This window comes from Sporosarcina sp. Y1011, from assembly GCF_057669885.1.
The window spans coordinates 1-43,409 of the sequence record NZ_JBYHFP010000025.1 but is presented as its reverse complement, the minus strand read 5'-3'; the positions used below and the strand labels follow the sequence as shown (position 1 = coordinate 43,409).

42 protein-coding genes and 1 rRNA gene are annotated in these 43,409 nt (G+C 40.2%); 11 read left to right on the top strand and 32 right to left on the bottom strand.

From position 1 onward, the window contains the following. Positions 1-139: 139 nt before the first annotated feature. Positions 140-904 carry a peptidoglycan editing factor PgeF gene (gene pgeF, locus AC25Y5_RS17800; protein WP_488141456.1) on the top strand — a complete coding sequence of 255 codons (765 nt, stop codon included), beginning with the start codon at positions 140-142 and terminating at the stop codon, positions 902-904. Positions 905-985: 81 nt separating this feature from the next. Here pgeF and AC25Y5_RS17795 read toward each other — a convergent pair whose 3' ends face one another. From AC25Y5_RS17795 to rpsF, 18 genes are all read right to left on the bottom strand, one after another. Then, positions 986-1,501 (bottom strand): YehS family protein, encoded by a 516-nt coding sequence (locus AC25Y5_RS17795; RefSeq protein WP_488141457.1) that lies wholly within the window; start codon positions 1,499-1,501, stop codon positions 986-988. A gap of 109 nt (positions 1,502-1,610) precedes the next feature. After that, positions 1,611-2,063, bottom strand: a complete 453-nt coding sequence (locus AC25Y5_RS17790) for a helix-turn-helix domain-containing protein (protein ID WP_488141455.1) — start codon at positions 2,061-2,063, stop codon at positions 1,611-1,613. A gap of 151 nt (positions 2,064-2,214) precedes the next feature. Beyond that, positions 2,215-2,694, bottom strand: a complete 480-nt coding sequence (gene rlmH / locus AC25Y5_RS17785; protein WP_482102641.1) for a 23S rRNA (pseudouridine(1915)-N(3))-methyltransferase RlmH — start codon at positions 2,692-2,694, stop codon at positions 2,215-2,217. A gap of 79 nt (positions 2,695-2,773) precedes the next feature. After that, positions 2,774-2,938 (bottom strand): CxxH/CxxC protein, encoded by a 165-nt coding sequence (locus AC25Y5_RS17780; RefSeq protein WP_482102640.1) that lies wholly within the window; start codon positions 2,936-2,938, stop codon positions 2,774-2,776. A 168-nt stretch (positions 2,939-3,106) separates the two neighbouring features. After that, positions 3,107-4,348: a S1C family serine protease gene (locus AC25Y5_RS17775; RefSeq protein ID WP_488141454.1), complete on the bottom strand. Its 1,242-nt coding sequence runs from the start codon at positions 4,346-4,348 to the stop codon at positions 3,107-3,109. Positions 4,349-4,473: 125 nt separating this feature from the next. Beyond that, positions 4,474-5,262, bottom strand: coding sequence for an MBL fold metallo-hydrolase (locus AC25Y5_RS17770; RefSeq protein WP_488141453.1), 789 nt, complete (start codon positions 5,260-5,262; stop codon positions 4,474-4,476). A 12-nt stretch (positions 5,263-5,274) separates the two neighbouring features. Then, positions 5,275-6,087, bottom strand: a complete 813-nt coding sequence (locus AC25Y5_RS17765; protein ID WP_488141452.1) for a two-component system regulatory protein YycI — start codon at positions 6,085-6,087, stop codon at positions 5,275-5,277. Beyond that, positions 6,074-7,417 (bottom strand): YycH family regulatory protein, encoded by a 1,344-nt coding sequence (locus AC25Y5_RS17760; RefSeq protein WP_488141451.1) that lies wholly within the window; start codon positions 7,415-7,417, stop codon positions 6,074-6,076. Before AC25Y5_RS17760 ends, AC25Y5_RS17765 begins: the two co-directional genes overlap by 14 nt. After that, complete coding sequence (gene walK, locus AC25Y5_RS17755) at positions 7,408-9,237, bottom strand: cell wall metabolism sensor histidine kinase WalK (RefSeq protein WP_488141450.1); 1,830 nt, start codon at positions 9,235-9,237, stop codon at positions 7,408-7,410. Before walK ends, AC25Y5_RS17760 begins: the two co-directional genes overlap by 10 nt. A gap of 5 nt (positions 9,238-9,242) precedes the next feature. Further along, positions 9,243-9,953 carry a response regulator YycF gene (yycF, locus tag AC25Y5_RS17750; RefSeq protein ID WP_482102634.1) on the bottom strand — a complete coding sequence of 237 codons (711 nt, stop codon included), beginning with the start codon at positions 9,951-9,953 and terminating at the stop codon, positions 9,243-9,245. A gap of 196 nt (positions 9,954-10,149) precedes the next feature. Continuing rightward, positions 10,150-11,616 carry a peptidoglycan DD-metalloendopeptidase family protein gene (locus tag AC25Y5_RS17745; RefSeq protein WP_488141449.1) on the bottom strand — a complete coding sequence of 489 codons (1,467 nt, stop codon included), beginning with the start codon at positions 11,614-11,616 and terminating at the stop codon, positions 10,150-10,152. Between the two features lie 533 nt (positions 11,617-12,149). Further along, the gene (gene dnaB, locus AC25Y5_RS17740; RefSeq protein WP_482102632.1) at positions 12,150-13,505 is read right to left on the bottom strand and encodes a replicative DNA helicase; all 1,356 of its coding nucleotides are present in this window, start codon (positions 13,503-13,505) and stop codon (positions 12,150-12,152) included. A 15-nt stretch (positions 13,506-13,520) separates the two neighbouring features. Continuing rightward, the gene (gene rplI / locus AC25Y5_RS17735) at positions 13,521-13,970 is read right to left on the bottom strand and encodes a 50S ribosomal protein L9 (RefSeq protein WP_488141448.1); all 450 of its coding nucleotides are present in this window, start codon (positions 13,968-13,970) and stop codon (positions 13,521-13,523) included. Then, the gene (locus tag AC25Y5_RS17730) at positions 13,970-15,946 is read right to left on the bottom strand and encodes a DHH family phosphoesterase (protein ID WP_488141447.1); all 1,977 of its coding nucleotides are present in this window, start codon (positions 15,944-15,946) and stop codon (positions 13,970-13,972) included. The genes rplI and AC25Y5_RS17730 overlap by 1 nt, the downstream gene beginning before the upstream one ends. Positions 15,947-15,958: 12 nt before the next feature. Then, a complete protein-coding gene (locus AC25Y5_RS17725) occupies positions 15,959-16,897 on the bottom strand; it encodes a YybS family protein (protein WP_488141446.1) in 939 nt (312 codons plus the stop codon). 212 nt (positions 16,898-17,109) lie between these two features. Beyond that, on the bottom strand, positions 17,110-17,349 hold the full coding sequence (gene rpsR / locus AC25Y5_RS17720) for a 30S ribosomal protein S18 (RefSeq protein ID WP_482102726.1): 240 nt from the start codon (positions 17,347-17,349) through the stop codon (positions 17,110-17,112). A 61-nt stretch (positions 17,350-17,410) separates the two neighbouring features. Then, the gene (gene ssb, locus AC25Y5_RS17715; protein WP_488141445.1) at positions 17,411-17,932 is read right to left on the bottom strand and encodes a single-stranded DNA-binding protein; all 522 of its coding nucleotides are present in this window, start codon (positions 17,930-17,932) and stop codon (positions 17,411-17,413) included. A 49-nt stretch (positions 17,933-17,981) separates the two neighbouring features. Continuing rightward, positions 17,982-18,269 carry a 30S ribosomal protein S6 gene (rpsF, locus tag AC25Y5_RS17710; protein WP_482102627.1) on the bottom strand — a complete coding sequence of 96 codons (288 nt, stop codon included), beginning with the start codon at positions 18,267-18,269 and terminating at the stop codon, positions 17,982-17,984. 147 nt (positions 18,270-18,416) lie between these two features. Between rpsF and AC25Y5_RS17705 the strand changes: the two genes are divergently transcribed. Next, positions 18,417-18,986 (top strand): DUF3267 domain-containing protein, encoded by a 570-nt coding sequence (locus AC25Y5_RS17705; protein WP_488141444.1) that lies wholly within the window; start codon positions 18,417-18,419, stop codon positions 18,984-18,986. Positions 18,987-19,034: 48 nt separating this feature from the next. Here AC25Y5_RS17705 and ychF read toward each other — a convergent pair whose 3' ends face one another. The 3 genes from ychF to AC25Y5_RS17690 all read right to left on the bottom strand — a co-directional run bounded on the left by ychF (position 19,035) and on the right by AC25Y5_RS17690 (position 21,438). Then, positions 19,035-20,135: a redox-regulated ATPase YchF gene (ychF, locus tag AC25Y5_RS17700; RefSeq protein ID WP_482102625.1), complete on the bottom strand. Its 1,101-nt coding sequence runs from the start codon at positions 20,133-20,135 to the stop codon at positions 19,035-19,037. Positions 20,136-20,345: 210 nt separating this feature from the next. Then, positions 20,346-20,543 (bottom strand): DUF951 domain-containing protein, encoded by a 198-nt coding sequence (locus tag AC25Y5_RS17695; protein ID WP_482106290.1) that lies wholly within the window; start codon positions 20,541-20,543, stop codon positions 20,346-20,348. 4 nt (positions 20,544-20,547) lie between these two features. After that, entirely contained in the window at positions 20,548-21,438 is an 891-nt protein-coding gene (locus tag AC25Y5_RS17690; RefSeq protein ID WP_488141443.1) for a mechanosensitive ion channel family protein, read from the bottom strand. Between the two features lie 74 nt (positions 21,439-21,512). On the opposite strand from AC25Y5_RS17690, the gene yyaC reads away from it, so the two are divergent. Further along, the gene (gene yyaC / locus AC25Y5_RS17685; protein WP_488141442.1) at positions 21,513-22,070 is read left to right on the top strand and encodes a spore protease YyaC; all 558 of its coding nucleotides are present in this window, start codon (positions 21,513-21,515) and stop codon (positions 22,068-22,070) included. Here yyaC and AC25Y5_RS17680 read toward each other — a convergent pair. From AC25Y5_RS17680 to rpmH, 11 genes are all read right to left on the bottom strand, one after another. After that, positions 22,065-22,769, bottom strand: coding sequence for a DUF554 domain-containing protein (locus AC25Y5_RS17680; protein WP_488141441.1), 705 nt, complete (start codon positions 22,767-22,769; stop codon positions 22,065-22,067). The genes yyaC and AC25Y5_RS17680 overlap by 6 nt on opposite strands. A gap of 71 nt (positions 22,770-22,840) precedes the next feature. Further along, a complete protein-coding gene (locus AC25Y5_RS17675; protein ID WP_482102620.1) occupies positions 22,841-23,680 on the bottom strand; it encodes a ParB/RepB/Spo0J family partition protein in 840 nt (279 codons plus the stop codon). Then, positions 23,673-24,434, bottom strand: coding sequence for a ParA family protein (locus AC25Y5_RS17670; RefSeq protein ID WP_482102725.1), 762 nt, complete (start codon positions 24,432-24,434; stop codon positions 23,673-23,675). The genes AC25Y5_RS17675 and AC25Y5_RS17670 overlap by 8 nt, the downstream gene beginning before the upstream one ends. Before the next feature lie 127 nt (positions 24,435-24,561). Beyond that, a complete protein-coding gene (gene noc / locus AC25Y5_RS17665) occupies positions 24,562-25,425 on the bottom strand; it encodes a nucleoid occlusion protein (RefSeq protein ID WP_482102619.1) in 864 nt (287 codons plus the stop codon). 91 nt (positions 25,426-25,516) lie between these two features. Continuing rightward, positions 25,517-26,233: a 16S rRNA (guanine(527)-N(7))-methyltransferase RsmG gene (rsmG, locus tag AC25Y5_RS17660; protein WP_488141440.1), complete on the bottom strand. Its 717-nt coding sequence runs from the start codon at positions 26,231-26,233 to the stop codon at positions 25,517-25,519. Positions 26,234-26,449: 216 nt separating this feature from the next. Beyond that, entirely contained in the window at positions 26,450-28,339 is a 1,890-nt protein-coding gene (mnmG, locus tag AC25Y5_RS17655) for a tRNA uridine-5-carboxymethylaminomethyl(34) synthesis enzyme MnmG (RefSeq protein WP_488141439.1), read from the bottom strand. A 23-nt stretch (positions 28,340-28,362) separates the two neighbouring features. Further along, on the bottom strand, positions 28,363-29,748 hold the full coding sequence (mnmE, locus tag AC25Y5_RS17650) for a tRNA uridine-5-carboxymethylaminomethyl(34) synthesis GTPase MnmE (protein ID WP_488141438.1): 1,386 nt from the start codon (positions 29,746-29,748) through the stop codon (positions 28,363-28,365). Between the two features lie 202 nt (positions 29,749-29,950). Continuing rightward, on the bottom strand, positions 29,951-30,730 hold the full coding sequence (jag, locus tag AC25Y5_RS17645; RefSeq protein WP_488141437.1) for an RNA-binding cell elongation regulator Jag/EloR: 780 nt from the start codon (positions 30,728-30,730) through the stop codon (positions 29,951-29,953). After that, positions 30,727-31,491 carry a membrane protein insertase YidC gene (gene yidC, locus AC25Y5_RS17640; protein WP_482102614.1) on the bottom strand — a complete coding sequence of 255 codons (765 nt, stop codon included), beginning with the start codon at positions 31,489-31,491 and terminating at the stop codon, positions 30,727-30,729. The genes jag and yidC overlap by 4 nt, the downstream gene beginning before the upstream one ends. A gap of 83 nt (positions 31,492-31,574) precedes the next feature. Next, positions 31,575-31,919 carry a ribonuclease P protein component gene (gene rnpA, locus AC25Y5_RS17635; RefSeq protein ID WP_482102613.1) on the bottom strand — a complete coding sequence of 115 codons (345 nt, stop codon included), beginning with the start codon at positions 31,917-31,919 and terminating at the stop codon, positions 31,575-31,577. A 78-nt stretch (positions 31,920-31,997) separates the two neighbouring features. Continuing rightward, a complete protein-coding gene (rpmH, locus tag AC25Y5_RS17630; protein ID WP_067204080.1) occupies positions 31,998-32,132 on the bottom strand; it encodes a 50S ribosomal protein L34 in 135 nt (44 codons plus the stop codon). Positions 32,133-32,637: 505 nt separating this feature from the next. On the opposite strand from rpmH, the gene dnaA reads away from it, so the two are divergent. The 8 genes from dnaA to AC25Y5_RS17590 all read left to right on the top strand — a co-directional run. After that, on the top strand, positions 32,638-33,987 hold the full coding sequence (gene dnaA, locus AC25Y5_RS17625) for a chromosomal replication initiator protein DnaA (RefSeq protein WP_482102612.1): 1,350 nt from the start codon (positions 32,638-32,640) through the stop codon (positions 33,985-33,987). Between the two features lie 168 nt (positions 33,988-34,155). Next, a complete protein-coding gene (gene dnaN, locus AC25Y5_RS17620) occupies positions 34,156-35,292 on the top strand; it encodes a DNA polymerase III subunit beta (RefSeq protein ID WP_482106283.1) in 1,137 nt (378 codons plus the stop codon). Positions 35,293-35,391: 99 nt separating this feature from the next. Then, positions 35,392-35,631 (top strand): S4 domain-containing protein YaaA, encoded by a 240-nt coding sequence (yaaA, locus tag AC25Y5_RS17615; protein ID WP_482102610.1) that lies wholly within the window; start codon positions 35,392-35,394, stop codon positions 35,629-35,631. Further along, complete coding sequence (gene recF, locus AC25Y5_RS17610) at positions 35,621-36,742, top strand: DNA replication/repair protein RecF (RefSeq protein ID WP_488141436.1); 1,122 nt, start codon at positions 35,621-35,623, stop codon at positions 36,740-36,742. Before yaaA ends, recF begins: the two co-directional genes overlap by 11 nt. Before the next feature lie 79 nt (positions 36,743-36,821). Continuing rightward, positions 36,822-38,744, top strand: a complete 1,923-nt coding sequence (gene gyrB / locus AC25Y5_RS17605) for a DNA topoisomerase (ATP-hydrolyzing) subunit B (protein WP_488141435.1) — start codon at positions 36,822-36,824, stop codon at positions 38,742-38,744. Positions 38,745-38,926: 182 nt separating this feature from the next. Further along, positions 38,927-41,482 carry a DNA gyrase subunit A gene (gene gyrA / locus AC25Y5_RS17600; protein WP_488141434.1) on the top strand — a complete coding sequence of 852 codons (2,556 nt, stop codon included), beginning with the start codon at positions 38,927-38,929 and terminating at the stop codon, positions 41,480-41,482. A 132-nt stretch (positions 41,483-41,614) separates the two neighbouring features. Next, positions 41,615-42,718 carry an HD-GYP domain-containing protein gene (locus AC25Y5_RS17595; RefSeq protein ID WP_488141433.1) on the top strand — a complete coding sequence of 368 codons (1,104 nt, stop codon included), beginning with the start codon at positions 41,615-41,617 and terminating at the stop codon, positions 42,716-42,718. Positions 42,719-43,169: 451 nt separating this feature from the next. Next, positions 43,170-43,409: ribosomal RNA gene (locus AC25Y5_RS17590) — 16S ribosomal RNA — on the top strand; the annotation flags it as partial.

The window sequence follows — 43,409 nt, the reverse complement described above, 5'->3', positions numbered from 1 at the left end:
TCAACGGGATTGAAGGAAATCGGACTTTTTCAGTGCCCTCGCTAATCGCGGGAGGCATCCACAAAGCGCAAAAGCGGTAATAGGAGGATTTCTAATTCTCTCCATAGCCCATTATCCTATAGTAGAAAAAGGTGATTACATGAATACAAAATTGTATACAAATAATGAAAAACTAATCGCGGGCATTACCATGAAGGATGAGACCGAGCTTGATAACAATAATATGGCTCTCCACGCATGTATAAACCCTGATGATGTAAGACAAAATCGGCAAAAATTAGCTACTTTCTTGAATTGTGAGTTGGAAGCTTTTGTTTGTGCCAATCAAACACATAGCCCCAATTTCCATGAGGTGACACTTCATGACAAAGGGCGAGGCGCAAATCAATTGGATACCGCTATTGCTGATACAGACGCCTTATACACATTTGAGCCGAATCTAGTATTATGTAGCTTTACTGCTGATTGTGTTCCAGTGATTTTCCACAATGATGCATCGGATGTGATTGGTGTGATTCATTCGGGATGGCAAGGTACAGTAAAAGAAATCTCCTCGAAAGTTTTCGAGCATTTGAAACTGGATAAACAATGCAACCCGAGTGATTTTCGTGTCCAGATTGGTGCAGCACTGAGCCAAGAAAAGTTTGAAGTCGATGAAGATGTATACTTAAAATTCAAAGATCTAGGCTATACGGATGATTTTATCTATTACAATGATCAAACCCACAAGTATCACATTGACAATCAACGAGTCGTGAGAAAGCAATGTGAGTTGGCAGGCATTCCGACTGAGCAGATTACAATTGACGAGACCTGTACGTATGTAAGTCCAGATGGTTTTTCGTACCGTCAAAACAAAAAGAGCGGGAGACATCTTAGTTTTATTATGAGAAAAGATAATTGACCCGATTTATTCCTAAAAAATTTAGACAAAAAAGCACATCAACTAGTCCCATCGATGTGCTTTCATAATGTAATTTATTGATTACTGACGATATCTACTTGCCAATCCTTTTAGGAAGTTTCTAGCGTATCTGTCGCCACATTCTTTATAATTTCGTTGTCCTTCTTTTCTAAGAACTGCACTCAATTCGCTTTTAGAAATATTGACTCCTGTGTCTTCTAAGATATCAAGAATGTCTTCACTTGTAAGTGAAAGTGCAATCTTCACTTTTTTGATCAGGATATTATTAACATTTCGATTGTTATTTGCCATTAAGAATTGTTTTTGGGAATCCTCTGGTTTTGTATCTTGTGTTCCTCTTTTTAAACGAACTAAACCGTTTAAAAAGGACTCTAACGTAATGTTGTCGATTTTTTTTACATATTCATCGTCTTGCACTTCATTCGTACTACTATTTTTTGCTTTTGATAACATTTCTTGTACTACTTCTTTCGTTGTTTGAATGCCGCCTAGCCCGAAAATTTCAACCATGTCCATATCCTTTATATCCAACGCATATCTTAACCTAATTAATATATCGTTATTAGTCATTTTTATTCCTCAAAACCTTTCCTAATTACATAGTCATTATCAGTAGTATCCTTTACCCTATTATTGCATTATTTTATTACCATGTCTCTCCAAGTGTCCGCTGTGATTCGAAAAGTCAACTATATTTACCTTTCAACTGATCACTGCCAATACCGCCAATTACCATTAAAATTAGTGGTAAAAAGTTGGTGACTACTTTCGGTAAACCTTCTAGTAAAAGAATATTTGTACCCACAAAATTATTAAAAACGATAATAATTACTTTTGACGCTAATAAAAATACACCTACCAAAAACATACTGTCGAACAAAACTTTCCACTTTGGATATGCCAATTGCTTACTATCTTGAATTACTTTCTCTTTTAACTCTTCATCACTTCTTAATAGCTCGTCTATCGTAATACCAAATAAATCACTCAAATCGATGATTACCTCGATACTCGGATAGTTTTTTCCTGTCTCCCATTTGGAAACCGATTGGCGACTAACATGAAGCTTTTCAGCAAGTTCTGTTTGTGACCAACCCTGTTTTTCTCTTTCCTTTTTTAAACGATCACTTAAAATCATACTTTTCATCGCCTTTCCTAGCAATTACAGTATTTCAGAAGTAAGTAGATAAAGTAAAGCTAGTTATAGGCGCATCTAGGCGCAACCTTTAGTTGCCACCTAGAATGTTCACTAAAATTCTTTATTTCAACACAAATGGTAATTTAATAATTTACTTATGATACGGTTCATTTTTCATAATTCTAAAAGCCCTATACACTTGCTCCAGCAATATGAGCTTCATCATTTGATGGGGAAACGTCATTTTCGAAAAAGACAACGATTCATCCGAGCGTTTCATCACACTTTCGTGGAGTCCGAGTGACCCCCCAATAACAAATGTCACTTTGCTTCTTCCATAAGTCATCAATGACTCTAGGTCTGCCGATAACTCCTCCGATGTCTTCATCTTCCCATCAATCGCAAGTACAATCACATACGCATCTGTCCCTATTTTCGACAAAATACGATCCGCTTCTTTTTTCTTTACAATTTCCATGTCGGCATCACTTAATGATTCGGGCGCTTTTTCATCTGCCACTTCGACGAGCTGTATTTTTGTATAAGCTCCGAGTCTTTTTGAAAACTCTTCAATCCCCATCTTCAAATACTTTTCTTTTAGTTTTCCCACTGTCACAATTGTAATATTCACAAGTTATCCACCCTTTTTTATTTGTTATAAACAAAACTTATGCACATATCCACAGGAGTTATCTACATGTTGTGTTCAACTAATCGTTCGCCACAACATACAATGCTGGCTCTTCACAATAGGAGCATTTTGTGGATAACTTTTCTTCATCTCGTACAGCTTCCATAACTGGAAACTTTACCTGATCTGCCACAAAAACGTCAAGTGCATGGTTTATATGGGTTTCACAGCTATATATCTTCATTTTCCATCCCTACTTTCATCCTTTTTCTTTCACACAAAGTTATTCACAAATTTTTAGATTTATCCACAAATAGCGAATATAATAAAAAAAGTAGGCAAAATAGCTATCAGCTAGCTACCTCGCCTACTGTGGATAAACTAAAATGTAAATTGTTTGTAACTTTTATTACTAGAACGAGTTTCCGTCTCTTAAAACCATTTCTATTTCAAGTAACTTCCCTTGCCGATATACTTTCATTTGCATCGTGTCACCTACATCCTTCGCATTATACAGATGTTTACGCAGGCTGACCATATCTTCTATCTTTTCGCCGTCCATTTCGACGATAACATCGTACTGCTTCACACCCGCAATTTCAGCAGAAGAGTTAGCTATGACATCATTGATAACTACGCCATCTGTTACACTTTCGGGTAACTTCAACATTTCCCGCTGTTGTTGTGCTGGAATGCTTCGGAGATCGAGTAATGTAACGCCCATCGTTGGGCGGTTTACCTCACCAAACTTTTCTAGTTGATCAATAATAGGCATAGCAAGGTTTATTGGAATCGCAAGTCCTATTCCTTCAACAGTTGCCTCTGATATTTTCATGGAATTGATGCCAATTAACTGACCCGCAAGATTAATAAGCGCTCCTCCTGAGTTCCCCGGATTAATGGCAGCGTCAGTTTGCATGACGTCTGCAAACCAGTCCACTGATCCATTACCATCAAAATCGATTGGAATTGAACGGTCTTTCCCGGATACGACCCCGACAGTTACGGAACCTGAAAAACCAAGCCCGAGCGGATTACCGATTGCGATAACAGGTTCTCCACGTTTCAAAGCATCCGAGTCACCAAACTCGATAATTGTTTTTACAACTGCAGCATCAATTTCAATAACAGCCAAATCTGTCCACATATCGCTTCCTACAATCTTTCCCGCTGTCTTTGAGCCATCATCGAAGGATATCTCGATTTCAGTTGCGCCTTCTACTACGTGATGGTTTGTAACTATATATGCTGTATTCCCTTGTTTTTTATAAATGACACCCGAACCGGACCCTGTTTCTATCGTTGTTTCAGTTGTCGACCAGATATCACGGTCCGTTTTCAAATTTGTTACACCAACAACCGAATCTGCCACTTTTTCGACAATATCTGTCACATCATTATTCACATCGAAGGACACACGCTCTGCCCCTATCTCACTAGCTTTCTGGGCAGTTGTCGCACTCTCTGTGTCTTCCGCGATGTCATTTCCATTATGCATGATGAACCAGACGATCAATGCACCTAGTAGTACACCCAAAAACCCCGATACGAAACCACCTTTTTTTCTGGATCGCTGTGGAACTGGCTGCTGTGAAGGTTCTTCTATAGGTGGCCTCAACTCCCCATTATCTGGATTTTGATTGAATTCATCCATTTACCTCTCCCTTTCTGAAAAGAACGTTGTAGTTAACATTACCCTAATTCATATATTTCAATATAAAAAACCTTACCTATTGAGGATTTAGGTAAAATCCCTTGAAGGTAAGGTTGTTTCATTATTTACACGGTGACGAGTTCAGTTGGCTGGTCAGCATCCGTATCGTATAGATGAACGAATTCACCTGTCCTAATTCCGCATGTTTCCAACGTTTGTGTAACACTCATCCTTGCAAGGTCTTTCATATTATTATCTTTACTTAAATGTGATAGATAGATCTTCGTATCTTTTTGCTCAACAACTTCACTCATTGCTACTGCAGCGTCTTCATTAGAAACATGGCCGACATCACTCAGGATCCGCCGTTTTACGGACCAAGGATAACGGCCTACTTGCAACATACTGACATCATGATTGCTTTCAAAGACAAAAGCATCTGCTCCGTGTATGAAGCCTTTCATCCTGTCACTTACATAACCAGTATCCGTGATAACCGCAAGTTTTCGACCGTTTTCATGGAAAACATAAAACATCGGATCTGCTGCATCATGTGAAACCGCAAATGATTGAATGTCGAGTGAACCAAATGATTTAACTGTTTCCATATCAAATTGAAAACGCTGATCGAGAGGTATGTTGCCTACGAGTCCATCCATCGCCGCCCATGTCTTTTCATTCGCGTAAATGGGCATACCGTATTTACGCGCAACAACACCAATCCCTTTTATATGGTCACTATGCTCATGTGTAACAAAAATACCATCGACATCTTTCATAGAACGGCCAATGCCAGCAACTAAACTATCCATTTTCTTTGCACTAAATCCCGCGTCTACAATAAATGTATGTTCGTCATTTTCTATAAAAACCGCATTGCCGCTACTGCCGCTTGCGAGTACGCTAAAACGCATTAAAAAAACTCCTTATTCATTCTCTTCTTCAAGCGGTTCAGGTTGAAACTCTATAATCATACCTTCAATCGCATTAATGAAGTAATCTTCAATTTCACCATCCTTTAATTCTACACGAACATGCCACGTCGGAGCAAACACTTGGGTTTCTGTCACTTGAACAAGACTGGAATAACCTAGCGTCATTTGCTTTACTTTGTAATCCTTTTTCAAATAATCCCGTGAATACAAGTTACCGATTGCTTCAATGGGTGATAGAAGATCATTTTTTCGGTTGAAACGATCGAATTCACCGAGCATACTTTGCTCGTATTTCGTCGCTTCCCCATCCTCATTCCAATAGATTATCAACATCGCATTGAGGCTATGATAAATTGGATCTCCGTCGACCTTTTGGAAGAGTAAAGCTTTTCTCTCATCTTTATTAACTTCCCATTGGACATAACTTTCTCCGCCCATTACATGCTTTGACAGGAACTCTGTGAATTCAATTTCCCCTTTTGCATTCAGTAGACTGAACGGCTCTATCAAAGTCGATTTGAGAAGTGTTTCATCGACAACTTCGCCTTTTTGGTTTTCAAGTTCTGCTAGTTTTGCATCGGATAATACCATAGGCTTTGCAGACACATAAAAGGGTTCATTTTTAAAAGGTGGTAGTTTATCATACGTAATGTTTTCCATCTTCAGCAATTCCTCGATTGGTGTTTCACCCAGCACTTGAACATTTTGTGCCTGCGTAACCTTGTTGAGGTAAAGCGTGTACAGAAAAACGTTCACTATTGAAAATACGATGATGAATATCGTTTTCGTCTTATTCCAATCCAATCAGCTCACCTCCTAAAGTTTCAGGTGAAAAACGATGCCAATTTTCAGTGTTGTTTCCTTTCACCAAGTAAAACCACGCCGGTTCCATTATGATATTACCTTTATCAGTATTTCGCTTCATAAAATAACCTGGAGCAATTTCATCAACAGTTTCGAAATCCAGCATTTTCGAGTCAATAAGCCTTTCGGCAACCTCTACGCCTGAAGGGAGTGTTGCAGGTATATCATCAATAAAAAAATCAAGGCGATAATAGGGTCTCTTATAATTGAATATCTGTTTATCTCCCCATTTTTGTACAATTTCTGTAGTGGTACTCGAGTCTGAATAAACGGGAAGCCCCTCCAGGAATAAGCGGAATCGTACGGTCCTCGTTTTCGGATCCATGTACGTATACCTGAAATCATCTGTCCAACCGCCATGTTCATTAACAAAGTTGACTGTATTCGAGAGTAATTCAGATGGGATTGCTAGTTCTTGAATTTTGGCAGTAGGATAAACATATTCAAACTTCTTATTTTCCTTATCAATCTTCATTATTGCATGGTTATCCCCTAGTTCTTCCATCTTAGGTCCCACTTGGCTACTCCGCACTGCATTCGGATCGTTGAACAGTGCATCCCGGAATCGATTCGGGGAAATATCACCTTCAATAAACGTATACTTGGTTGTTTCTACAGGTTCAACTGGAACGACGATATAAGAAGAGCTTTCAGGGGCTACCTCCTCATAATCGGCGAGTTCTCGTGCGTCCGTTAATATGGAACGTTGAAGTTTACGATTGTCATCCGGTTTTGCTTTTGCACTGTAGATTTTCTTATTTGCCCTGCTAACAAAATAAATATCCATGTCACTATTGTCCGTATTCCAATCAACGACAATCCGATCGAAACTAATTTCTGGCACTGTCGGAATCGGTTCATCAATGTTTATGACATTATCATAGACAGTCAAAGGGACCTCACCGTGAAAGAATAATGTAAATCGGTTTGGTTTCCGTAAGAGGGTATTCAGATTATCTGTACTAAAGTTATTATTAAGTGATCTAATATCACCTATTTTCCATTCAGACAACTCTTCTACAAAGCTATTGATTTCAACTGGATTGGTGGTTCCTTTTAATGCATCACCGAAGTTAAATATAGTTTTGTATGGTTTAATAATTTCATTGTATTTCTTTTTATCTGCGATGGCTACGTCTACAGGCGCCAATTGCTCAATCGTGTCATAACCGGGAGTGTATGTCCAAATGGAAAAGGTCAATACCATACTTAAGGCGACGAGTAAGGTAAGTACTGTTGTCTTGACAATCTCGATATATTTCATTCCCATTCACCGTCCTCTTGGATTTCAAACGGCAACGTAAAGAAGATTGTCGTCCCTTTTCCTTCTTCACTCTCCGCCCATACCTCTCCACCATGCGCTACAATCATTTCGCGGGCAATTGCTAGTCCTAGTCCCGTTCCACCCATTGCACGTGATCGTGCACGGTCTGCCCGGTAAAACCTATCGAATATCCGCTTCACGTTCGCTTGTGGTATACCCATTCCATCATCAGAAATCATTACTTTAATGAAGTCATCGGACATCATTATTCCAAAGCGGATATTTCCCCCGTCTGGAGAGTATTTTAGTGCATTTGAAATGATATTGTCGAGGACCTGAGTCATCTTATCCGTATCAATTTCAACGAACAAATCGGAGGCAGACAACAGTCTTATAAATTGAACACTTTGAGACTTTGAAAATTCAAAGCGATCTATGATTGAATTGAAGAAGTGATTAAATTCGACCCATTCTTTATTCAAATCATAATCCCTGCTGTCCATTCGTGATAACTTCATTAAGTCATTTACAAGGCGAATCATCCGTTCAGTTTCGGTCTGTGTTACGTGGAGGAAGGACGGAGCAATCTCTTCATTCTTCCAAGCACCATCAGCCAATGCTTCTAAATAACTGCGCATTGTCGTTAGTGGCGTACGCAACTCATGCGAAACATTTGAAACAAACTCTCGTCTCTCCATATCAATTTTTTCTTGTTCCGTATTATCATGTAAAACAACGATTAAACCATTCACAAATCCAGTCTCTCTTTGCGTGACTGAAAAATTGGCACGCAGAATATAAGGCTGTTCATTCGTACTAAAGTCCAATGCAATTGAATCTCTAATTTGTATTAAATCTTCAAAAGCATATTCTTGTTCAACTCCCAGAATACTAGAAATCGGTCTATTGAGGACAAGATCCCTTGTCAACCTCAGCATTCCAAGAGCAGAGTCATTAATAAGACTGACACGCCCTTTTCGATCGGTAGCTATGACACCATCCGTCATATTTTCCAGGACTGAAGCCAGTTTCCGTCGTTCACTTTCGGTCGTTGAATAAGACTCTTGTAACTGGTTTGTTAAGTGATTAAAAGCGACTGCCAGCTGGCCCAATTCATCGTTACCATACACACGCACTTTTCTGGAGAAGTTTCCTTTTGCCATCGTCTGCGCCTGTCTTCTCATATCAGATATCGGCCTCGTCATCGTCTGGGCTATTAAAATGCCAAGAATGATTGTTATCGTCAACGATATGGCTACCCCACCAGCTAGAATCCGATTCACTTCATCAATCTGTGTAAACACCTTTTCAATGTCTGCCTCTAGATAGAGGATCCCTATTAATTCATCCTCTGCAGTAAGAATAGGCTTTGCACGTACCAAAATCCGATTTCTAGTTTTCCGATCTAAATTGATAACATCGTTCTCTGTTTTTGAGGCAGTCGCCTTTCTAACAATTTCGTCCATCGCTCGCTGTCCTACCATCGACTTTTTGTCCAGGGCGGATGTAGCAAGGATAATCTTCCCTGCGCTAATAACCCTGATTTCATTGATGTCTTCCGAAGTGAAACCCGAAATGACGGCCTGGAGACTCATTTCGAGTGTCACCGGGTCGTCTGGGGATCGTTTCTTTATCAATTCTTCACTAACATTAAATTCAATCAAACTCATCCTGTCGGAAATTGAGTTTGTGAAGTTTGTTTTTAATGTTTCTTCGAGTTCACGTGCAAAATAGAGTCCGATTATTTCCATAGCAATTAGAATAAGCATCACATAAATTAGAACAAATTTAACGTGAATAGATCTAAAAAAACCGACTTTTTGCATAATTGTTACTCCTGTTCTGGATCCCGTAAGTAATAGCCTACTCCGCGTCTCGTGACAATCCACGTCGGGTGGCTCGGTGTATCTTCTATTTTTTCGCGCAAGCGACGAATCGTTACATCGACTGTCCGTACATCCCCAAAGTAATCATAGCCCCATACTGTCTGTAAGAGATGCTCACGTGTCATAACCTGTCCGATATGTTTTGAAAGATAATGAAGCAATTCAAATTCACGATGCGTCAATTCAATTTTTTCATCTCTTTTTAACACGAGGTAGGCATCTGGCTGAACAATTAAGTGGCCGACTGTAATATCGTTTGTCCCACCTTCCGCCTCTTCTTCGACAGATTTCATATGTCTCCGTAAATTAGCTTTGACTCGTGCGATTAGTTCACGGGTTCCGAATGGTTTTGTGACATAATCATCTGCTCCAAGCTCCAAACCAAGTACCTTATCAATCTCAGAGTCCTTCGCTGTCAGCATAATAATCGGAAAGTCATATTTCTTCCGGACTTCCCGACATACTTCCATACCATCCCTTTTCGGTAGCATAATGTCGAGTAGCATTAGGTCGGGTTTCACTTCTTCAACCTTTTCTAGCGCTTCTTCTCCATCATACGCACAGTAAACAGTAAATCCTTCTTTTTTTAAATTAAATTCAAGTATATCTGCAATTGGTTTCTCATCATCGACTATTAATATTACTTTATCTTGCATGTTACATTCTCCTTCCAGCCCAGTTGGCATCTCTATATCTGTCCCTTTACTCTATCATTCTTGTCGCTAATTCGCACGTTTCACTCGTTCCAAGGCTATATTTCCCAAATCATTTCCCGGGCAATATTTCGGGGATATTGTCGAATAACTAATAAAAAAGACGGTACAACATTGTGTACCGTCAGTAGTTGTTTATTCATCTTAACACGTTCATAGGATCGATATTTGAACCGTTCTTGAATACTTCAAAATGAAGATGGACCCCTGTCGAACGACCGGTTGATCCCATTACTCCTATTTTAGTTCCTTGTGGTACTGTTTGTCCTACTTTGACGTCTATTGAAGACAGATGTGCATAGAGCGTTTCATAACCATTGTTATGCGTGATAACAACTCGATTACCAAATGTGCTATGGTTCCCTGCAGTTGTGACTACGCCATTATCTGCGGCTACAATTTCATAGGACGATGGACGGGCGAAATCAATTCCTTGATGAATTCTTCCCCAGCGGGTGCCCATTTTACTAGAAATGTATCCTCCAGACACAGGCCTGATAAATGTACCTGATCCTCTTGATGGTATCACTTTCGTACCTACAACTGTCACTTTGTCCCTCGCATCAGAAATGACTCTTTCTTCAGTTATAGATTTGCCGATAATTTGACCGCTCCGTTTTCGGATAAGTTCCGTTACTTCTTTTTCCCCATCCGAACCTTTGGCTATAACTTTCTTTTCCCCTTTAAAAAGACTATCGTCCTCTTCAACCTTGTTTGCTTGTTTAATAACTTTTCTTTCTTTTGTTTCATAATGAACTTCCACTTCGATATATGGTTCGACAGCTGTTATATTCAGTTCATCACCAGAACGGAGAATTGTTGTATGTGTCATACCTGGATTTAGTTCTAGTAGTTTAGATGTAGTCATTTCGTTTTCCGCAGCAATTGTCCCTAGAATATCTCCGGAAATTACATTGTATTTCTTTTGTACACGTTTTCCTTTTTCAAGAAAATCTATTGCTTGTTCAATGTTTTTCACCTTTTCAGGATCTGTTTCTACATTCGCTACCTCTATACCTTTGCTGATAACGATGTTTGTAATACGGGTTTCGTCCTCCTTAAGCGGGGGTATAGGTTCAGTAGATGCTGTACGGGCTTCGAATTCATCGAGTTCTTTTTCGGTGACATATTGCATCTTCAGTTGACGAATTAGTTCATAGTATGTGTCCATGTCTTTGACGTAGAATGCCAGTTCCCCGTCAATTGAAACACCAACCGCTTCCGCTTCAACCGATATCATGGTTTGAACTTTTTCTAAGACTTCGCTATCGTCCGTTTCTGCTGTGAATACCATTTCAGGAATTACGGATAAATCTGTTCCTATTATAAGAGGGAGATCTTGAAATTTAGAGGATGTTTTTTGAATCTCATCTTCTTTCATTTGTTCAAGCTTCTCCTCGTCGGATATAACCCCTACATATTCCCCTTTTGAATAGATGTGGAATATAGTCAATAAATCTTCAGTTTTATTTGCATAACCTGGTTGTGCTGCAACACCTGACAGCAATAAAGTAATGATGGAAACCAGTTGAATCCTTTTGATAGAATGTTTGAAGTTTGGCAGGACTTTCTTAGGCTTGTCCTGGTTGCTTCTATTGAAAAACATATATGTGTAACTCCTTCCAAATTTCAAATCGAATGACCGATTACAGTTTATTTTTTACATGCTTATCTAATCTAACATATCCTAATGTACTCTTGTAGAATTATAGGCAATTGTAACGAGATTGTAGAATTACATCCAAATACCACCACTTAAAACATAAAATAGGTATATTTTGATTTTTTATCATTTTCTCATGAAATAAATGTCGATTTTTTCACTATTTCATACATTTCTCTGTTCAATATTCTTTAGTTTGATTGTTCAAGTAAAAAAAACATCTCAGAGCACCGGAAGTTCCCGGTATTCTGAGATGTTTTTTTCCTACATGTATACCTTCAGTACTAGACAACAGAGTCATTGGTCTACGCTTTAAATGGAAATTGGTAGTTTTCCCATTGCCTTCGTCTCCCCACAGAGTTTTCAACTCCTAATGCTTTTGAGTTGATCTACAGATCTTTTAAAATATTTTGCCTCGTCAATCAAACACAAAAAACGAGCATTATGAGTCCGTAAACTCATAATGCTCGTTTTAATTAATAAGCGGATGATTCATGCTGACTCCAGTCGATATTAACGAACTTGTTATATTCCTTAGCAAAAGCTAAAGTAACTGTTCCAGTTGGACCATTCCGCTGCTTTGCAATAATTATTTCAATCATGTTTTGATTTTCCGTCTCTTTATCATAATAGTCTTCACGGTAAAGAAACGAAACAATATCAGCATCTTGCTCGATACTCCCAGATTCGCGAAGATCGGACATCATAGGGCGCTTATCCTGACGTTGTTCAACGCCACGGGAAAGCTGTGAAAGGGCAATTACAGGTACTTTCAATTCCCTGGCGAGTGCTTTCAACGATCGAGAAATTTCCGATACTTCCTGCTGACGGTTTTCACCAGGCTTAGAACCACTTCCTGCTATCAGCTGCATGTAGTCAATCATGATCATGCCCAGTCCATGTTCCTGTTGCAATCTACGGCATTTTGAACGGATTTCATTGACACGGATACCAGGCGAATCATCAATGAAAATACCTGCATTTGAAAGGCTACCCATTGCCATAGTAAGTTTACGCCAATCCTCAGCTTCAAGCGCACCTGTTCGAAGCACCTGAGCATCGATATTTCCTTCTGCACAAAGCATCCGCATGACAAGCTGTTCCGCACCCATCTCCAAACTAAAGATGGCAACATTTTCATCGGTTTTAGTTGCAACGTTTTGCGCCACGTTTAAAGCAAATGCTGTCTTACCAACAGAAGGCCTTGCAGCAACAATTATTAAGTCATTACGCTGAAAACCGGCTGTGATTTTATCTAAATCACGGAAGCCCGTTGGAATTCCTGTAACGTCGCCTTTTTGCGTATGAAGAAGTTCAATATTATCATACGTTTCAACGAGGACATCTTTAATATGACGAAAGTCGCCGGCGTTCTTCCGGTTGGATACTTCCATCATCTTCTTTTCCGCTTCAGACAAGAGTGCCTCTACTTCATCCTCACGTGCGTAGCCATCTTCTACGATTGACGTCGCAACACGTATTAGACGTCGCAGAAGTGCTTTCTCTTCCACGATACGCGCATAGTGCACGATGTTTGCTGCGGTTGGAACAGAGCTTGCGATTTCAGACAAATATGAAATGCCACCGACGTCTTCGAGTTCTTTTTTAGCGGATAACTCTTCCGTAACCGTGACAACGTCAATCGCTTGACCTTTATCACTTAGACTAATCATCGTTTGAAAGATTTTTTGGTGCGCCATCCGGTAAAAATCGTCGGGCATCAGAAGCTCTGCTGCCGTAATGAGTGCCTGCGGTTCAAGGAAAATAGCACCGATGACCGATTGTTCCGCTTCATTATTATGTGGTGGGATGCGATCAATCATCTGGTTCATCTATCCAATCTCTCCTTATCCTTCTTCAATTACATGTACTTTAAGTGTTGCCGTAACTTCAGGGTGAATTTTAATTGGCACATTTGTAAAACCTAGTGCACGAATTGCATCTGGTAAGTCCATTTTACGTCGGTCCACTTTAATACCTTCTGTTTTATTCAAGGCTTCTGCAATTTGTTTAGTAGTGATTGAACCGAATAGACGGCCGCCCTCACCTGATTTTGCTTTCATTTCAACTGTGATTTTATCGATTTGTTCCTTCAAGACGATTGCTTCAGCCAACTCTTCAGCAGCATCTTTTGCAACCCGGTTTTTTTGTCCTTCAAGTCTGCTGATATTACCAGCAGTCGCTTCAACCGCTAGCTTATTTTTCAATAGAAAGTTCTGTGCATACCCCACAGATACCTCTTTCACGTCGCCTTTTGTACCTACGCCTTTAACGTCTTTCAAAAAAATTACTCTCATTATGAATTTCCCCTCTCTATCATTGTATTTAATACAGCTTTTAGCATTTGTTCAGCTTCTTCTACCGACCCAACGTCGAGCTGGCATGCCGCGTTTGTCAAATGGCCGCCACCCCCAAGTTCCTCCATAACAAGTTGAACATTCAACTCACCTAGGGAACGGGCGCTTATACCTATTTTACCATCTGAACGAGACGCAATGACAAACGAAGCTGCAACCCCTTGCATCGTTAGTAGAATATCTGCAGTTTGGGCAATCAGAACAGTGCCGTAAACAGTTTGGTCCTTCCCTTTTGCAATTGCAATACCGCTATTGGACAATTCAACAGTCTCAATCAATTTTGCCCTCAAAACATAGGTGTCAATATCCTCTTTCAAGAGACGCTGGACTAGTATGGTATCCGCTCCGTTTGTTCGTAAATACGATGCGGCTTCGAACGTTCTAGCCCCTGTACGGAGTGTAAAACTTTTCGTATCAACGATAATGCCTGCTAGCAGTGCTGTTGACTCAAGCATTGTTAGTTTTTCATGTTTCGGCTGGTATTCAATTAATTCTGTAACGAGTTCAGCCGTAGATGACGCGTATGGCTCCATGTAGACAAGCATCGTATTGTTGATGAACTCTTCCCCGCGACGATGGTGATCTATTACGACAACCTTCTCTGCTTTCTCAATGAGACGTTCATCAATGACCATACTCGGCTTATGTGTGTCAACAACGACAATCAATGATTTTTCTGTAATCATAGCAAGTGATTCTTCAGGACTTATGAATTGATTGAACAGTTCCTCATCGCGCTTAATTTCATCCATGAGCCGTGTTACACTTCCGTCGAGCTCATTGAAATTAACGACGACATATCCTTCAATATTATTCATACGTGCCATTTTTTGAACGCCAATGGCGGCTCCGATGGCATCCATATCCGGAATTTTGTGACCCATGACAAAAACTTTATCACTGCCTTGGATTAGGTCACGCAAAGCATGAGATATTACTCGAGCACGAACCCTTGTCCTTTTTTCGACAGGATTTGTTTTCCCTCCGAAAAACTTCAACTTGCCATCCAATCGCTTAATAGCCACTTGGTCACCACCTCTACCAAGAACCAAATCAAGGCTGGATTGTGCCAGTTCACCTAATTCGATTAATGAAGTTGATCCCATTCCTACACCAATACTCAGCGTTAGTGCAGTACTCTGCTTAGCCGTTGTTTCACGAATATCATCTAGAATCGAAAACTTTGTTTTTTCCAAGGTAACGAGTGTTGCTTCATTGAATACTGCCAGGAAGCGATCCGTTGCAATCCGTTTTACATAGATTCCATTCTCCGTTCCCCACCTATTAATAAGTGAGGTAACAAGGGAATTAAGCTGACTTCTCGTCTGATCATCCATTGCTTGTGAAAGTTCATCATAATTATCTACTAGAATAATACCGAGAACCGTGCGATCTTCATAGTAAAGTGATTCCATCACCAATTGTTCTGTAATATCGAACAAATAAATGAGTTTCTCTTCAGCTTTGAAAAAGACCTTATAGGACTGTTCGCCCACTGTAAGTACACCATTTTCAAGACTTTCACCTTTTACAATCGCGCGAAATTGCTCTGATAGATCAAACAAGTCATTCCCAATCAAAGTCTCCTGTCGTTCGAATACCTTTGCCGCATACGGATTCGCCCAGTCAACAACGTTTTTATCGTTAATTAGAATGATGCCAATTGGCAATGCAAGAAGTGCTTCTTCTCCAACTTTCTTCAACCTATAGGATAACGTTTCAATATGTTTTTCCGTTTCTATATAGGTTTGATCTTCTAATTTCCACGCAATCCCTGCCGCAGTCGTGAATAAAACGGCAAAAATAAGTCCTGACCAAAAATGAGATAAAAGCAGGAGCACTGCCGCCAACAAGCCCAGAATCGACAATACTGTCAATGGATAACGTATTGCTCTTTTTCTAAAAAACGACGTCATTGTCCCATCTCCTTACTTCGACTTGTCTTTTTTGACCCAGGCACGTATATTCACTCCTGCATCTAGTATTCCGATTAACGTTGTGACCGGGGTCAATAGCAATGCAAAAATTGTGGCAACGACAGTCGCTACTTTCGGTAACTTCATTTCATTTACATAGTAATAAATGAATGAAATCCCTTGCAGCAGAAACAAGGTCCTTAGTATAACAGTGGCATTATTGGTAATTAAAAATAGATTCGTACCCGGTTTCATTTCTACAAATAGGGATGTCAGAAGAATGACTCCGTACAAAATTACTGTTATAGCTGGTAATTTCATTTCCCGAAATGGTGGAAACTTTGGAACATCGAATTTCAACCGTTTGGCAACACTCAAATTCAAAGTGAGAATGATAAACGCCAACATAAAGATGCTTAAAATAAAAATGGAAGGGATCGTATTTTCATACATTGTAAATGTTGAAGCAACAATTTCATCGTAATTGTCTGGTACTCCACCAGCTCGCTTCATAAATGTAGTAACCTGCTCTTGCGTACTCTCCATGACCTTCATTAATTCTTCAATCATATTGATCCCGAATAACAAAACAGCACCCACATACATTACGAGCGATGTAATAAGCAGTGTCAGGCCAGAAGCCATAAAGATATAAAGTTTTGTTTTTCCCAATCTCACAGTTTCTCCCATAACAAAGCCTAAGAGCCCGTGGATGAGAGCGAAAGGTACAAGCAAGATGCCTCCAATTAGTAAGGACAGTATGACTCCGGTTGCAAGCACAAGAAGAGACGAGGCGCGGTCATACTTCAGTCTGTAAAGAATAATTGGCAACGGTATGAAAAACATCGTTATATTACCGATTAGCGGTGCATATAGCGATACTGCAAGTAAGATTGCAAACAACGCAATCATCATTGCTCCGTACGTAATTTTTCTTGAGTTGTCTTGCATAATATAAGATTCCTCCGGTCTTTCACTGGATGATGATTTCTATCCACTTGTTTAAGTTCCTAATCCAATTTTCTAGATGGACAGTTGCTTCAATTGTATCATGATTATTGTTTTTAGACCAAAGGTAGAACATATGTACTAGATTCGTTTGTATAAAAAAACCGCCCCCATCCCGGTTGTGCCGGTTTGACAAGGCGGTCATCTAAATAAAATTATCTTTCTTCCGAACTGAATGGAAGAAGTGCCATGATACGTGAGCGTTTGATTGCAAGTGTCAGTTTACGCTGATACTTCGCGCTTGTACCTGTTACACGGCGAGGCAAGATCTTTCCACGCTCAGAAATAAATTTCTTAAGCATATCTGTATCTTTATAGTCGATTTTTGTAATGTTATTTGATGTGAAATAACAAACCTTACGGCGTCTTTTTCCTCCACGACGTACTGCCATAATTGTTCCCCTCCTAACGTTAGTCATTTTCAGTTTATCGATGTTTTTTAAAACGGTTTGATCATCAGAATGGCAGGTCGTCGTCTGATACTTCTATCGGACCTCCGCCTGTCGAGAATGGATCATCGTCCGTACGTGTGTAATTTTGCTGATTCGGTTGTTGATATTGTTGGTTTGGCTGTCTATCTTGATAGCTCGGTTGCTCGCTTTGTTGAGAACCTTGGTAAGGTGCTCCGCTAGCTCCCGCTCTATTTTCGCTAGATGCATTGCGCGGTTCAAGAAACTGCGTACTGTCTGCTACAACTTCTGTTGTATAAACACGCTTTCCATCTTGTCCATCAAAGCTACCCGTCTGAATACGGCCATCTACTCCGACAAGACTTCCCTTTTTCAAGAAATTCGCAACGTTTTCAGCCTGTTTTCTCCAAGCTACACAACTGATAAAATCAGCTTCCCTTTCGCCTGAAGCGTTTTGGAAGGCCCGGTTCACTGCTAACGTAAAACGTGTTACAGCGATACCAGTTTGTGTATACTTAAGCTCAGGGTCTTTCGTTAAGCGTCCTACTAAAACAACTCGGTTAATCATTAGAATTCAACCTCCCTCATTATTTTGTAGATTTCAACTTATATATGGATCAGTCTTCAATACGAACGATCATATGACGAATGATATCTTCGTTGATGTTCGCAAGACGTGTAAATTCATCGATTGCTATAGTTTCAGCATTCAACTTAATTAGTTGATAGAAACCTTCACGTAGATCGTCGATTTCGTAAGCAAGACGGCGCTTGCCCCACTCTTTCGACTCGATGTTTTCTGCACCATTTGTAGTAAGGACTTCGTCAAAACGTTCAATCAACGCTTTTTTCGCTTCATCTTCTACTGTTGGGCGGATAATGTACATAATTTCGTACTTTCTCATCTGTAGTCACCTCCTTATGGACTTGGGCCCTGCTGATGTCAGCGGGCAAGGAGTAAGTAATTATATTACTCACATCAGTACATGTTAGCATAACTTCATTCATCTTTCAACTATTTTCTTGTATACTTTTACAAAGAGGTGATATTTTTGATTGAATTTCCTGAACCCGATAAAGTAATCGAGATTGATTTACCTAAGGTGGCAAAAAACAGCTTACTTTTAACCGGTTCCGCTCTCTTACTACTGTGGATTCTTAAAATTGGTATAGAGGGAAGCTTTCCTTCTTCATTCAGCTGGTGGGCGATTGTCTTCTTCATTATCGGATATATCTTACTAATTATTCTGCATGAACTTTTTCATCTTTTAGGTTTTCGGTTATTCGGAGGTGTCCCCTGGAGAAAGATGGTCGTCGGAGTCAATCTGAAATTGGGCATTGCATACGCAACTACCACTCAACTTATGACGAATCGGGCTATCCGCAAAGCACTGCTACTTCCTTTTTGGATGACAGGTATTCTGCCTGCCATTGTCGGCCTTTATATGGGGAGCGGCTTGTTAATCAGTCTCTCTGCTTTATTGATAGGCGGAGCGGCTGGTGATTTTGCCATGTATAAAGAATTGAAGGAGCTACCAGACGACTGGGTTGTCAAGGACGACCCTGAATTGCCAAAGCTCTATGTCTATTCGTCCAACAAGTCGAGCGAATTGGTAAATTAATAAAAGCCACATTGGGATATGAATTATCCCAATGTGGCTTTTCAGTTATTATACGTTAAAACGGAACAGCATGACATCGCCGTCTTTAACAATATACTCTTTACCTTCAAGGCGGACTTTTCCTGCTTCTTTGGCAGCTGTCATAGACCCTGTAGCAACCAGGTCATCATAAGCAACTGTTTCTGCACGGATAAATCCACGTTCAAAGTCAGTATGAATAATACCAGCACATTGTGGTGCTTTCATCCCTTTACGGAATGTCCAAGCGCGAACCTCTTGTACACCCGCCGTAAAGTAGGTAGCAAAGCCAAGTAGCTTATATGATGCTTTAATGAGTTGATCGAGTCCTGATTCCTTGATACCAAGTTCTTCAAGGAACATCGCTTTCTCATCATCTTCAAGTTCAGCCATTTCTTCTTCGATTCTTGCACAGACAACAATTACTTGCGCATTGTCTTTTTCAGCAAATTCACGGACAGCTTTAACATTTTCATTGTTTTCCGCGTCTGCAACTTCGTCTTCCGCAACATTTGCAACATAGAGCATCGGTTTGATAGTGAGAAGGTTCATTCCTTTAGCCAAGACAAATTCATCATCTGTGAAGTCAATTGAACGTGCAGGCTTTTCGTTTTCAAATGCTTCTCTTAGTCTAATCAGGATAGGTTCCTCTGCCATTGCTACCTTGTCTTTTTGTTTTACCATTTTTGTTACACGAGCCAATCGTTTTTCAACGGCTTCCATATCAGCAAGAATCAATTCCAAATTAATGATTTCGATGTCATCGATTGGATCGACTTTACCGGATACATGTGTAATATTTTCGTCAACGAAGCAACGGACAACTTGACAAATTGCATCCACTTCACGGATGTGCATAAGGAATTTATTTCCTAATCCTTCGCCTTTACTTGCCCCTTCAACAATTCCTGCGATATCTGTAAATTCAAAAGCAGTTGGTACTGTTTTCTTCGGTGTCACTAGCTCCGTTAGTTTGTCTAGTCTTTCATCAGGAACTTCTACGATGCCGACATTCGGATCAATTGTACAGAACGGATAGTTCGCCGCCTCTGCTCCTGCTTTTGTAATCGCATTGAATAATGTAGATTTGCCTACGTTTGGTAGACCGACAATTCCAGCTGTTAATGCCATTCATCCCACAACCTTTCATTGAGCTTTTTAAGCGGTACTTTCGCTTAAAGAAGCCTCCATTATATGTTCATTCACTCATTCATATCAATTACGCCACTAATAGAAGTGGGGACTTCTGCTGAATCAAGTTATGCTGTATGCAACTCTTCCATTATAAGGACAGCAGGCTCAGTTGTCCATCTGCCTGCGGAACAAGGTCGTAGTTAAAGGTCAAGACTCCGCTTTGACAAGAACTTTTTTCATTTTCTTTGTAAATTCATTGCGGGGGATCATAACGCTGTGACCGCATCCCTCACACTTAATGCGGATATCCGCCCCCATCCGAATGATTTTCCATGCGTTCGTTCCGCATGGATGCTGCTTTTTCATCTCAACAATGTCATTTAACCCAAAAACTTTTTCCACCATTTATCTACACCTCATTTTTCGGTTGATGCATAATCATTTTCGGATATGGTATTTCAATTCCGTTTTGATCCAGGAATACTTTCAAGTCTCTGCGTAATTGCCTGGCAATTGCGTATTGCATCACAGGCTGGGTTTCTGCTGTAATTCTCATGATAATTTCAGACGCTCCCAAATCTTGTACACCTACGATAGTCGGCTGTGATATCAGTGCTTCATATCCAACAGATAAGTTTGCAAGATACACTTCCAACAGTTTTTCCGTTTTGGCAATATCCGTTTCATATCCTAGTCTAATATCCACTATAGCCAGTGAATTATTAATTGAATAATTCACGACCTCTGTAATATTTCCGTTTGGGATGATATGTATTTCCCCGCCATATGCGCTTATTTTCGTCGTACGTAAACCGATTTCTTCGACCGTCCCAACCGCCGCGCCAATTTCAACATAATCGCCTACAGAAAATTGGTCCTCAAAAATAATGAAGAAACCGCTAATAATATCCTTCACAAGACTTTGGGCACCAAATCCGACTGCCAAGCCCAATACTCCAGCCCCTGCAAGAATTCCTGCAACATTAATTTCAAATGCGGAAAGAATTGCTAGTATTGCTGCGAAATAGACGACATATGACAATGTGTTTTGAAGCAACTTAACCAACGTTGTTTCACGGCGCTCTGTATGGCGCAAGGCACCTTTCAATTTCACCTTGAATGCGCGGCTAATAACGCTTTTACCTATTTTGACTACAATGATGGATAGCAGGATAATGAAGATAACTTTAAGTCCCAACATACCAATATCAATCCAGGTTTTTGTATTAAACAGTATTTGCCCTACTTCTTCAGCTTCTTCTTTCAGCTTTTCAATGTCCTCATTTAAGGTTACTGCCACAATCCTCTTCCTTTCGTATAATAAATCACTTGCGAGCGTAGACTGAGTTATAAAAAAAGAAATGGAGTTTTTTCATGCGAGATCCTCTTCCTTTACCATACGACTACAGAATTCATTACAAGGAAACGGGCGCTGTTTGGAAACTTAGTTCTTTGTTCCTCGAACACATTCCGTTTGATGCTCAAGATCTCATTTTTTTCTGTATCGGAACTGACCGTTCCACAGGAGACGCATTAGGTCCACTGACCGGTTCTTTTCTATCAGAGTCTCCCCTGTTCCCATTCACTGTAATCGGAACGTTAGAAAGTCCGTTACATGCCCTTAATCTAGAACAACATATCGATGAAACCCGAAGCTCTAATCCTTCTGCATTTATCGTAGCAATAGATGCTTGCCTTGGACAAGGCGGTTCCATTGGTCAATTACTATTTAATAGTGGACCTATCCATCCTGGCAAAGCTGTAGGAAAAGTTTTACCTCCCGTTGGAGATGTATCCATTAAAGGCATCGTCAATATTGCCGGATTTATGGAACATGCTGTTCTTCAGAGTACACGACTATACCTGCCATTCGAAATGAGTCGCATTATTTCTCGTGCTTTGCAGTTAGCACATGGTCGTCACAGATCATAGATAGTGGATGATTGTAACGATTATGCCTACTACAAGAATACCCGGAATTAGATTTGCAACTCTCACTTTTGTCAGACCAATTAAGTTTAACCCTATTGCAAGAATCATTAATCCACCCGTTGCCGTCATTTCTGAAATGAAGAACGCCAGCAATTCATCAGGAACGAATCGGCTGATTTGAGTGGAAAACAGAGTGATAATTCCTTGGTAGAGAAGTACAGGAATTGCAGCAAAAGCAACACCGATTCCTAGTGTAGAACTTAATATGATAGCAGTGAAACCATCAATAATCCCTTTCATTACTAAGACATCATGATCATTTCTCAGTCCACTGTCAATGGCACCAATAATCGCCATCGATCCCACAACAAAAATAAGCGTAGCAGTGACAAACCCTTGTGCAATACCCGGACCTTTTTTACCAGCGGGTATCTTAGTTTCCATCCATAACCCTAAGTCATTCACTTTCTTTTCTAAATTCATCCATTCACCAATTACAGCCCCGAGGACGATACTTATAATAACAATTAAAACTTGTGTACTTTCAAAAGTCATCTGTATACCTATAACTGCAACTGCCAGCCCGATTCCATACATGACGGTTTCTTTCATTCTTTCTGGTATATTGTGTAAAAACCGTCCAATGAATGCGCCTGCAACGATTAAAATGACATTTACAAATGTTCCGAACAAAACCAAATTCTCACTTCCGCCCGTTAAAAATAATACCTATTTTGCACAGTTGGCAAAATAGGTACATATTTATTTATTCATTCATTCAATAGTTCAAGAATACGTTCTAGATCATCCTCTGAGAAAAATTCAATTTCAATTTTCCCTTTGTTCTTTGTTTTCTTGATTGATACATTTGTACCGAAATAATCCCTAAGATTAGATTCACTTTCAGCTAGGAACAAATCTTTGTTTTTTTCCGGTTTTGTTTCACGTGGAACTTCTTCATTCATTCTTTGGACAAGTTTTTCAAGTTGTCGAACATTATGACCTTCTTTTAATACCCGTTCTGCCACAATTGCAATTTGCTCTTTTTTACGTAGACCAAGTAATGTCCGTCCGTGGCCCATTGAAAGTTTCCCTTCAGTAATATAGTTTCGCACTTTTTTTGGAAGTGATAGCAATCGTACATGATTTGCGATATGAGGTCTACTTTTCCCAAGTCTAAATGCGAGCTGCTCCTGTGTTAGGCCCAGATTCTCCATTAGATTATGATAAGCTTCAGCCTCTTCAATTGGAGTTAGGTCTTCTCTTTGTAAGTTTTCAAGAATTGCAAACTCCATTGTTTCTACGTCAGTTAAAGTACGGACAACTGCAGGGATTTCTGACAGACCCGCCATTTGTGCTGCACGAAATCGTCTTTCCCCCACTACGATTTCGTATGTTGTACCGACTTTTCTTAGAATGATTGGTTGAAGGATTCCGTGTTCTTTAATTGATGCACTTAGTTCTTGAATAGCGCTTTCATCGAATATTTTCCTAGGTTGGTATGGATTCGCTTTTATACTTTTTACATGAATATGTTCGACCGACTCTGCCTTTGTCAGTGACTCTCCAGGGAATAATGCATTTAACCCTTTTCCAAGACCCTTAGCCATTGAGTACCACTTCCTTTGCCAGCTCTAAATACACCTCAGCACCTCGTGATCGGGAGTCATAGACAATAATCGGTTCACCATGACTCGGTGCTTCACTTAACCTAACATTTCTTGGGATAATGGTTTTATATACTTTATCTTGAAAGTACTTTTTCACTTCTTCAATCACTTGAATCCCTAGATTTGTCCTTGCATCGAACATTGTCAGTAAAACGCCATCAATCATTAGATTTTCATTTAAATGCTTCTGTACAAGTCGAATCGTACTTAGCAGTTGGCTTAACCCTTCCAGTGCATAATACTCGCATTGAACAGGTATGATAATTGAATCTGATGCAGTTAAGGCATTTATAGTGAGTAATCCAAGGGAAGGCGGGCAATCAATGATAATGTAATCGTATATATCTTTCGCTTCTTGGATGGCATGCTTCATTCTAACTTCTCTTGAAATCGTTGAAACTAGCTCAATTTCTGCTCCCGCCAAAGAGATTGTTGCAGGAACGATATCAAGGTTTTCCACTTTAGTAGAGCGAATTACATCTTTTATATTAACATCATCTATTAAAATATCATAAATACATTGCTGGACTTCCCCTTTATTGACACCTACTCCGCTGGTTGCATTTCCTTGCGGATCAGTATCAATTAAAAGAACTTTTTTGCCTATATGCGCAAGGCAAGCACTTAGATTCACGGATGTTGTCGTTTTTCCGACGCCCCCTTTTTGATTTGCAATCGCTATAATTCTGCCCAAATCTGCACCTGCTTCCTGCACTTTTAATATCAATTTATCTACTTCTTCTAGTCTATCAATAAAAGCATTTCTTGTAGAGAATTATGTAGTAAAAAGACTCTTGCATGAGTCAAGCAAGAGTCTTCCTTTATTTCTTTTTCGGAATTTTTACAGTAATTGTGTAAAAGTCCTCCGAGTCTTCTTCTTCGGTTTTCACATCAATTCCACTTTTTGTTACCATAACAAGCGATTGCCTAATTGTATTTAGAGCAATTCGTACATCTTTACTGACAGATTTTCTTTTAGGTCCTGCTTTTTTCTCTTTGGTACTTTCTTTTGGATGTAGGACTTGTAAGATTCTATTTTCAAGTTGCTTCACATTCAACTGCAGTTCTATCACTTCATTGTACAGCTTTGATTGCAATTCACTATCTTTGACAGGAATTAGAGCTCTTGCATGTCGCTCGGATATTTCTTTTGCCAGTAAGCCATTCTTTATTTCATCCGGCAGTTTCAATAACCGCAATTTATTTGCAACAGTGGATTGGCCTTTTCCTAGTCTTTGTGCCAATGCTTCTTGTGTTAGTGAATGAAGTTCTAGAAGTTTCTCATATGCATACGCTTCTTCAATTGCAGTCAATTCCTCACGCTGCAAGTTTTCAATCAAAGCAATAGATGCAGTTTCTTTATCATCAAGGTTTCGAATAATTGCCGGAACTTCCGACCATCCCAACTTTTGCATGGCTCGATATCTACGTTCCCCCGCAATAATTTCATATTGCTCTTCGTCAATTTTTCTTATGACAATTGGTTGGATGACACCATGCGTGTGGATTGTCCTAGCAAGTTCTTCAATCTTCTCTTCAGAAAAAACTGTACGCGGTTGATATTTGTTGGGTTTAATAGAATCTATTTTCACTTGCTCTATTACTTCATGCTGAATTTCTTCGCTAACGAGTGGTTCTAATTCTTTCTCCCCACTTCCAAAAAATCGTGAAAACGGACTTTTCATTCCCGGCACCACCTTTTCAATACTGCTCCCTACTTCTACTATTTATGCATAGTGATAGTATACCTTTTCTCGCTGTTCCACGTGAAACAATTTACTGAATTGGTGTTTTATTCGGAACACCTGGTTTACGAGGGTATTTTTTAGGAGTAATTTTATCTTTATCGAAAACAAAGATATTCCGTTCACTATTTTCAAATGGCAATGTGAAAGAATGCTCTTCTTTAATGGAAGCACCGAGAACGGAAAGTGCTTTTTTCGCATCTGCTAATTCATCATCTGCAGCTGCACCTTTCATCGCTATAAATACGCCACCCTTTTTAACAAGTGGAACACATAATTCTGCTAAAACAGAAAGACGTGCAACCGCTCGAGCAGTAACAATATCAAATTGTTCGCGATATTTTTGATCCTGTCCAAAATCTTCTGCTCGTGCATGGACAAAGTTTACATTTTCAAGTTGAAGTTCCTCGGCCAAAGCCTTGAGGAAACCAATTCTCTTATTTAACGAATCAACAATTGTTACATCAAGGTTTGGGAAGCAAATTTTCAAAGGAATACTTGGAAATCCAGCACCTGCCCCGACATCACAAATTGTTTTTCTATCATTTAAATCAATATAAAATGCCGCAGAAATGGAATCATAAAAGTGTTTCAGATAAACCGATGGCGCATCAGTAATTGCCGTCAAGTTCATCTTTTCATTCCATTCTACCAGATATTTAAAATACTGGCTAAACTGCATTATTTGCATTTCAGTCAACTCAATACCTTTGTCTTTCAAAGCTTGAATAAATTGTTCAACATCCATCAATATTCCCCCCAATAAGAAAAGCGTATGCGCCTGTTAAGAGGCGACAGGCATAAGACGGGCTGACGACGCGGTGCTTTTCCGCATAGTTAGATCGACTTATGACCCTAGCCTCTAGGCGCTGAAGCTCGACAATAAGAAAAGCGTATGCGCCTGTTAAGAGGCGCAAAAGCAGGAAAACTGGTGGGAACTTGAATTCCGCACCAGTTAAATAGCTTAAACTGATATTTTAGCAATTCTTCCTTGTTCAATATAGACGAGAAGAATTGAAATATCCGCTGGATTAACTCCGGATATACGAGACGCTTGCGCTATGGATAAAGGTCTAACTTCATTCAGTACGCTTTTAGCTTCTGTTGCGATACCAGATATTGCATCATAATCAATGTTGTCAGGTATTCTTTTGTTCTCCAGTTTTTTCATTTTCTCTACTTGTTGCAATGACTTTTCAATATAACCTTCATATTTAATGAAAATTTCAACCTGTTCTTTCACTTCTTCGGAAACCGTTTCCGTAGGAGGAACGATTCTTTCCACTTGACTATATTTTATTTCAGGGCGTTTTAGAAGATCAGCTGCCTTCATTGGTTCTCTTAGTTCAGAACCACCCGTTTCACGTACAATCTCTTGTGCATGACTGTCAGGTTTTATCGATATTTTCCGAAGTCTTTTTATTTCATCTTCAATTTGTTGCTTCTTTAAAACGTGTGCATCATGTCGTTCTTCAGTAATCAGCCCAATTTGATAGCCAATTTCGGTCAAACGCATATCGGCGTTGTCATGACGCAACAAAAGTCGATACTCCGCACGTGATGTAAGAAGTCGATATGGCTCACTTGTCCCTTTTGTAACAAGGTCATCAATGAGGACACCTATATATGCATCAGCACGTCCCAGGACACGTTCTTCTTTTCCTAAAGCACGGGAAGCCGCATTGATACCAGCCATAATCCCTTGCCCTGCAGCTTCTTCGTAGCCGGATGTGCCGTTAAGCTGACCGGCAGTATATAAATTTCGAATTCTTTTTGTTTCAAGTGTTGGCCAAAGTTGCGTAGGAACGATTGCATCATACTCAATCGCATAACCCGCACGCATCATCTCCGCGTTTTCAAGTCCCGGTACGCTTGCGATCAATTGCTTCTGAACGTGTTCCGGCAAGCTCGTTGATAACCCTTGGACATACACTTCTTTGGTATTACGGCCTTCCGGTTCAAGGAAGATTTGGTGACGTGACTTATCTGCAAAACGAACGATTTTATCTTCAATAGACGGGCAATAACGTGGCCCTTTCCCTTTGATCATCCCTGAATACATTGGGGACAAGTGGAGGTTTTCATTAATTAGTTCATGTGTTCTCGGTGACGTATATGTCAACCAGCACGGCAATTGGTCCGTGATGAATTCAGTTGTTTCATAACTGAATGCCCATGCTGTATCATCCCCAGGCTGGATCTCAGTTTTACTATAATCAATCGTTCTGCTGTTGACACGCGGTGGCGTACCCGTTTTAAATCTCACCATGTCAAAGCCAAGTTCACGAATATTATCTGCAAGTTTGATTGAAGGCATTTGGTTATTCGGTCCACTGGAGTATTTCAAGTCGCCAATAATAACTTCACCACGCAGGAATGTTCCAGTTGTAATAATAACTGTCTTCGCACGGTAGACGGCACCAACTTGTGTAATTACTCCTTTAATTTCTTCATCTTCCACAATCAATTCTTCCACAACACCTTGATGAAGTGTCAGATTTTCCTGTTCTTCCAGAAGACGTTTCATTTCTGATTGGTAAAGGACTTTATCGGCTTGCGCACGAAGTGCACGTACTGCTGGTCCTTTTCCTGTATTCAACATCCGCATTTGGATATGTGTTTTATCGATCACTTTCCCCATTGCGCCACCAAGTGCATCAATTTCACGTACGACAATCCCTTTAGCAGGACCACCGAGTGATGGGTTACATGGCATAAAGGCAATCATATCTAGATTCATTGTAAGTACAAGCGTCGTTGCACCCATTTTAGCAGCGGATAATGCCGCCTCTACTCCGGCATGGCCGGCTCCTATAACAATGACATCGAACGTGCCAGCTTCAAATTTGGGCATGTTCTATTCCTTCCTTCTATTTTTTATTTTCCGAGGCAAAACTGAGAGAAAAGTTCATTGATTAAACCGTCTTGGACCGTATCCCCGATAATTTCTCCGAGAATTTCCCAAGTTCTAGTGACATCAATTTGAATCATATCGACTGGAACGCCTGCTTCTGCAGCCGCGAGTGCGTCTTCAATTGTGGCACGTGCGTTGTGCAACAGTGCGATATGTCTTGCGTTTGAAACGTATGTGAAATCGCCTGACTCAAGATTTCCTTCGAAAAAGAGTCCAGCAATTGCTTCTTCCAATTCATCCACCCCTTCGTCTTTCAAAAGGGAGGTTGTGACGACTTTGCCTGTTCTGGCATGTTCCATCACTTTTTGCATATCAATTCTTTGCGGAAGATCGGTTTTGTTAATAACAAAAATCGTATCCATTCCTATTACCGCTTCAAAAAGGCGTTCATCTTCTATAGAAAGCTCTTCAGAACTGTTTAGTACAAGCAGAATTAAATCTGCTTCTTTCAACACTTTCCTGGATCTTTCGACGCCGATTCGTTCCACGATGTCTTCCGTTTCTCTGATTCCGGCTGTATCAACAAGACGAAGTGGAACACCCCGTACATTAACGTACTCTTCAATAATATCACGCGTTGTCCCCGCTATGTCAGTTACAATTGCTTTATTTTCTTGAATGATGCTATTTAGCAAGGAGGACTTCCCTACGTTTGGCCTCCCAATGATAACCGTAGACAGGCCTTCTCGAAGAATTTTCCCTTGGGATGAAGTAAGTAATAACTTATCAATTTCATTTCTCACCCATGTACTTTTTTCAATCATAAGCGGGATTGTCATTTCTTCGACATCATCGTATTCAGGGTAATCAATATTTACTTCAACTTGCGCTAACGTTTCGATAAGCGCTTGTCTTAATTCCCCGATCAATCGTGAAAGCTTTCCTTCCATCTGATTGAGCGCAACATCCATTGCCCGATCTGTCTTCGAACGGATTAAGTCCATGACCGCTTCCGCTTGTGATAGGTCGACACGACCATTAAGAAATGCCCGTTTTGTAAATTCTCCCGGTTCGGCAAGACGAGCGCCTTCTTTTAGAACAAGTCTAAGAACACGAGTAACCGCGACGATTCCGCCGTGGCAATTAATTTCAATTACATCTTCACGGGTAAATGTTTTTGGCGCTTTCATAAGAGAAACCATTACTTCTTCAATCGTTTCATTTGTTCCCGGATCGATTAAATGTCCGTAATGAATTGTATGTGATGATTCTTCTTTCAGCCTCTTGCCGGACGGCGAACGAAATATTTGATCCGCAATTTGGACAGCTTCATCCCCACTTAACCTGACGATGGCAATTGCGCCTTCCCCCATCGGAGTGGAAATGGCGGCTATTGTATCAAAATGCATGAAATTCACCTTCCTGGCTTGGTTACGCACATGTGGATAACCTATTTCGGACACGACTATCTAACATAATATATTATCACAAATCCGCTCATTCTCATAGCGCTGTAAGTGTTTTTTTGTGGATAAGTGTTTTCGATATTAAAACGAATCCATGAAAAAGTCCCGCAGAGACAGGATCCGTCTTTTGCGGGACTTTATTTTATTATCTAACTGATTCAATGACAAGATACCTGTAAGGATCAACACCTTCTGAATATGTTTCAATATCCAATCGTCTTGATAAAGCATTATGAATTACTTTTCTCTCATAGGAAGCCATTGGCTCGAGTTGTACTTTTCGACCTGTTCGGACTGCTTTGTCGGCCATGCGATCAGCCAATTGTTCAAGTGATTGTTCACGCCGCTCCCGGTAATCACCTACATCCACCCGGACAACTTTGAATTGACTGGATGACTTATTCGTGACTAATTGCGCTAATTGTTGAATTGCGTTTAAAGTTTGCCCGCGCTTACCTATAAGTAGCGCAGCTTTTGCACTTTCCATATGAAAAGTGACATATTTGCCTTCAATTACATGATTTACTTGAATATCATCGATACCCATTGCAGTCGCAACCTTTGTCAAATAGTGCTTCGTCTCATCGACGGCTATTTCATCAGGAAGTCCTTCAATTTGTACTTTTTCTATTTCAATAGCAGATTTACCAATGGATTCATCGGTAGTAAGTTCCATATCGGTCAGCAGAACATCCTTTACAGGGTTTGCTTCCTCGAACAATGTCACTTTTTCAGGGACGGAAGGTTCTTCAACATTTATAATGGTTACGGCCACTTCAGCCTCTTTTGCACCGAAACCAAGAAAACCTTTTTTTCCCTGATTGATCACTTCGACTTCTACTTCATCCCGCGTAACTCCAAGTGCTGTTAATGCCGATGAAATCGCTATTTCAACAGTGGCTCCCCTTCGCGTCATCCTTGTCATTTCCGTTTCCCTCCCACTTTTACAGGTTCCACTTCTTTTTTCTTAAATGGTTTGTAAATGAAGATATTTTGGATGATTGAAATGATATTACCGATTACCCAGTAAAGTGAAAGTGCTGCCGGCAAGAATGCACCAAAGATCATAATCATGAACGGCATAATGTACATCATTACTTTCATCTGGGGGTTGTCCATTGCAGGACCAGTACGCAGAACGATGAACTGCATGGCTCCAGCTAAAATTGAAAGTGTAATACTTGGCGCTGCAAGTTCAAACCACATAAAGTTCCCAATATCATAGGTTACATTCATTCGGCTGATAGCGTGATAGAAGCCGAAAAGAATTGGCATTTGAATGAGAACTGGCAAACAGCCTGCAACAGGATTGATCTTTCGTTCTGACATGAGTTTTTGCGTTTCTTCACGGTACTTTTGTTGAGTGACCGCATCTTTGGATTTGAATTTCTCTTTTAGAGCTTTCAGTTCGGGTTGTATTTCCTGCATCCGTTTTGAACTCTGTGTCTGTTTGATCATTAATGGAAGCAAGACAAGTCGGATGATGATCGTAACCGCAACAATTCCGTAACCGTATGTTCCGAGTAACTCTTTGAATGTCGTTATTAAAGAAACTAACGGCCAAACGACAAATTTATTCCAGAACCCTTCACTGTCCTCGTAAATAGGTTGTTGGAACTCCGAACATCCCGCAAGAAATACCGACAATGCTGTCAGTATGAGGATTAACGCTAATTTCTTTTTCAAATCAGTTCCCCCAAATCTTATCTTATTCAATTAGATAGCCTATTGGCCAATAATTTCAGTTTATCATGTCCATAGGTTTCCTTCTACTTCTTCTTTAACACTTTTGAAATACGTAAGACATGTTGTAAACTTTTCTTCGTTTCATGAAAATCCAATGTGGCAGCCTGATGTCTGGCGATGATGACATAATCCATGTCATTTCGCAATTCATCTTTCATTTCCAAGAAGGATTGTCTTAAATACCGCTTAATCCTATTTCGGGCTACTGCATTGCCTACCTTTTTACTGACTGACAAACCAATCCTAAATTCGGACTGGTCTTCCTTCCTATAGGAATACACAACGAATTGCCGATTGGCAAACGACTTCCCTTTTTTAAATACTTCTTGAAATTCCTCATTTTTCTTTATCCGTTGACGTTTGTTCATCTATTCCACCTGCTCCGTCATCTATGATTATAGTTCTTCATTATAAACAAGAAAAAAGACCACTGAATGTCAGTGGCCTTATGCTGATAGCACTTTTCTTCCTTTACGACGACGAGCTGCAAGAATTCTGCGTCCGCTTTTCGTGCTCATTCTCTCACGGAAACCGTGAACTTTACTACGCTTACGTTTATTTGGTTGGTAAGTACGTTTCATCTTTTAAGACACCTCCTGCATTGATTGTCCTTTAATTGCTGTGACAGTCTTGAATAGTATATCGGTTTTCCATCACAAAAGTCAACCTTTTTTTATTCAACAGAGATTCTGCCTAATTATATCTATCGATTTTTGTCACGGAAGTTATCCACGGTTTCTCTAGGCCATAGAGAATTTGAGTGTTGATAGTTTTTCAGGATATATTTTTATGCACACTTCTTATCGACAACTTTTTCACATATCAATGCCTGTGGATAAAGGTTTCATCCACATCTGTACATGCTGTGGATAAGGTTTAAGATTCCTTGTAATCCATCGTTTTTCCTGTTACAATGAGGTGTATTTGTTGTGCACATATTTTTATAGTGATTTTGTTATCCACAGTTGTTAATACATTGTGGATACTTTTTTCAACACTTTTGTATAAAAGTTATCCACGCAAGTGGAAACTGTGTATAATACATATCTTCAGGCTTTTTATTTACACTGCAAAGGAGGCACACGTTTGGAACATTTGGAAGAACTATGGATTGAAGTATTATCAAAAGTGGAACAGAAAATTTCAAGGCCCAGTTTCGAAACTTGGTTGAAGTCAACGAAGCTAATGTCCTACGGCGAAGAGAATGTCACCATCGCAGCACCCAATTCATTCGCTAAAGATTGGCTGGAAAACCACTACGTACATCTAATTACTGGAATTCTATCGGAACTGACCGGAGAAGACCGGATCATTCAGTTTGTCGTCCCTAAAAATATGGAAGAAAATGATTTTATGCTTCCCAAACCTACTGTTAAACCAATAGAAAAGGTTCCACTAACCTCGGCTCCAGGTATGCTTAATCTAAAGTATACATTCGATACTTTCGTCATCGGTTCAGGTAACCGTTTTGCCCACGCTGCATCACTCGCTGTGGCTGAAGCCCCTGCAAAAGCTTATAATCCACTGTTTATCTATGGTGGTGTCGGGCTTGGAAAAACTCACTTAATGCATGCAATCGGACATTATGTACTTGAACAAAATCCATCGGCAAAAGTTATGTATTTATCGTCTGAAAAATTCACGAATGAATTCATCAACTCCATTCGCGATAACAAGGCCGTTGAATTCCGAGATCGATACCGGAGTGTGGACGTGCTCTTAATAGATGATATTCAATTCCTAGCCGGAAAAGAACAAACACAAGAAGAATTCTTCCATACGTTTAATACTCTCCACGAAGAGTCAAAACAGATTGTCATTTCAAGTGACCGTCCTCCAAAAGAGATTCCAACCCTTGAAGACAGGCTTAGATCCCGCTTTGAATGGGGTCTTATTACAGATATAGCTCCTCCGGATTTGGAAACACGGATTGCAATTTTGCGCAAGAAAGCGAAAGCTGATGGGCTTATTGATATCCCGAATGAGGTTATGCTATACATTGCAAACCAGATAGATTCAAACATACGTGAACTTGAAGGTGCACTTATACGTGTTGTTGCCTATTCATCTTTGGTTAATTCGGATATTAATACCGATCTTGCTGCTGAGGCATTAAAAGATATCATTCCCAATTCCCGACCGCGTGTAGTAACGATTCTCGATATTCAAAAAGCTGTTGGAGAGCATTTCAATATTCGATTGGAAGACTTCACCGCCAAGAAAAGAACACGGGCAATTGCATTTCCGAGACAAGTTGCCATGTTCCTATCCAGAGAACTTACGGATTTTTCCTTGCCTAAAATCGGATCTGAATTCGGAGGTCGTGATCATTCAACTGTTATTCATGCACATGAGAAAATCAGGAAAATGTTGAAAGAAGAACAAGCACTTCAACAGGATGTTCAAGATATTCGTAATGTGCTTGGAAGAGGATGAGTTGTGGATAACGTAGAATAGAGAATACAAAACTTGCACATGTTATACACATGTGCAAAACGTTCGAGCAACTAGGGAAAAGAGACTTATGAACATATCCACAGGCCCTACTACTATTACTACTATCTATTAATAACTAATAATATATATACTAAGCGAGGTTACAGAATGAAATTTGAGATTATGAGAGACAAGCTGCTTGACGGATTAAGCGATGTAATGAAAGCCATAAGTCAAAAAGTAGCGATCCCGATTTTGACAGGTATCAAAATTGAAGTTGACGAAAAAGGAATGACTTTAACAGGTAGCGATTCCGATATAACGATTTGTACATTCATACCTGTTGAAGATAACGGGGAACAAATTATTCAAGTCATGGAGAAAGGCAGTATTGTGCTGCAAGCTAAAGTTTTTAGCGAAATTGTACGAAAACTCCCGACGAATGACGTAACCATCCAAGTTACTAATGGACTTCAAACACATATTCAATCAGGGAAGTCGGAATTCCATCTAATTGGATTAGATCCGGAAGACTATCCGATACTGCCGAATGTAAAAGATGAGTATATGTTTTCATTGCCTGCAGATTTAATGAAATCCATCATTCGTGAAACGGTTTTCGCGGTTTCTCAACAAGAAACAAGACCAATTTTGACAGGAGTTCACTGGGAAGCAAAAGATGGAGGACTTGCTTGTGTCGCTACAGATAGCCACCGATTGGCAAGAAGATTGACAATTCCCGAAGAAATGCCGGAAGTTCCATTCAGTGTAGTTATCCCAGGTAAAAGTCTACAAGAATTAAATAAAATTCTTCCTGACAATGCTGAACTAGTGGAAATCGTTATTGCCGATCAACAAGTTTTATTCAAAACACGTGGTGTATTATTTTATTCACGTTTACTTGAAGGCAATTACCCAGATACTTCACGACTCATCCCTTTGGAATACAAGACATCGGTGACGGTGAATGGGAAACTTCTTCTACAAGCGATTGACCGGGCATCACTGCTCGCACGAGAAGAAAGGAATAACATTGTCCGCTTCTCAGCAGATGAAGGGAAAGTCATCGAAATCTCTTCGAATTCTCCTGAAGTGGGGAAAGTTGAAGAATTGGTAGAAGCAATCGGAGTAATAGGCGAAGGACTGAATATCTCATTTAGTGCCAAATATATGATGGATGCATTGAAAGCAATCGATGGGCAGGATGTAACCATTCAATTTACAGGGGCGATGCGCCCATTCATCTTGAAATCGGTTGACGACGACTCGATTCTGCAATTAATACTCCCTGTAAGGACATACTGATTTTTGAAGGATAGTCACTAATTTGACTATCCTTTTTACTTACGATCGAAAATCAGCTAAAATAGAAGGATAAACTAACTGACGAAGGGTTGAGAAGCATTGGAAAATGTAACGATCGACACAGAATATATAACACTTGGACAATTATTAAAGATGACTGACTTAATCAGTTCCGGCGGCATGTCCAAATGGTTCCTAGAAGAAAACATTGTTTATGTCAACGGTGAGGAGGAACAGCGCCGAGGAAAGAAACTTCGTGACGGAGATATTATCAAAATCCCTGACGTAGGCACATATAAAGTAATTGGACAATTAGACGGTCAAACGGATGCATATTGAACGTCTGGCACTAACTGATTTCCGGAATTATGAATCACTCGAACTTTCATTTTCACCGCAAATTAATGTATTAATCGGCGAAAATGCCCAAGGTAAAACAAACATCATGGAAGCCATCTATGTCCTCTCCATGGCAAAATCGCATAGAACATCCAATGATCGTGAATTGATACGTTGGGAACAAGAATATGGTAAACTAGAAGGGGACATACAGCGTAAGTACGGACGACTACCGTTGGAATTAGTTATTTCTAAAAAGGGCAAGAAAGCGCGAGTTAATCATCTTGAACAGAAACGCCTTAGCTTGTACATCGGTCAATTAAATGTCGTCATGTTCGCTCCGGAAGATTTGAATCTTGTAAAGGGCAGTCCCCAGGTGAGAAGACGGTTTTTAGACATGGAAATCGGACAAATTTCTCCAACTTATTTACACGATCTCTTAACATTTCAAAAGATATTGAAACAACGTAATGCCATTTTAAAAGACAATCGGGGTAAATCGATACTCAATGATGTCATGTTTGATATTTATACAGAACAGTATATTCAATTGGCCGTTCAAATTATTCGCAAACGGTTTTATTTTATGGAACTTTTGCAGAAATGGGCTGAACCAATCCACAAAGGCATTTCCCGTGGTATCGAATTTCTTAAAGTTTCATATGGAACGCTAAAAGAACTCGATTCCGGACAGACTGTGGAACAGATGCAGTCAATAGTAGGCCAGCGCTTGCTTGAAGTGAGACAACGCGAGCTGGATAGAGGTATGACATTAATTGGTCCGCACAGAGACGATCTCCACTTTATTGTCAACGGTTATGACATCCAAACGTATGGATCGCAGGGACAGCAGCGGACAACAGCACTGTCCCTTAAACTTGCGGAAATCGAACTCGTCAAGCAAGAAGTTGGAGAAACACCCATCCTTCTTCTGGATGATGTTTTATCCGAACTTGACGATTACCGGCAATCTCATCTTCTAAACACAATTCAAGGAGAAGTGCAGACAATTGTTACTACGACGAACGTAGCGGGAATCGACCATGACACAATTCGCCAAGCAGATATATATGAAGTAACAGCGGGTGAAGTGGCCAGAAAAGATGATTGACAATTGCAGTAATCCTGTTTTATAAATTCAGGTTATAAAAGTGTTAGACGTTCTGAAAGGAAAGGTGAACAGTTTGGCAATGGAAGAGAAAGATATGCAGATGGCCTATGATGAAAATCAAATCCAAGTCTTAGAAGGATTGGAAGCTGTCCGCAAACGTCCAGGTATGTATATCGGGACAACGAGTTCTAGAGGACTTCACCATTTAGTATGGGAAATTGTTGACAATAGTATTGATGAGGCTCTTGCAGGTTACTGTGACCATATTGAAGTAACGATGGAAAAAGACGATTGGATTTGTGTCGACGACAATGGTCGGGGAATTCCGGTTGGTACTCAGGAGTCAACAGGCAGACCAGCAGTTGAAGTTATTATGACGGTACTTCATGCAGGCGGTAAATTTGGTGGCGGAGGCTACAAAGTTTCGGGCGGTTTGCACGGCGTTGGCGCATCTGTTGTAAATGCATTGTCCGAGACGACAGAGGTATTCGTTAGACGTGATGGTGAAGTTCATTTCATCGAGTTTCAACGTGGTGCAGTAACCAAAGAACTAAGTGTAATCGGTAAAACTGATGAAACTGGATCAAGAATCCGCTTTAAAGCAGACCCTGAAATCTTTACGGAAACAACAACATATGAGTATGAAATTTTAGCGCATCGCCTTCGCGAACTTGCGTATCTCAACCGTAGTCTTCGGATCACGATTACAGATAAGCGCAGCGAAGAAGAGCGAAGCGACGTTTATTACTACGAAGGCGGCATCAAGTCATACGTAGAACATTTGAACAAAAACAAAGAGCCTATTCATGATGAACCAATTTTCATTGAAGGTGAAAAAGATGGTATTTCAATTGAAATTGCAATGCAATACAATAGCGGCTACGCAGAGAGTCTGTTTTCATTCGCCAATAACATCAACACATACGAGGGCGGTACGCATGAATCAGGTTTTAAGACAGCCTTGACACGTGTCATCAATGATTATGCAAGGAAGAACGGTGTATTGAAAGAAGCCGATCCAAACTTATCAGGCGACGATGTACGTGAAGGATTAACTGCTATTATTTCGATTAAACACCCTGACCCGCAATTTGAAGGACAGACTAAAACGAAACTCGGTAACTCTGAAGTGAGTACAATTACCAACTCACTATTTTCTGAAGGATTCCAAAGGTTCCTGCTTGAAAATCCAACAACAGCGCGTCAAATTATCGATAAAAGTCTCATGGCAGCACGTGCCCGTCTTGCAGCGAAAAATGCGCGTGAATTTACACGCAGAAAGTCTGCACTTGAAGTATCAAGCCTTCCAGGGAAATTGGCGGACTGCTCTTCACGTGATCCAGCTATAAGTGAACTGTATATCGTTGAAGGTGACTCGGCCGGTGGTTCAGCTAAAATGGGACGCGACCGACACTTCCAAGCAATTCTTCCACTTCGAGGCAAAATCTTGAATGTTGAAAAGGCACGTCTTGATCGGATTTTAGGTAACTTGGAAATTCGTGCAATGATTACAGCTCTAGGCACTGGCATCGGAGAAGAATTTGATCTTGCTAAGGCACGTTATCATAAACTTGTTATTATGACTGATGCAGACGTCGATGGTGCTCACATTCGTACTCTTCTTTTAACCTTTTTCTTCCGCTTTATGCGACCGCTTATTGAGGCGGGGTATGTGTATATTGCCCAGCCACCTCTTTATCGTGTGAAACAAGGGAAAACTCAGGAGTATTGCTACACTGAGGAAGAACTCCAAGAAATTATTGGACGGCTCCCGGCTATGCCTAAACCTGTCATTACACGGTATAAGGGTCTAGGAGAAATGGATGCAACACAATTGTGGGATACAACAATGGATCCTGATCAACGTACATTGCTTCAAGTTCATCTTGAAGACGCATTCGACGCGGATTCGACATTCCAGCAGCTTATGGGAGATGAAGTCGAACCGCGACGTAAATTCATTGAAGAAAATGCAATGTATGTGAAAAATATAGATACCTGATTAGTTAGCTAAACCAAAAATCAAATGGAACTCGTTTTGTATAAATATAGCGTAAGCGCCTTACAAGGGTTAGCTAAAACTGCTTGGCTTACAGCGGGAGGCATCCCCTTGCGCCGCAGTGGATTCATTAGGTAATTTAGTTTTATCGTTACGGATTTATGAGTTGAAAGGAGTCTAATAACATGGCAGATATGCCTCAACGTGGTGTAAAGGGGATTAACATTAGTACAGAAATGAAGACCTCATTTCTCGATTATGCAATGAGTGTCATTGTTTCACGTGCGCTCCCCGATGTGAGGGATGGTTTAAAGCCGGTCCATCGTCGTATTCTGTATGCAATGCAGGATCTTGGAAATACCGCAGATAAACCGCATAAGAAATCTGCACGTATCGTCGGAGACGTTATCGGTAAGTATCACCCCCATGGTGATAGTGCTGTGTACGACACGATGGTTCGGATGGCCCAGGATTTCAACTACCGTTATATGCTCGTCGACGGTCACGGGAATTTTGGTTCAGTAGATGGTGACGGTGCAGCTGCGATGCGTTACACAGAATCACGAATGTCACGTATTGCTATGGAACTTCTTCGCGATATCAATAAAGATACAGTGGATTACCAAGATAACTACGATGGGCAGGAAAGAGAACCGATAGTTCTCCCAAGCCGTTATCCAAATCTGCTTGTCAATGGAACAACCGGTATTGCCGTTGGTATGGCAACAAACATTCCACCACATCATCTTGGAGAAACGATTGATGCTGTCCTGGCACTGGCTGACAACTCCGCTATTACGACTGAAGAATTGATGGAAATAATACCTGGTCCGGATTTTCCGACAGGGGGGATCATTCTTGGGCGTAGTGGAATCCGAAAAGCTTATGAAACGGGACGGGGTTCAGTCATTATTCGCGGAAGAGTTGAAATTGAACAGCAGTCCAACGGCAAGGAAACAATCCTTGTACATGAATTGCCATTCCAAGTGAATAAGGCACGTCTTATTGAAAAGATTGCTGAACTAGTACGAGATAAGAAAATAGATGGTATTACTGATTTACGGGATGAATCAGATCGAACAGGAATGCGCATTGTTATGGAAGTCAGACGTGATGCAAATGCCAATGTGCTATTGAATAACTTGTATAAACAGACAGCACTGCAGTCAAGCTTTGGTGTCAATATGCTTGCATTGGTCGATGGTCAACCAAAAGTACTTGCACTAAAGGAAATTCTATATCATTATCTTGAACACCAAAAAGTTGTTATCCGCAGACGTACTATGTACGACTTGAAAAAAGCAGAAGATCGCGCACATATACTAGAAGGTCTCCGTATTGCACTTGACAATATCGACCGAATCATTACGCTTATTCGTTCATCGAAAACAACAGATGAGGCAAAAACAGGATTGATGGATCAATTCAATTTATCTGATCGTCAAGCCCAAGCCATTCTTGATATGCGTCTTCAACGATTAACGGGACTTGAACGGGACAAAATTGAAAGTGAATATGAAGCTCTCCTAGTCTTTATGGCTGAAATGCGCGCCATTCTTGCAGATGAATCAAAACTGCTTGAGATTATTCGTGAGGAATTACTGGAAGTGAAAACCCGTTTTGAGGACAAACGCAGAACGGAAATTACACTGGGCGGCGCTGAAATGATTGAGGATGAAGATCTGATCCCAGTTGAAAACTCTGTATTGACACTTACTCATAATGGTTATATTAAACGTTTACCTGCTAATACTTATCGAAGCCAACGACGCGGGGGCCGTGGAATACAAGGTATGGGTACCAATGATGATGACTTCGTAGAGCATCTCTTGAACACGTCCACGCACGATACCATTTTGTTCTTCACGAGCAGAGGAAGGGTATTCCGTACGAAAGGCTATCAAGTACCTGAATTCAGCCGGACCGCTAAAGGGTTGCCAATCATTAACCTATTAGGTGTCGAGAAAGATGAGAAAGTAACAGCGATGATTCCTGTAGATGTATTCGAGAAAGATGATTACTTATTCTTTGCCACTCGTAATGGAGTCGTTAAACGTACGCCTGTGATTGAATTTGCCAATATCCGTTCAAATGGATTAATTGCACTCACGCTTCGTGGTGATGATGAACTTATTGAAGTCAAAATGACAAGCGGTAAGGAAAACATTGCTATCGGAACGAAAGATGGAATGTTAATTAAATTCAATGAGACTGATATTCGTTCAATGGGTCGTATAGCAGGCGGGGTCCGCGGTATCCGTTTAAGAACAGGTGATATCGTAGTCGGTATGGATACAGTAGATGAAGGCGATGAAATCTTAGTCGTAACAGAAAAAGGGTTCGGAAAACGGACACCTGAAGATGAATATCGTATCCAGTCACGTGGTGGTTACGGATTGAAAACATTAAATGTAACAGAGCGAAATGGGACACTTGTTTCGATGAAGACAGTAGATGGAACTGAAGATCTCATGCTAATCACAATTCACGGCATTCTGATTCGTATGGATATTGAAGACATTTCTGTTATTGGGCGTAGTACACAAGGAGTCCGTTTAATCCGTTTAGGGGAAGATGAACTTGTTGCGACTGTTGCCAAAGTTGTAAAAGAAGAAGAAGAACTAGAAGAACTAGAAGAACTAGAAGAACTAGAGAACGACAACAGTAGTATGGAAGAAGACTCAGCTCCTTCTGAAATACCAGAAGATGATATATCGTCGCCTATAGAGGATGATGAGTGAAAAAGCTAGAAATAGCAAAAGGTTATTGGAATGGCCAAGTTGGCCGTCTCAATAACCTTTTTATTTTTATCGTTTGTTTGAAATATTTAAAGTACAATAGAAATAACTATCTGATGAAAGCAGGTAACATCAATGACAGAAACGTATATAAAAACAAGTGACCTACGTCCAGGTATTATCCTCGGTGAAGATATATTTGTAAATACGAGATACCCGATTGTTAGGAAGGGCACAGAACTCTCCTTAGAGCACTTGGAAGTTTTGAAAGCATTTGGCGTAAAAAAAGTAAAAATTCAAGAACGCTTAATCGTAAAAAAAGAACAAATGCTTGAACACGAGAGTGAAGGTACAGTGGATCCAGATGAAATTCTTACGATAACATCCTTGAAGCAGACAGATTTACAAACACAGTACAGTGAAGCCGTCCAAAAGTATAAAAAAGAATTTCTTGGATGGCGTGCAGGCATTCGTCCTGACATAGCAAAAGTCCGTTCAATGGTCATACCTTTATTGGAAAGGTGGAGTGAACAGAAAAATAAATTAGCAGCTTTAAATGAACTTTCAAATCCCGATGACTATATGTATCATCATTCTATAGCCGTAGGGTTACTAGCTTCAGCCATTGGTGCCCAAGTCGGATTCCCTAAAGGGGAGATTTTACAGCTGGGCCTTGCGGGTACGTTAGCCGATTGTGGAATGTCAAAAATTGAAGTGTCAATAACTGAGAAGGCAGTATTCCTTACGAAGGATGAATTTAATGAAGTGAAAAAACACACAATATACAGCTATCAAATGCTTCAAGATACGCCACTATTGCGTCATGAAATGAAGTTAGCGATACTTCAACATCATGAACGTCTGGATGGTAGCGGTTATCCGCGAGGTGATAAGATGAATCAAGTTTCTGTGCATTCACAAATCCTTGCTGTTTCAGACGTCTTTCACGCAATGACATCTGAAAGGATATACAGATCAAAGGAATCACCTTTTAAGGTAATTGAAATGATTAAAGAAGAAGAGTTTGGGAAATTTGATATTAAAGTCGTACAAGCATTACTTGATATAGTAGGGAATCTATCTATTGGAGCGAAAGTACAACTGACAAATGGCGTGGTAGGAGAGGTTATATTTATCCACCGAGATGCAAGACTGCGGCCAATGCTTAAAATAACTGAAGATAATTCTATTTTAGATTTAACGATTAATCGTCATCTAGCTATAGAAAAAGTACTCTAATAGAAGAGAGTACTAAGTATTTGGATTAGTAGACTCGAAAAACCCTTTAGATAGCGCATTGCAGTACCATTTAAAAAGAAAATGTAGTTATTTTAAATTTAGCATTGCAATTAACAAGATAAGCTGTTATATTTAATAACGTTGCACATCCGACGTATTGAAAACAACGTAAAAGAAGTTAAAAAAAGTTGTTGACACGGACGACGTAACTTGGTATGATATAAGAGTTGTCACTGAAACAAGCGGCAAACAAATAAAGAGGAAAGTAAATCAGTTCCTCGCCAAATGAACCTTGAAAACTGAACAGCAAAACATCAATGAGATATCGCGAGAGTGTGAACGCACTTGAGCAAAACGTTTCGAAGTAATTCGATTTCGGTCGAGTGAAAAGAAACACACACAAGAATCTTCGGATTCGAGTCAGCAAGAAATGAGCTATTCATTTTCTTCTATTATGGAGAGTTTGATCCTGGCTCAGGACGAACGCTGGCGGCATGCCTAATACATGCAAGTCGAGCGAAAGTTAGAGAGCTTGCTCTCTAACTTTAGCGGCGGACGGGTGAGTAACACGTGGGCAACCTGCCCTACAGATGGGGATAACTCCGGGAAACCGGGGCTAATACCGAATAATCAGTTTGTCCGCATGGACAAACTCTGAAAGACGGTTTCGGCTGTCACTGTAGGATGGGCC

Coding starts and splice junctions, on each gene's coding strand:
- AC25Y5_RS17780 (WP_482102640.1), bottom strand. CDS start 2,938: ATGAAGATATATAGCTGTGAAACCCATATAAACCATGCACTTGACGTT.
- ychF (WP_482102625.1), bottom strand. CDS start 20,135: ATGGCATTAACAGCTGGAATTGTCGGTCTACCAAACGTAGGCAAATCT.
- rsmG (WP_488141440.1), bottom strand. CDS start 26,233: ATGGATGTTGAACAATTTATTCAAGCTTTGAAAGACAAAGGTATTGAG.
- AC25Y5_RS17595 (WP_488141433.1), top strand. CDS start 41,615: ATGACAGAAACGTATATAAAAACAAGTGACCTACGTCCAGGTATTATC.
- jag (WP_488141437.1), bottom strand. CDS start 30,730: ATGACAAGGATGACGCGAAGGGGAGCCACTGTTGAAATAGCGATTTCA.
- rplI (WP_488141448.1), bottom strand. CDS start 13,970: ATGAGAGTAATTTTTTTGAAAGACGTTAAAGGCGTAGGTACAAAAGGC.
- mnmE (WP_488141438.1), bottom strand. CDS start 29,748: ATGCATTTTGATACAATAGCCGCCATTTCCACTCCGATGGGGGAAGGC.
- dnaN (WP_482106283.1), top strand. CDS start 34,156: ATGAAATTTGAGATTATGAGAGACAAGCTGCTTGACGGATTAAGCGAT.
- yyaC (WP_488141442.1), top strand. CDS start 21,513: ATGCGAGATCCTCTTCCTTTACCATACGACTACAGAATTCATTACAAG.
- AC25Y5_RS17775 (WP_488141454.1), bottom strand. CDS start 4,348: ATGGATGAATTCAATCAAAATCCAGATAATGGGGAGTTGAGGCCACCT.
- AC25Y5_RS17695 (WP_482106290.1), bottom strand. CDS start 20,543: ATGGTGGAAAAAGTTTTTGGGTTAAATGACATTGTTGAGATGAAAAAG.
- AC25Y5_RS17790 (WP_488141455.1), bottom strand. CDS start 2,063: ATGATTTTAAGTGATCGTTTAAAAAAGGAAAGAGAAAAACAGGGTTGG.
- walK (WP_488141450.1), bottom strand. CDS start 9,237: ATGCAAAAAGTCGGTTTTTTTAGATCTATTCACGTTAAATTTGTTCTA.
- rnpA (WP_482102613.1), bottom strand. CDS start 31,919: ATGAACAAACGTCAACGGATAAAGAAAAATGAGGAATTTCAAGAAGTA.
- recF (WP_488141436.1), top strand. CDS start 35,621: ATGCATATTGAACGTCTGGCACTAACTGATTTCCGGAATTATGAATCA.
- AC25Y5_RS17745 (WP_488141449.1), bottom strand. CDS start 11,616: ATGTTTTTCAATAGAAGCAACCAGGACAAGCCTAAGAAAGTCCTGCCA.
- gyrA (WP_488141434.1), top strand. CDS start 38,927: ATGGCAGATATGCCTCAACGTGGTGTAAAGGGGATTAACATTAGTACA.
- rpsF (WP_482102627.1), bottom strand. CDS start 18,269: ATGAGAAAGTACGAAATTATGTACATTATCCGCCCAACAGTAGAAGAT.
- gyrB (WP_488141435.1), top strand. CDS start 36,822: ATGGAAGAGAAAGATATGCAGATGGCCTATGATGAAAATCAAATCCAA.
- rpmH (WP_067204080.1), bottom strand. CDS start 32,132: ATGAAACGTACTTACCAACCAAATAAACGTAAGCGTAGTAAAGTTCAC.
- AC25Y5_RS17760 (WP_488141451.1), bottom strand. CDS start 7,417: ATGGGAATGAAATATATCGAGATTGTCAAGACAACAGTACTTACCTTA.
- AC25Y5_RS17730 (WP_488141447.1), bottom strand. CDS start 15,946: ATGACGTCGTTTTTTAGAAAAAGAGCAATACGTTATCCATTGACAGTA.
- yycF (WP_482102634.1), bottom strand. CDS start 9,953: ATGCAAGATAAAGTAATATTAATAGTCGATGATGAGAAACCAATTGCA.
- ssb (WP_488141445.1), bottom strand. CDS start 17,932: ATGATTAACCGAGTTGTTTTAGTAGGACGCTTAACGAAAGACCCTGAG.
- AC25Y5_RS17675 (WP_482102620.1), bottom strand. CDS start 23,680: ATGGCTAAGGGTCTTGGAAAAGGGTTAAATGCATTATTCCCTGGAGAG.
- noc (WP_482102619.1), bottom strand. CDS start 25,425: ATGAAAAGTCCGTTTTCACGATTTTTTGGAAGTGGGGAGAAAGAATTA.
- pgeF (WP_488141456.1), top strand. CDS start 140: ATGAATACAAAATTGTATACAAATAATGAAAAACTAATCGCGGGCATT.
- mnmG (WP_488141439.1), bottom strand. CDS start 28,339: ATGCCCAAATTTGAAGCTGGCACGTTCGATGTCATTGTTATAGGAGCC.
- AC25Y5_RS17725 (WP_488141446.1), bottom strand. CDS start 16,897: ATGCAAGACAACTCAAGAAAAATTACGTACGGAGCAATGATGATTGCG.
- AC25Y5_RS17770 (WP_488141453.1), bottom strand. CDS start 5,262: ATGCGTTTTAGCGTACTCGCAAGCGGCAGTAGCGGCAATGCGGTTTTT.
- dnaB (WP_482102632.1), bottom strand. CDS start 13,505: ATGAACCAGATGATTGATCGCATCCCACCACATAATAATGAAGCGGAA.